Source organism: Bifidobacterium sp. UTCIF-1, from assembly GCF_006408915.1.
GTDB lineage: Bacteria > Actinomycetota > Actinomycetes > Actinomycetales > Bifidobacteriaceae > Bifidobacterium > Bifidobacterium reuteri.
In genome coordinates this window covers 173,015-230,685 of sequence record NZ_JFAG01000001.1, presented here as the reverse complement: position 1 = coordinate 230,685, position 57,671 = coordinate 173,015, and the positions used below count along the sequence as shown (strand labels likewise).

General features: G+C 60.3%; 47 protein-coding genes, 2 pseudogenes and 1 riboswitch (2 of these 50 running past the window's edge). Of the genes and pseudogenes, 23 read left to right on the top strand and 26 right to left on the bottom strand.

The features are described 5' to 3' along the window. Positions 1-417 carry the beginning of a methionine adenosyltransferase gene (gene metK, locus BW09_RS00925; protein WP_140463670.1) on the bottom strand. Its footprint begins 807 nt before the window's first position, so the window shows 417 of its 1,224 coding nt (coding positions 1-417); the start codon lies at positions 415-417; the stop codon falls past the left edge of the window. After that, positions 413-473, bottom strand: a riboswitch (SAM riboswitch). It overlaps the preceding gene by 5 nt. 200 nt (positions 474-673) lie before the next feature. Further along, complete coding sequence (gene rpoZ, locus BW09_RS00920) at positions 674-1,006, bottom strand: DNA-directed RNA polymerase subunit omega (RefSeq protein WP_044088689.1); 333 nt, start codon at positions 1,004-1,006, stop codon at positions 674-676. Between the two features lie 192 nt (positions 1,007-1,198). Here rpoZ and ilvD point away from each other — a divergent pair, with 192 nt between their 5' ends. Next, a complete protein-coding gene (gene ilvD / locus BW09_RS00915) occupies positions 1,199-3,064 on the top strand; it encodes a dihydroxy-acid dehydratase (RefSeq protein WP_044088688.1) in 1,866 nt (621 codons plus the stop codon). Between the two features lie 292 nt (positions 3,065-3,356). On the opposite strand, the gene fmt is transcribed toward ilvD, so the two are convergent. The 4 genes from fmt to serB form a co-directional block, all read right to left on the bottom strand. Continuing rightward, positions 3,357-4,370, bottom strand: coding sequence for a methionyl-tRNA formyltransferase (gene fmt, locus BW09_RS00910; RefSeq protein ID WP_140463668.1), 1,014 nt, complete (start codon positions 4,368-4,370; stop codon positions 3,357-3,359). A gap of 194 nt (positions 4,371-4,564) precedes the next feature. Next, the gene (locus BW09_RS00905; RefSeq protein WP_140463666.1) at positions 4,565-5,269 is read right to left on the bottom strand and encodes an HAD family phosphatase; all 705 of its coding nucleotides are present in this window, start codon (positions 5,267-5,269) and stop codon (positions 4,565-4,567) included. A gap of 129 nt (positions 5,270-5,398) precedes the next feature. Then, the gene (locus tag BW09_RS00900) at positions 5,399-7,753 is read right to left on the bottom strand and encodes a primosomal protein N' (RefSeq protein ID WP_140463664.1); all 2,355 of its coding nucleotides are present in this window, start codon (positions 7,751-7,753) and stop codon (positions 5,399-5,401) included. A gap of 39 nt (positions 7,754-7,792) precedes the next feature. Continuing rightward, positions 7,793-8,509 (bottom strand): phosphoserine phosphatase SerB, encoded by a 717-nt coding sequence (serB, locus tag BW09_RS00895; RefSeq protein WP_044088683.1) that lies wholly within the window; start codon positions 8,507-8,509, stop codon positions 7,793-7,795. Between the two features lie 38 nt (positions 8,510-8,547). On the opposite strand from serB, the gene BW09_RS00890 reads away from it, so the two are divergent. The 6 genes from BW09_RS00890 (at position 8,548) to pafA (ending at position 15,292) form a co-directional block, all read left to right on the top strand. Beyond that, positions 8,548-9,246: a DedA family protein gene (locus BW09_RS00890; RefSeq protein ID WP_044088682.1), complete on the top strand. Its 699-nt coding sequence runs from the start codon at positions 8,548-8,550 to the stop codon at positions 9,244-9,246. A 62-nt stretch (positions 9,247-9,308) separates the two neighbouring features. Further along, a complete protein-coding gene (gene arc, locus BW09_RS00885; protein ID WP_140463662.1) occupies positions 9,309-10,874 on the top strand; it encodes a proteasome ATPase in 1,566 nt (521 codons plus the stop codon). Positions 10,875-10,946: 72 nt separating this feature from the next. Beyond that, the gene (gene dop / locus BW09_RS00880; RefSeq protein WP_044088680.1) at positions 10,947-12,623 is read left to right on the top strand and encodes a depupylase/deamidase Dop; all 1,677 of its coding nucleotides are present in this window, start codon (positions 10,947-10,949) and stop codon (positions 12,621-12,623) included. 11 nt (positions 12,624-12,634) lie between these two features. Then, complete coding sequence (locus tag BW09_RS00875; RefSeq protein WP_044088679.1) at positions 12,635-13,501, top strand: inositol monophosphatase family protein; 867 nt, start codon at positions 12,635-12,637, stop codon at positions 13,499-13,501. A gap of 64 nt (positions 13,502-13,565) precedes the next feature. Next, positions 13,566-13,775 (top strand): ubiquitin-like protein Pup, encoded by a 210-nt coding sequence (locus tag BW09_RS00870; protein ID WP_044088677.1) that lies wholly within the window; start codon positions 13,566-13,568, stop codon positions 13,773-13,775. Continuing rightward, positions 13,775-15,292, top strand: a complete 1,518-nt coding sequence (pafA, locus tag BW09_RS00865) for a Pup--protein ligase (RefSeq protein ID WP_140464574.1) — start codon at positions 13,775-13,777, stop codon at positions 15,290-15,292. Before BW09_RS00870 ends, pafA begins: the two co-directional genes overlap by 1 nt. A 219-nt stretch (positions 15,293-15,511) precedes the next feature. Here pafA and BW09_RS00860 read toward each other — a convergent pair whose 3' ends face one another. From BW09_RS00860 to BW09_RS00805, 12 genes are all read right to left on the bottom strand, one after another. Continuing rightward, positions 15,512-15,793 (bottom strand): HU family DNA-binding protein, encoded by a 282-nt coding sequence (locus BW09_RS00860; RefSeq protein WP_044088675.1) that lies wholly within the window; start codon positions 15,791-15,793, stop codon positions 15,512-15,514. Between the two features lie 254 nt (positions 15,794-16,047). After that, on the bottom strand, positions 16,048-18,462 hold the full coding sequence (locus BW09_RS00855) for a lysylphosphatidylglycerol synthase transmembrane domain-containing protein (protein ID WP_140464573.1): 2,415 nt from the start codon (positions 18,460-18,462) through the stop codon (positions 16,048-16,050). 117 nt (positions 18,463-18,579) lie between these two features. After that, positions 18,580-20,016, bottom strand: a complete 1,437-nt coding sequence (gene purB, locus BW09_RS00850) for an adenylosuccinate lyase (protein ID WP_140464572.1) — start codon at positions 20,014-20,016, stop codon at positions 18,580-18,582. Between the two features lie 5 nt (positions 20,017-20,021). Continuing rightward, positions 20,022-21,608 (bottom strand): alpha/beta fold hydrolase, encoded by a 1,587-nt coding sequence (locus tag BW09_RS00845; RefSeq protein WP_140464571.1) that lies wholly within the window; start codon positions 21,606-21,608, stop codon positions 20,022-20,024. 2 nt (positions 21,609-21,610) lie between these two features. Then, on the bottom strand, positions 21,611-21,952 hold the full coding sequence (locus BW09_RS00840) for a hypothetical protein (protein ID WP_140464569.1): 342 nt from the start codon (positions 21,950-21,952) through the stop codon (positions 21,611-21,613). Between the two features lie 291 nt (positions 21,953-22,243). Further along, on the bottom strand, positions 22,244-22,843 hold the full coding sequence (locus BW09_RS00835; RefSeq protein ID WP_219846506.1) for a DUF6466 family protein: 600 nt from the start codon (positions 22,841-22,843) through the stop codon (positions 22,244-22,246). Continuing rightward, positions 22,813-23,850, bottom strand: coding sequence for a VWA domain-containing protein (locus BW09_RS00830; protein WP_140464567.1), 1,038 nt, complete (start codon positions 23,848-23,850; stop codon positions 22,813-22,815). Before BW09_RS00830 ends, BW09_RS00835 begins: the two co-directional genes overlap by 31 nt. Beyond that, complete coding sequence (locus BW09_RS00825) at positions 23,847-24,905, bottom strand: VWA domain-containing protein (protein WP_140464565.1); 1,059 nt, start codon at positions 24,903-24,905, stop codon at positions 23,847-23,849. The genes BW09_RS00830 and BW09_RS00825 overlap by 4 nt, the downstream gene beginning before the upstream one ends. Continuing rightward, positions 24,902-25,447, bottom strand: a complete 546-nt coding sequence (locus BW09_RS00820) for a hypothetical protein (protein WP_140464563.1) — start codon at positions 25,445-25,447, stop codon at positions 24,902-24,904. The genes BW09_RS00825 and BW09_RS00820 overlap by 4 nt, the downstream gene beginning before the upstream one ends. Then, positions 25,444-26,391, bottom strand: coding sequence for a DUF58 domain-containing protein (locus BW09_RS00815; protein WP_181161696.1), 948 nt, complete (start codon positions 26,389-26,391; stop codon positions 25,444-25,446). The genes BW09_RS00820 and BW09_RS00815 overlap by 4 nt, the downstream gene beginning before the upstream one ends. Continuing rightward, complete coding sequence (locus BW09_RS00810; protein ID WP_181161697.1) at positions 26,388-27,479, bottom strand: MoxR family ATPase; 1,092 nt, start codon at positions 27,477-27,479, stop codon at positions 26,388-26,390. The genes BW09_RS00815 and BW09_RS00810 overlap by 4 nt, the downstream gene beginning before the upstream one ends. Before the next feature lie 244 nt (positions 27,480-27,723). Beyond that, on the bottom strand, positions 27,724-28,416 hold the full coding sequence (locus tag BW09_RS00805) for a uracil-DNA glycosylase (RefSeq protein WP_044088666.1): 693 nt from the start codon (positions 28,414-28,416) through the stop codon (positions 27,724-27,726). Positions 28,417-28,539: 123 nt separating this feature from the next. On the opposite strand from BW09_RS00805, the gene BW09_RS00800 reads away from it, so the two are divergent. The 3 genes from BW09_RS00800 (at position 28,540) to groL (ending at position 31,653) form a co-directional block, all read left to right on the top strand. Continuing rightward, on the top strand, positions 28,540-29,235 hold the full coding sequence (locus BW09_RS00800) for a LytR C-terminal domain-containing protein (RefSeq protein ID WP_140464561.1): 696 nt from the start codon (positions 28,540-28,542) through the stop codon (positions 29,233-29,235). Positions 29,236-29,516: 281 nt separating this feature from the next. After that, complete coding sequence (locus tag BW09_RS00795) at positions 29,517-29,756, top strand: cold-shock protein (RefSeq protein WP_033890233.1); 240 nt, start codon at positions 29,517-29,519, stop codon at positions 29,754-29,756. A 268-nt stretch (positions 29,757-30,024) separates the two neighbouring features. Then, positions 30,025-31,653, top strand: coding sequence for a chaperonin GroEL (groL, locus tag BW09_RS00790; protein WP_044088664.1), 1,629 nt, complete (start codon positions 30,025-30,027; stop codon positions 31,651-31,653). 129 nt (positions 31,654-31,782) lie between these two features. On the opposite strand, the gene BW09_RS00785 is transcribed toward groL, so the two are convergent. After that, positions 31,783-32,073, bottom strand: coding sequence for a WXG100 family type VII secretion target (locus BW09_RS00785; RefSeq protein ID WP_044088663.1), 291 nt, complete (start codon positions 32,071-32,073; stop codon positions 31,783-31,785). 218 nt (positions 32,074-32,291) lie between these two features. Between BW09_RS00785 and BW09_RS00780 the strand changes: the two genes are divergently transcribed. The 5 genes and pseudogenes from BW09_RS00780 to BW09_RS00760 all read left to right on the top strand — a co-directional run. Then, the gene (locus tag BW09_RS00780; RefSeq protein WP_140464559.1) at positions 32,292-32,966 is read left to right on the top strand and encodes a TPM domain-containing protein; all 675 of its coding nucleotides are present in this window, start codon (positions 32,292-32,294) and stop codon (positions 32,964-32,966) included. Further along, entirely contained in the window at positions 32,959-33,690 is a 732-nt protein-coding gene (locus BW09_RS00775; RefSeq protein WP_044088661.1) for a response regulator transcription factor, read from the top strand. Before BW09_RS00780 ends, BW09_RS00775 begins: the two co-directional genes overlap by 8 nt. A gap of 86 nt (positions 33,691-33,776) precedes the next feature. After that, on the top strand, positions 33,777-35,750 hold the full coding sequence (locus BW09_RS00770; protein ID WP_181161698.1) for a HAMP domain-containing sensor histidine kinase: 1,974 nt from the start codon (positions 33,777-33,779) through the stop codon (positions 35,748-35,750). A gap of 90 nt (positions 35,751-35,840) precedes the next feature. Further along, positions 35,841-36,230, top strand: coding sequence for a cold shock domain-containing protein (locus BW09_RS00765; RefSeq protein ID WP_044088660.1), 390 nt, complete (start codon positions 35,841-35,843; stop codon positions 36,228-36,230). Positions 36,231-36,237: 7 nt separating this feature from the next. Next, positions 36,238-37,036 (top strand): annotated as a pseudogene (locus tag BW09_RS00760) (DUF3027 domain-containing protein); the annotation flags it as partial. Positions 37,037-37,959: 923 nt separating this feature from the next. On the opposite strand, the gene BW09_RS00755 reads toward BW09_RS00760, so the two are convergent. Continuing rightward, the gene (locus BW09_RS00755; RefSeq protein WP_044088659.1) at positions 37,960-38,925 is read right to left on the bottom strand and encodes a universal stress protein; all 966 of its coding nucleotides are present in this window, start codon (positions 38,923-38,925) and stop codon (positions 37,960-37,962) included. 153 nt (positions 38,926-39,078) lie between these two features. Between BW09_RS00755 and BW09_RS00750 the strand changes: the two genes are divergently transcribed. Then, positions 39,079-41,715 (top strand): ATP-dependent Clp protease ATP-binding subunit, encoded by a 2,637-nt coding sequence (locus tag BW09_RS00750; protein ID WP_140462540.1) that lies wholly within the window; start codon positions 39,079-39,081, stop codon positions 41,713-41,715. A 116-nt stretch (positions 41,716-41,831) separates the two neighbouring features. On the opposite strand, the gene BW09_RS00745 is transcribed toward BW09_RS00750, so the two are convergent. Beyond that, positions 41,832-43,520, bottom strand: coding sequence for an acetolactate synthase large subunit (locus BW09_RS00745; RefSeq protein ID WP_181161699.1), 1,689 nt, complete (start codon positions 43,518-43,520; stop codon positions 41,832-41,834). Positions 43,521-43,632: 112 nt separating this feature from the next. Between BW09_RS00745 and BW09_RS00740 the strand changes: the two genes are divergently transcribed. Beyond that, positions 43,633-45,474 (top strand): bifunctional UDP-sugar hydrolase/5'-nucleotidase, encoded by a 1,842-nt coding sequence (locus BW09_RS00740; RefSeq protein ID WP_140462538.1) that lies wholly within the window; start codon positions 43,633-43,635, stop codon positions 45,472-45,474. Positions 45,475-45,636: 162 nt separating this feature from the next. On the opposite strand, the gene BW09_RS00735 is transcribed toward BW09_RS00740, so the two are convergent. Further along, on the bottom strand, positions 45,637-47,088 hold the full coding sequence (locus BW09_RS00735) for a DUF349 domain-containing protein (protein WP_044088656.1): 1,452 nt from the start codon (positions 47,086-47,088) through the stop codon (positions 45,637-45,639). Positions 47,089-47,187: 99 nt separating this feature from the next. Between BW09_RS00735 and hisS the strand changes: the two genes are divergently transcribed. Both hisS and aspS read left to right on the top strand, forming a co-directional pair. Beyond that, positions 47,188-48,579, top strand: coding sequence for a histidine--tRNA ligase (gene hisS / locus BW09_RS00730; RefSeq protein ID WP_044088734.1), 1,392 nt, complete (start codon positions 47,188-47,190; stop codon positions 48,577-48,579). 43 nt (positions 48,580-48,622) lie between these two features. Continuing rightward, positions 48,623-50,422: an aspartate--tRNA ligase gene (gene aspS, locus BW09_RS00725; protein ID WP_140462536.1), complete on the top strand. Its 1,800-nt coding sequence runs from the start codon at positions 48,623-48,625 to the stop codon at positions 50,420-50,422. A 412-nt stretch (positions 50,423-50,834) separates the two neighbouring features. On the opposite strand, the gene BW09_RS00720 is transcribed toward aspS, so the two are convergent. After that, complete coding sequence (locus BW09_RS00720; RefSeq protein WP_181161700.1) at positions 50,835-51,797, bottom strand: endonuclease domain-containing protein; 963 nt, start codon at positions 51,795-51,797, stop codon at positions 50,835-50,837. Between the two features lie 486 nt (positions 51,798-52,283). On the opposite strand from BW09_RS00720, the pseudogene BW09_RS11045 reads away from it, so the two are divergent. After that, positions 52,284-52,853: pseudogene (locus BW09_RS11045) on the top strand (ATP-binding cassette domain-containing protein). A gap of 368 nt (positions 52,854-53,221) precedes the next feature. Here BW09_RS11045 and BW09_RS11040 read toward each other — a convergent pair. After that, positions 53,222-54,112, bottom strand: a complete 891-nt coding sequence (locus BW09_RS11040) for a MerR family transcriptional regulator (RefSeq protein ID WP_258184910.1) — start codon at positions 54,110-54,112, stop codon at positions 53,222-53,224. Between the two features lie 411 nt (positions 54,113-54,523). Here BW09_RS11040 and BW09_RS00700 point away from each other — a divergent pair, with 411 nt between their 5' ends. Further along, positions 54,524-55,219 (top strand): YbaK/EbsC family protein, encoded by a 696-nt coding sequence (locus BW09_RS00700; protein WP_258184902.1) that lies wholly within the window; start codon positions 54,524-54,526, stop codon positions 55,217-55,219. Positions 55,220-55,239: 20 nt separating this feature from the next. On the opposite strand, the gene BW09_RS00695 is transcribed toward BW09_RS00700, so the two are convergent. Next, on the bottom strand, positions 55,240-55,572 hold the full coding sequence (locus BW09_RS00695) for a transcriptional regulator (RefSeq protein ID WP_140462532.1): 333 nt from the start codon (positions 55,570-55,572) through the stop codon (positions 55,240-55,242). After that, the gene (locus BW09_RS00690) at positions 55,562-56,170 is read right to left on the bottom strand and encodes a hypothetical protein (protein ID WP_140462531.1); all 609 of its coding nucleotides are present in this window, start codon (positions 56,168-56,170) and stop codon (positions 55,562-55,564) included. The genes BW09_RS00695 and BW09_RS00690 overlap by 11 nt, the downstream gene beginning before the upstream one ends. Before the next feature lie 494 nt (positions 56,171-56,664). Here BW09_RS00690 and BW09_RS00685 point away from each other — a divergent pair, with 494 nt between their 5' ends. Then, positions 56,665-57,519, top strand: coding sequence for an amino acid ABC transporter ATP-binding protein (locus BW09_RS00685; RefSeq protein WP_308810335.1), 855 nt, complete (start codon positions 56,665-56,667; stop codon positions 57,517-57,519). Between the two features lie 11 nt (positions 57,520-57,530). Continuing rightward, positions 57,531-57,671, top strand: the beginning of a protein-coding gene (locus BW09_RS00680) for a glutamate ABC transporter substrate-binding protein (RefSeq protein ID WP_044088650.1). 699 nt of this gene lie beyond the right edge of the window; 141 of the gene's 840 nt are visible here — the first part of the coding sequence; it begins with the start codon at positions 57,531-57,533; its stop codon lies off the right edge, out of view.

Genomic DNA, 57,671 nt, shown 5'->3' with positions numbered 1-57,671 from the left:
ACCGAACATCACGCCTTGGTCGCCGGCACCCTGAGCCTCGTAGCGTTCCTCGCGGCTGGCTGCGGTCTCCTGCTCGGCGGAAAGGCGGGATACGCCTTGATTGATTTCAGCGCTCTGACCGGTAATCGCCACAATCACACCGCAGGAATCGGCATCCAAGCCGACCTCTGAGGAAGTGTATCCGATGTTGCGCAGAGTCTCACGCACTTTGGACTGCACATCGCAGTATCCTTCGGAAGTGACCTCGCCGAACACTAGGAAGACGCCTGTGGCAGCTGAGGTCTCCACGGCGACATGGCTGGTGGGATCCTGCGCGAGCAGGTCGTCAAGAATGGCATCGGAAATCTGATCGCACACCTTATCCGGGTGGCCTTCGGTGACGGATTCCGCGGAAATAAGCCGCTTCTCTTCTGTCATATCATCCCTTTCATCAGGACTTATCGCCCCGCAAGCATGCGGAGCACAATGATACGGTTGTATTCATTTTTGATGGAAGCAGGCATAGCAAAGGGCTCGTGCCAACCAGCGCGGTGGCGCGAGCCCTTGGTCGTGTTCGCTCCTGAGTCTGTTTATAGCCTATGCAACTCGGTAAAGCAAGCATGTGACTCGAAAATCAGTGCACAGCGGAACCTTACGGCACATGGCATGCGGGGGAGCGTGACGGCGAAGCCGATCAGTTGCCTTCGCTCAGATCGTCTTCGCCCAGAGTCTCCTCAAGCAGACCTTCGTCGATTTCACGGAAGGCGATGGACAGCGGTTTCTCGTTGTTCTGGTACTCCACCAGCGGGCCGACGTTCTGCAGAAGGCCCTCGTTGAGCTGGGTGAAGTAGGAATTGATTTGGCGGGCGCGCTTGGCGGCGAAGATGGCCAGCGCGTACTTGGAATCAGCATGCTGCATCAGGTCGTCAATCGGCGGGTTCGCCAGACCGGTGGGGTGCGGGTCGGTGCCGAACGGCTCGGCAGCCTGCTCGTCAGCCTGATCCTTGACCTCGGTATCTTCTGCCATAAGTATGTGTCTCCAAACGTTGGAAAATCTATCTCAACCGAAGCAAGTGTAGCCTTGCCGTGGGACTTCATGCATGCTCGCAGACATCGGTGAACTGCTGGATGCGCCAAGCGAATAAGGTTACGGTTTTGAAAATTCCATTATTCGACTCTTGACAAGAAACGTGTCCCGTGCAAAGGCTTGAATGGAATCATGACCGAAATGCGATCTGCAAAACTCATGTCCGGCCGCGTCTTCGCAGGCGCGCGCGCCCTGTATCGTGCCGCTGGCGTCAGCGGCGACGACATGGGCAAGAAGCCCATCATCGCCATCGCAAACTCATTCGACGAGTTTCTGCCTGGCCACGTCCACCTGAACAAAGTGGGACGCATTGTCTCCGAAGCCATCAAAGAGGCTGGCGGCATCCCCCGTGAGTTCAACACTATGGCTGTGGATGATGGCATTGCCATGGGCCACACCGGCATGCTGTACTCCCTGCCTTCCCGCGACATCATCGCCGATACCGTCGAATACCAGTGCAACGCGCACTGCGCCGACGCCCTGATCTGCATCCCGAACTGCGACAAGGTCGTGCCGGGCATGCTCATGGCCGCCCTGCGCCTCAACATCCCGACAGTGTTCGTCTCTGGCGGCCCGATGGAGGCAGGCACCACAGTGCTCGCCGACGGCACCGTCAAGAAGAACACCGACCTCATCTCCGTGATGTACGCCTCCGCCGACGATAGCGTCTCCGAGGAGGACCTGCTCAACTACGAGAAGACCGTGTGCCCGACCTGCGGTTCCTGCGCCGGCATGTTCACCGCCAACTCTATGAACTGCCTGACCGAGGCCATCGGTCTGGCCCTGCCGGGCAACGGTACGATCCTCGCCTCCCACGGCTTCCGCAAGGAGCTGTTCCGCAAGGCCGCGCGCCAGGTCGTCAAGATCGCCAACCAGTACTACAAGGACGACGACGATTCCGTGCTGCCGCGCTCCATCGCCACCAAGGAGGCGTTCGAGAACGCCATGACCATGGACGTGGCCATGGGCGGTTCCACGAACACCGTGCTGCACATTCTGGCCATGGCGCAGTCCGCTGACGTGGACTTCACCCTGGACGACATCGAGCGCATCTCCCACACCGTGCCCTGCATCTGCAAGGCCGCGCCTTCCGGCAAGTGGGAGATCTCCGACGTGCACCGCGCGGGCGGCATCTGCGGCATCCTCGGCGAACTCGACCGCGCCGGCAAGCTGCACAGGAACGTCCACTCCATCGATTACCCGACGCTCGAGGACAAGCTCGCCGACTGGGACATCATGCGCGACACCTGCACCGAAGAAGCCAAGACCATGTACCACGCGGCACCTGGCCACATCATCTCCCCGGAGCCGTGGACGCACGAGACCCTGTTCGATTCGCTCGACACCGACCGCGTGAACGGCGCCATCCACGACATCGATCACCCGGAGATCCACGAAGGCGGTCTCGCCGTGCTGCGCGGCAACCTCGCACCTGACGGTTGCGTGGTGAAGACCGCGGGCGTGCCGCAGGAGATCTGGAAGTTCCGCGGACCGGCTCTGGTGGTTGAGTCCCAGGAAGAGGCCATCAAGGTCATCCTTGACGATACCCTGAAGCCTGGCATGGCCTTGGTCATTCGCTACGAGGGTCCGAAGGGTGGCCCGGGCATGCAGGAGATGCTGTACCCGACCTCCTTCGTCAAGGGCAAGGGCATCGGCAAGCAGGTGGCCATGCTCACCGATGGCCGCTACTCCGGCGGCTCCTCCGGTCTGGCCATCGGCCACATGGCTCCCGAGGCTGCGAACAAGGGCCCGGTGGCGCTTATCAAGAACGGCGACATCATCGACATCGACATCGAAGCCCGTTCCGTGAACGTGGAGCTGACTGACGAGCAGCTGGCTCAGCGCCGTGCGGAGCTTGAGGCCGGCGACGGCTATGTGGCCCATCGTGACCGCAAGGTCTCTCAGGCGCTCAAGGCGTACGCCGCCTTTGCCCGCTCCGCCGACAAGGGTGCTACGAGGGATCCTGACCTTATCAACAAGCTCTCCGGTCTCGCCTGATTCCACTGATTCTGCTGGCCGTCCGGCTGTGGACGGCTATGGATTTGGGGCCCGTCATCTTCCTTGTGTAGGAAGATGACGGGCCCCAAATCTTATGCAGCACTCATTGCGCAATATGCGGATGCGGGTCGAAACATAAGTCTTGAACGATACCTGTTTATGTTTCGACCCGTATGAGGCATCAACAATGGGACGAAACATAAACAGGAGCAGGATGAAACTTATGTTTCGACCCGTCTGCACGTTCCAACGTCTGATTATGCATGCAGGCGAACCTGCATATGAGCATGGCTCAGTGCAGACAGGCGGTGGGGGAGAGACGGGCTCCTCGCGCCCAGTCGGCGGCGCGCATGGCCTTTTTGCCTTGCGCTTTGACTTGGGTGAGCTCCAGCGCGGTGGTGCCGGTGCCGACCCAGACGTTCTTCTTGCCGGCCTTGAGCTCGCCAGGCTTCAGGTTCATGGGTGTGTTGGGGTTGCCTGCATCCGCGGGCTGGGCGGCAAGCACGTGCAGGGTGAGCGGGTGAGTGGTCCCGGTTGCATCTTTGACGGTTGCATCTTCGGCGTCCGACGCTCCAGGCAGACCATCCGCATGCAGTTCAGTCCAGGCTCCGGGCTGTGGGGTGCACGCGCGAATCTGACGGTCGATGGCATCGGCGGCATCGGTCCAGTCGATACGGGCGTCCTCCACGGTGATTTTGTGCGCATACTCCAGCCCTTCGGCCGGTTGCGGTGTGAACGTTGCGGTTCCTTCCCCGACCGCCGCCAGCGCATCCACGTACATGGGTGCACCTTCTTGGGCCAAGAGGGTCAGAAGCTCTCCGGAGGTTTCGCGTCCGCCGAGCTCAATGGTCATCGATGCCACGATCGGGCCGTCGTCGAGTCCTTCGCCCACTTTGAACACATCCGCACCGGTGGTGGTGTCTCCGGCCCAGATGGCGCGTTGTGCAGGGGCGGCGCCACGCCACTTCGGCAGATTGGAGAAATGCAGGTTGTACCAACCCATCGGTACTGCGTCGAGCACGTTTTTCGGCAGGATATTGCCGTAGGCGATCACCGCTGCGATATCGGCGTGCAACGCGCTGAGTGCGTTCAGGAATTCGGGGGAGCGGGGTTTGGCGTCAATTACCGGCAGACCGAGCTCCAAAGCCGTGGCTTTGACCGGGCTTGGCGTAAGCTTGCGTCCACGGCCCGTAGGGGCATCTGGGCGGGTGATGACACCCACCACTTCAAAACGTGGGTCTGTAGCGAACGCCTTGAGTGAGGGAACCGCGACATCAGGTGTGCCTGCGAACACCAGTTTCAGCATGAATCTCCTTACGGTGCATTGATGAATCGTGTCAGGATAGCGCCGTTGCTGGACTCCCCTCGGTCAGCTTTGCTGACAGCTCTCCCGGGAGGGGAGTCCGGGAATCTGGTATGAACGTTCGCTATCCCGTTGGCACGTCTCCCCTCAGGGAAGGGGAGACGGAAGTCGGCATTAATCAGACTGTATCGTGATGGCTACTGGACGTCCGGGATGTTGACCCCGTTGGCGATGAGCAGTTCGCGCAGCTTGACCGGATCCTTGAACCGAACGCCACGAATGCCGGCCGCGTTCGAGCCGACGATGTTCATGGCCTTATCGTCGATGAACAGCGCGCCATCGGCTGTGATGCCAAAGCTCTTCAGCGCCGCCTCATAGATCTCCTTATGCGGCTTGCGCAGCTTGACGAAGCCGGAGACCAGCTTGCCGTCCAGCTGCTGGATGATGTCGCATTGCTCTTCGGCCACATGGAAGAGCTCGGCCTCCCAGTTGCTCAATCCCCAGACGCCGATGCCGGCGGCTTTGAGATCATTGACCAGCACGCGGGCGCCCGGTACCACACCGGTCAGGGAATCGCGGAAATTATCTACGTAATACCGCAGCATGTTCGCCCACTTGTCGCCCTTGCGTTCGCGCATGATGGCGATGGCCTCATCGGGGCTGGTGCCGGCGTCCATCATGTCGTTGATGTCGTAGAACCCGGAGATGTCATTGTCGAGGAACTCCTCGATGGTGTGTTGGCTGTAGCGGGGGATGAGCACTGCGGCGGGATCCCAATAGATGAGCACATTGCCGAAATCGAAGATCACGTCAGTGATGGGTTTGCCGGCGTTCGCGGCCGCATCGCCGTCTGCCACCAGCACATCATATTCCATATCCGGTTCTCCCGGCCAACCTTTCATGATGATCCTCCTTTTGGAATCTGTCATGGACCGCGTATGGTACCGCTGAGTTTTCCCTCTCCTATGGTTCCATGTGTTGACGACGAGGACAAAGCGTGTCGAAGACGAGGCAAAACGGCTGTAACCGCGTCAGATCAGATCCTTGGGGTCGACGCGGAACCGTAATTCTCCGGGTTCCCGCGCGGCCACATGACGGGCGGTCTCACGTCTCAGCCGCAATGCCAATGCCGCCCGTTCGCTTTGCGGCACCCTTACCACGGCTTTGACCCTATCCGCAGTGGCCTCCAGTTCACGGGCGTCCACCGTATCCGGCTGGGCGATGGGCACAGGTCCCAGCATGCCGGGAAGCTCGCCGCACAACGCCCAATCGCCGCCCAAAGCTCCGACACGTTGCATCAGCGTCATCACCGCGTCCCGTCTGCCCCAGACGCATGCCGCCGCCACGGTAGGAGGCATGCCGGTTTCCGCGCGCTCCTCCATATCTTTGGCGGCGAGAATACGGGAATCCCATATCATCAGCGATTGCGCGATGGCAGGATCGGTTTCACCGAGAATCAGTGCGCTGCCGCCGCGGGATCGTGGTGCGCATAGCGACACAGCGCGCATCCATGCCGTCAGCGTATCGAGACGGGCGTCCACGCCTAGCGCATACAGGCTTGTCCACGCATCGAGGATCGCCACGGCATGATATTCAAAGCCCTCCGGACGTCGTGTGCCGTCAACTGGACGAACACGAGGTTCGAATCCCGGTGTCGCGATGACGATCATCGGCTGGGAGGGCACATCCGTCACCAGCCCGCGGGCTTTGGAGGACACCACCACCGGCACTCCACGGAACAGCCCGGCGAGTTCCTCGGCTGTACCGGTGGCACCGACCCGGATCACCCGCATACGATCATGGTGACACGCGGGGCATGTCCAGTTCATGGCAGGGGCCCCGCACCATTGGCATCGGGGTGTGGAATCCGTGCGGTCGGCAGGCAGCTGCAATGGGCCTGCGCATCTGGCGCACCGCGCCTGGCTGTGGCAGGTCGCACAGCTCAGCGTCTCGCTGATGCTGTCCTGCGGAATCGATAAGAGCACTGGTCCGCTTTCCAACGCCTTGCCCAATATCCGGACAGCCGTATGCGGCACGCGCGCGCCGATGGTCGGGTCGGCGAGCCGTGAGAGTTCTTCGCGGTTCAGCCACCGCACCCATGGGGTGGCGTCTTTCAACGGCGAAGCCAGCGGATGAATGGCGGTGGAATAGCCGCTCACAGGCGTCTCCACGGTGTGTGGCCCGGCGGTCTCCCAATGGCTTTGTGCGCTACGCGCGTTGGCCATGGCCACGAAGACGCCGCCATGGGCTTTGGCGCGCAGTCTCATTACGCCACGGGCCTGAGGATACGGCATCATGCCATCCATGTTCTGATAGGCTGCATCTTCCAGGATGGCGAACAAGGCCGGGCCCTCGACCGGCGCATAGGCCACGGCGCGAGTGCCTATCACCACTTTCACCTGCCCCAATGCGACGGCAAGGTAGGCACGGTAACGATCAGCGGCAGGCATGGCCTCCGCGTTCAGAATGGCCACATCACCCACCCATCCGCCTGACGGCGAAGGCGCGAACGGCGTCAACCCGTAGTTGCGCAGCATGGGCAGGAGATCCCCCACTTCTCTCATGGTGGGCAATTCCACAACGGCGCATTTGCCGGCTGTCAGCGCAGCGGCAACCATCCAGGCCATGTTCCTCTGCCATTCCTGCGCGCCGGGGAGGGAATCAAAGACAAAGGATCGGAACCGGTTACCGATGAGCCCCTCGTACAGGACATGTGCGTCGCCGTAATTCGCGGCGACACGTTGATACCCCTGTTCGGTGCCCTTGCGCACCATGGGGGCGACGGAAAACCCATGGGTGTCGATAGGGGAGCCGTCGGGTGTGGTGCCTCTGCCGGCAAACCCTGATACCGCTGGTGACGCGGATGCCGGTTGCCTCTCCTCGGAAGGTCGCGGCGCAGCGGGCATACCGGACCCGACTGGACGCTGGAACGATGCCGCCAGACGCTGTTCGGCCTCCACCTTGGCCACGCGGGGCGGTACGGCGAAGCGCAGGATATTCGCCCGCGTGCCGCCGTAGGCGTCCGCAATCAGTGCGATGTCGTCACGCATCGACTTCGGGACCAATACGTCCGGGTTCAGCACCCGTTCGATGTAGCGAAGCGAGGATCGCGGAGTACTGCTTGCAGTGGTCCTTCCCCATATGATGCCATTGACTCTTCGACCGCCGAATCGAACCCGAACCAGTACGCCGGGCTGTGCGGCGTCGCTGTCCTTCTCATCGATGAGATAATCGAACGTCTGCCCCAGGTGCAACGCCTGCACCTCCAACACCACTTGGGCGATGGGCGCCTGATCGGCAGGAGTGTGTTCTGCGGGCGCGCGTTTGCGCCGCTTGCGTGGGGCAAGCCCCGCAAGTGTCAATTGTTCCGCGCCCTCAACAGTCATGAAGCCACTATAAGCGAGGATTTCATATGCGGTAAAAATTTACCTCAGGTATTCGAGTACGTGACGAAGATCGCGGTCGTTGATTGATTCATCGGCGGCAAGCTGGGTCTTCGGCTTCGCGCAGAACGCCAGTCCAAGACCTGCCGCCTGAATCATCGGAATGTCGTTGGCACCATCGCCTACCGCCACGGTCTGGCTCATCGGCACGCCAAGGCGTTCGGCCCAGGCGCGCAACGCATGCAGCTTCACCGTTTTGCAGACGATCTCGCCCAACACCTTGCCGGTCAGCCGGCCGTCCACCACATCCAGGCGATTCGCGATCCACAGGTCGATATGCCCTTCGGCGGCCAAGCGATCCACCACTTCATGGAAGCCGCCGGACACCACGCCGACCTTCCATCCGTGCTCGTGAAGCGTGTCGATAAGCTCCAACGCGCCTCGAGTGAAATGCAATTTGTCATGTACGGTGTCGAATACTGAGACAGGAAGCCCCTCGAGCAGTGCGACACGGGCTCGCAGCGCATCGCAGAACTCCAGTTCGCCCCGCATGGCGCGTTCGGTCACATCGGCGATCTCCTCGCCTTTGCCTGCCGCTTCACCAAGCTCGTCGATGACCTCTTCATCAATCAGTGTGGAATCCACGTCCATGACCAGCAATCCAGGCTTGCTGAGCGTCGGCATCGGATTGCTGGTCGCGGTACCGTCGCCGTCATCATCGGTGAACTTGTCAACAAAATGCGCATCTTCTCCAGTCATGCCTTAGATTGTCGAAAAACCTTGGGACAATACCCGCTATGAGTCTTACCCCTGAGCTTGCCCTTGCAGTAGCCCAACAGTCCACCCCGGTATGCAGTGCCTCGGATGGCGGATTGATCGGTGCAATCACCTCATGGCTGGTTGCCCTTATGGAGACCGTCGGAGGTGTTGGCGTGGCGCTGGCCATAGCATTGGAATCCGTATTCCCGCCCATTCCCTCGGAAGTGATTCTGCCTCTCGCCGGTTTCACCGCCGCACGCGGCACCTTGAGCCTTCCCGGAGCGATCATCTGGGCCACCATCGGTTCGGTGCTGGGCGCATGGGTGCTGTATGGCATCTCCCGTTGGGTCGGACTGCATCGCATCAACCATGCCGCGGACAAGATTCCCGGCGTCAGCCGCAACGATGTGAGCAAGGCCAACGACTGGTTCACCAAATACGGTACCTGGTCCGTGCTGATCGGCCGCGTGATTCCCGTGGTGCGTTCGCTGATTTCTATCCCCGCCGGCTTCAACCGCATGAATTTCCTGCAGTTCACCGGCTGGACGCTGCTGGGATCCGCGATATGGAACACGATTCTGGTGTCCGCCGGTTACATGCTGGGGGACCAGTGGTGCTCCATCCAAGGTGCACTGGGCGTATTCGAGGATGTGGTCATCGCAGTGGTGATTGTGATCCTCGTCTGGTTCATCGCGCGCAAAGTGCGTAGTGTGGTTCGTGCGAGAAAGCAGCAGTGACACAGACACGGACGACAGGCCGCGCCTCGACAATCATGAACAAGACAGCCGGAGAGAGCCGAATGAGTGAAGCAGAAGACCTTGCCGCATTGAACGATCGTCTGATGGCCAGGAACCATGCGCTCGCCGAGGCATTGTCCCGGGCGGGCAAGGAGCTGACCCGCGCCAAGTCCCAATTGGCTCAGCTCGCCCAGCCCCCGTTGACCTTCGCCACCATGGTGAAGGTTGATGCCTCACATGTCGATGAGGATGGTGTGCAGCATGCCTCCGCGGAGGTCATTTCCGGCACGCGGCGCATGGTGGTGCCTGTGGCGTCGAACGTGAACGCCGCACGTTTGACCTCCGGTGCCACCGTGATGCTCAACGAGAAACTCGTGCTTGTCGAGCAGCGCGACAGCGACACGGTGGGTCAGGTCCGCGTGGTCAAAGAGTGCCTTGACGATGGGCGTCTGTTGGTCAGCGACGCGTCCGGCAACCCCGTGCTCATACGCCGCTCCGGTGGCATGGCTCATGTCACGGTCAGCCAGGGCGATCGTGTGATCGTGGATCCATCCGTACGTATGGCGTTGGATGTGCTGCCCGTCGAAGGTGACAAGGACCTGGTGCTTGAAGAGACCCCTGACGTCACCTTCGCCGATATCGGCGGCCTTGATACGGAGATCGGCCGCATCAAGGATGCGGTGCAATTGCCGTTCCAGCACCGCGCGCTCTTCCGACGCTATGATCTGAAGCCTCCCAAGGGCGTGCTGCTCTACGGTCCTCCCGGCAACGGCAAGACGATGATCGCCAAGGCCGTAGCCAACGCGCTGTGCGAGGGCGGCTACGACATGGATGGCGATGGCGCGATGACTGATGCCGAACGCAAGGTCACTGGCGTGTTCCTTTCCGTCAAAGGCCCGGAGCTGCTCAACAAGTATGTAGGCGAATCCGAGCGACTCATCCGCTTGATCTTCCAACGCGCACGCGAGCGCGCGGCGGAAGGCCGACCGGTGGTGGTGTTCATCGATGAGATGGATTCGCTGCTGCGCACCCGTGGCTCCGGCGTCTCCTCCGATGTGGAGACCACCATCGTGCCGCAGTTCCTCGCCGAACTTGATGGTGTGGAATCACTGGACAATGTCATGGTGATTGGTGCTTCCAACCGTGTGGACATGATCGATCCCGCCGTGCTCCGGCCCGGGCGTCTGGATGTGAAGATCCGTGTCGGCCGGCCCGGGCCTGAGCAGGCCGTCGCCATAGTGGATCATTATCTGACCGATGACCTGCCCCTCGACCCTGACGTGGATGCCCATACGCTGTCCACAGTGCTGGTGCAGGACATCTTCGCCACCAATGAGCGTCGGCATATATGCGATGTGCAGGGCGAAAACGGCCAATGGTCGGCCCTGTTCCTCGCCGACGTCGTGTCGGGTGCCATGCTCAAGAACATCGTGGATCGCGCCAAGACCAAGGCCGTCAAACAATCCATCGAAACCGGTGAGGACGTGGCGTTGACCGTATCGTTGCTGGCCGCGGCGGTGGAAGAGGAATATGAAGAGACCCGGGATTCGATGGCGGATGTCGATCCCGAACAGTGGGCGCGCGTCAATGGCATGGATCCGATTCGCAGGGTTCGGGCAGTCTCCTGATTGCGTGAATCGACCGCGACGGCACCGACAGCGAACAACGTGTATGGAAAACAATGGAAAGCAGGAACGGATATGACCGTCAAACGAGTGATGGGAACCGAAACAGAATATGCGGTCTCTCTGCAAGGTTCCGGCCGATACAATCCCGTACAACTTTCCTTCGATGTGGTGGGCGCGGCGGCGGACGGCCACAGCGACACCATCCGCTGGGATTATCGTCAGGAGGACCCGGTCAATGACGCGCGCGGCACCCGGCTTGAACGCGCCGCGGCACGGCCGGAGATGCTCACCGACGCGCCCCAGCTCAACATCACCAACGTGATTGCCCCCAACGGCGGTCGCGTGTATGTGGATCATGCCCATCCTGAATATTCCGCTCCCGAAACCCTCGACCCGTTCGAGGCCGTGCGATATGACCATGCCGGCGACCTCATCATGCAGGCCGCAGCCGAGCATGCCGCCAGGCAGACCGGCACGCCGATTGTGCTGCATCGCAACAACGTGGACGGCAAAGGCTCCTGCTGGGGCACGCACGAGAACTACATGATGCAACGCAGCGTGCCGTTCAATCAGGTGGCTCGGCTGATGACCTTGCACTTCGTGACACGCCAGATCTATGCCGGCTCCGGACGGGTCGGCATCGGCGAACACAGTGAACAGGCCGGATTCCAGCTCAGCCAGCGTGCCGACTATATTCATGCGAGAATCGGTCTGCAGACCACCTTCGAACGCCCGATCATCAATACGCGGGACGAATCCCACTCCACCGAATCGTGTCGCCGGCTGCACGTGATCGTGGGCGACGCCAACCGCATGCAGGTCCCGCAAGTGTTGAAGCTCGGCACCACCAGCATGCTGTTGTGGCTGCTCGAGCATGCCGACGAGGCGGGATTCGACATGAATGAATTCCTGAATGGGTTGGATCTCGCCGATCCCGTCGAAGCCATGCATGTGGTGTCGCATGACCTTTCCCTGGCTGCCGAATTGCCGCTGGCCAATGGAGGACAGGCCACCGCGTGGCTGATTCAGCTGAAACTCCGCCAAGCCGTGTACCAGGTGGCTGCGCTGCTGGACGGCACCGACACCAAAGGCGAACCGGCTTGGCCTGATAAGCCGACCGTGTCGGTGATGGCCATGTGGGGGCAGGCGCTTGCCGACGTGGCTGCGATCCGTCACGCCGATGATGATGCACGGCTTGGGCTTGCCGCCGAGGCAGGCCGGGTCGAATGGCTGCTCAAGTGGCAATTGCTGGAGAAGGTGCGCAGGAAAATCGCCGGTGGAAGCAACGCCGGGGCCACGCAGGATACGCGATTGGCTTGGCAGGACTCCCGCATCAAGGTCATCGACTTGGCTTGGGCTGCGCTTGATCCCCGGACCAGCGTATTCGCCAAACTCGACCCCCGGACCGAACGTGTGGAACGCAACGAGGACATTGCGCGGGCCGCCGACGAGCCTCCTACCGATACCCGTGCCTGGTTGCGCGGCGAGTTGGTCAGGACATTCGGCGAGGAGGTGGCCGCAGTGAGCTGGTCACGGCTGACCGTGCGTGATCCGCGATTCATGGACGGCGATGATTCGGCTGAATTCTACGGCAACGCCAGCCGGACCACCACCGATCCGGCCCGCCTGTTCTCCTTGGATATTTCAGATCCGCTCGCCTTCACCAAGAGCCGTTGCGAACAGAGGCTGCGGGAATCGAAACACGCCATTGACCTGCTCAAGGCTTTGGCCATCGGCAAAGAAGGATAGACTTGTCTGCTATGGATGACACACAAACACAGACCCCTCAGGATCTGCGCAATCTCGCGCTGAAAGTAGCCGGACTGCTTGAAGAAGCCGGCAAGCATGCCCTCCATGACCAGATCAATCCCAGAAATCTCGCACAACCCTCCACGGATGAGCAGGAGCGGCGAGGCCCCCTGTTCAAATTGGAGACCGACAGCAAGATTCTGCGCTTCATGAGCACACGTTTGGCTGATATAGCCCATTTCGACGGTTTCTGGACCACCCGTCCATCTGAAAGCCGCCCCGGTCAGAAATACTGGTATATCGGCAAGATCGATGGTGTGATCAACTATGTGCGCCGTATGAGCGAATGGACGCTCACCGCAGCATTATTCGAATTCGACGAGAATCGCGAGCCCAAGCCCATTCTCGGTGTGGTGCATGCGCCGGCTTTGGGATTGACCTATCTGGCTGCACGTGGTGCCGGTGCCGTGCGCATCCATAAGACCGCAGTCGGTGAGAAACGCGACAAGGTGGTTCCCTCGATGACCTCCTCGCTGGATGGTTCCGTGCTGAGCTACGGCATGTCGATCATTCCCGAGGAGTCCAAGAGAGCCCTGGATGTGGCATCCGCGCTGGCAGGCCGCCCTGCGGACATCAAGCGTGTCGGACCGGCCTCTTTGGACCTGTGCAAGGTCGCGGACGGTACATACGACGCTTATTTCGAGCCGATGCTTCATGTCTGGGACATTGCCGCCATCGCCGCGGGAACGGTGGTGGTCTGGGAGGCTCAGGGCACGCTCAGCCGTTGGGATGGCGACCGCATCCATTGGCGTCATGACAACGACGTAGTGGCCACCAACGGCCTTATCGTCCGCGATCTTAAACCGTATCTGAAATAGTTCCATTCCGCTTCCTCCACAATGAGGAGGCGTCCACATCAATCATTACAAGAAAGCGTCACATATGCCGCAGCAATTCCAACAGCCACAGTCCCAATCCGCCGACCAGCACGAGGAAGACGACCAGATCGTCACCCAATCCGCTGATCAGGAACAGGGACAGGCACAAGACCAGGGCGACGTGCTCGACAGCATCCTCGACGATATCGAGTCCACGCTGGAAACGAACGCCGAAGAATACGTGAACAGCTTCGTGCAAAAAGGCGGCGAGTGATGCCCCAACTGCGTGACAGCGGCACCCGCTCCCTGCACGCCACAGAACCCGTGCCATCCGCCGAGATGGACGGGTTCTGCCGTATTTTCGGTATCGAGACCGAATACGGCGTGGCGGTCACCGGCGCCGACCGGCCGGTGGATGCCGGGCAGGTGGCGATGACCATGTTCCAGCCCATCGTCTCGCGCTCTCGTTCCACCAACACCTACCTGTCCAACGGCTCCCGTCTGTATCTCGACGTCGGCTCGCATCCCGAATACGCCACCGCCGAGGCCCGTGACCCGCGCGAGGCATTGGCTCAGGATCTTGCCGGCGAACGGGTGATGCGGAACCTCGCCTTGAAGGCGCAGACGAAACTGCGCGAATCGTACGGCGAACACGCCACCATTCACGTGTTCAAGAACAACGTGGATTCCGCAGGGCACGCCTTCGGATGCCATGAGAATTACCTGGTCCGCCGGTTTGTCCCATTGGAGACTATCGAGCATCAGCTGCTGCCGTTCCTCATCACCCGGCAGCTCTACACCGGTGCCGGGCGCATGACCCCGGACGGCTTCCAGATCACCCAGCGCGCCGATTTCCTCGACGAGGCCGTATCCTCGGCCACCACGCGCTCGCGCCCGATGGTCAATACGCGCGACGAACCGCACGCCGACCCCGACTCGTTCCGTCGTCTGCATGTGATCATCGGCGACTCGAACCGTTCGCAATGGGCCACATGGATGAAACTCGCCGTGACGCACCTCGTGCTGTGCGTTATTGAGGACGCAGCCCGGCGCGGCGTGCCCTGCGGTTTCGAGGAGTACGATTTCGCCGATCCCGCCGCGGCCAATCGCATGGTCAGCCGCTTCCTTGAACATCCGGATGCTGAATTGTCGCTCGTTTCGGGCGCAACGATCACTGCACTCGGATTGCAACGCCGGTACTACCGGGCGGTGGCATCATTCGTCTCCGACCATCGTGAGACGATGGGTGCCTCATTGGCGAACAGGTCTTACTCCGGCTCCGTGATCTCGGATTCGATGTCCGGTGATTCTTCCGATTCGCCGGTGACTGTGGTGCTGCAGGAGTGGGACCGGGCGCTTTGTGCTCTGGAATCAGGGGATTACACCGCGCTCGCCGACCGTGTGGATTGGGCCGCCAAAAAGCGTGTGCTCGATGCTGTTCGCCGTCGTCGCCCGGACGCGACATTCGCGCAGTTGGAGCAGTTGGAACTCGATTACCACGACATCGCCAATGGACGGCTGTATGACTCGCTGGTCTCGCGCGGCCAGCTGCGGGAGCTAGTGACGACGTCGGACGTCGAGCGCGCCATCCACAATCCGCCGTCCGACACCCGAGCCGCCCTGCGCGGCCGGTTCGTGACCGCCGCCCTCGCCTCTGGTGCCCAATTCTCCGCCGACTGGACGCATTTGGCCCTGACCGCCCCCGAGCGCCGGGAAGCCGTGCTCCTCGATCCGTTTGATGCCGCTGGAACCTCGGACTTCACGCGTCTTATGGAGGCGCTGGACCGCTAGTATCCTGCGTCGTTAATTCGTCGAATACATTGGATGCTCCCCTTGTCAGGGGAGCTGACCCGCGAAGCGGGACTGAGGGGTAGTGAATTAATCAACGAACTTACGGCGAGGCATACTAGTCCGGTAGATAGTAATACGCCAAGGGGCCCCGACCGTCATGGTCGGGGCCCCTTGGCGTTGCTCGATTCGGCAGTCAATCGCTCACTGTTGAGCGTCAATTCACTCGGTGACGGCCTTCTTCAGCAGGGAGCCGGCGGAGATGCGCACGCCGTAGGAAGCCGGAATGTTGATGGTTTCGCCGGTGCGCGGGTTGCGGCCGGTACGAGCGGCGCGCTTGACGCGCACAGCGGAGAAGAGGCCAGTGAGCTTCAGGCCTTCGCCGGACTTCATAGCGTCGACGAACACGTCCTGGAAAGCATTGACAGCAGCCTCGGCCTGGGCCTTGGTCAGGTTGGACTTCTGAGCAATCTTCGAGACGAGATCAGACTTGTTGTATGCCATAAAGCATCCTTCTTGGGTCAGTGGGCAGGCGCGGTTGTCTACCCGTGGTTCATCCATGATAATAGCGCATGCACCTGCCGAAACCCGCTATTTATAAGGGTTTTCACATCTTTTTTCGGGTTTTTCGCGTGAATCGACCAAAAGATGGTAGTTTGACCACGATAGGGGACAGCCATACCAAACCGCAGTGATGGTGCGGACCGGCACGACTGTCGGAGAACTCTCGGCGCAAGGTACGTCGCCGTCACTCGTCATCACACCAGATTGCGGTGATCGAGCCATTTCATGGCCGCTGCACCCAGCGGAATGCGAATCCAATAGAAAACCACACGATGCAGCAGTGTCGCGGAGAGCGCCACTGCCTGCGGCACGCCTACCGCCACGAAAGCGAAGGTCAGTGCAGCCTCCACGCCGCCAAGGCCGCCGGGGGTGGGCACCGCCGAGCCCAATGCATAGGCCAGCATGAACACGAACGTGGTCTCCACCGGATTCGACGAGTAACCGAATGCATGGAGCGCTGACCAGAACGCCAATCCGGTGGTGATGTTCTGGAACAGTGCACCAGTGCAGCTGATGGCAAGTTGACGGGGTTGGGACAGGATATCGAGCAGCTGGTTGAGATAGGTTTTCGCCAGTGGCACCAACTGTTTGGTCACCAGATGGCGTACGGGAGGAATCATCATCGCCACAGACAGCACCACCACCACGATGCCCAGTACGATCACCAAAGTATTGGTGGGGATGGCCCCTGAGAGCATGTTGCGTCCGGTGAACATGCCGATGATCACCAGCATGAGGAAATACACCCCGTAATACACCACCAGCGCGGCACTCATGATCGCCGTGGCGGCGGTGCTGCGGTATCCGGATTTGCGCAGGAACTGAAGATTGACGAAAGACGGTCCCACACCGGCGGGCATGGATACCGTAGCGAAGCCGCCGGCCACCTGGCTCATGAACACGCCCGTGTTGTTGCGTTTGCTGCGATCCATCAGCGAACCCAATGATATCGAAGAGCCGATCCAACCACACACGCCGAAGATAAGTGTGATTACGGCCATCAGCGGATTCGCGTTGGTCAGGGCGTCGATGATCTCTTCAGGCTTGAGCTGGGTGAACACCACCACCACGGCCACAATGACCAGCAGCATCGTGATCATCGAGCGCCAGGAGAAACGGGCGAGCGTCACCGGTTCACCGGCTTCTCCGTTGTCGTCATCGTTCAGATCGGCGAGCTTGCCTCGTAACGATTTGAGCAGTTGCTTGTTCCAGCTGTCCAAGGACCTGGTGGTGGAGGGAATGGCCATTTTCTGGATGAATGGCGCAATGGAGGCGAGCGTCAGATCGCCCCATGCCTCGCGTGCCGCATCTACCGCTGGCTCCACGCCGATCAACGAGGCAAGGAGCGTCAGCAACTGCACCTTATCGAGAGCGGTGTTGGCGGCGCTGGAGGCGTTGTCCCCGTCACCCCATCCGGCGATCACCGCCGTGCCGTCTTCGAGCCTTGCCAGTGTGGAAGGGATGATGCGCCGGTGCGTATAGCCTCGGCGATTGGCCACAGACAAGTAACGCATATACGCCACTGCATCGGCCTTGGTCAACGTCTTGAGATTGGCGGGCATGGCGATCGTGTTCGCATCCAGTACCAGAATGGCCGATTCGTCCGTGTCGGCGATGCCATAGGGGGCCGGTGCAGGAAGCTTGATATTGTGCAGTCCGAGCAGCATGGACAGATGATGCTGCACGGCATCGCGCACGGAACGGTCACGGCGTATGGACACGCTGGTGAATCGCACCCAATCCCACAGTTGTTTGAAATATCCCGCCGTATGGGTCTGCGCATCAAGCACGGATACGATGAAGGTGCGCCCATCGGTGGTATGCAGGTCATACAGGCGCGAGCCGGTGGTCAGGTCATCCTCCAGGGTGGCGTCCAGGGATCCCCTCCTTCCGTCCACGGGGTCCTGATGCCTGATCAGGGAGGCGGTCTCCAATCCGATGCCGCTGAGCGCCGTGACGAGCGCCTCGCCCCAGACGCCTTTGTTCTGCGTGCCCACGATGAAACGGATGAGCATGCCCACCGTGCGCCCGGCCGTCATGGACACCAGAGTGCCGGTGACCGAATGCCAGGAGAGCACGACCATCACGGCCGCGGTGATGTAGAGGATATTCCATCCCCATTTCACCGTGGAGCGGGTTCGACGAGGGCCTGCGGCCGTCAGAAACGCCGCCATGCCGGCATATATGTCCGGCAATAGGCCGGAGCCGAAGGAGGTGGCGGCCGAAAGCAATGCCATCGCCAGAGTGTGATCATTGATGCCGCTGACCAGCGTGGAAACACCCCATGCCGTGCCGTATCCAGCAAACATGGCAATGGCTGAGATCGCGGCTTGAGGCCATTCGCGGGAGAGCAGTAGCTGCCCCAGCACGGTGACCACAATGATGATGGTCATCAACTGCGTCAGCACTGTGGAAGGGTAGTTGGCCAGCCAGTTGATGGCCTGTGCGGCGGTATGCGCATCGGACTCCACTCCACGGGTCATACCACCCATGAACACTGCGAATACCATGACGATTGCCGCGGCCAGCAATGATAATGCGCCTCTGGCCAGATCGCCGAAATCGTGTGTGCGTTTCGGCGCCACGTCGTCAATGATCGGACTTGCCACCTGAACTCCTCTTGCCGTTCCTTGTCGTCAGCTTCGTCATACAACAGGTCATACGACAAGGCGCGCACGCCATCGCGCACGCGCCTTGCTCCATCATGGTGATGCGTACGTCCTGCCTCAGCGGTCGAATGCCACGAGTTCCGAAGCCACTCCGGTATAGGTGGCCGGGGTCAGGGCCTTCAGACGGGCGGCGGTCTCGGGATCGAAGGACTGCTGATCGATGAACTGCTCGACCTGCTCCTTGTCGATGGTGTGGCCTCGCATCAGCTCCTTGACCTTCTCGTACGGCTTGTCCATGCCGGGCAGACCGCGCAGCTCGCAGGCGCGCATGGCGGTCTGGATGGGCTCGCCGAGCACCTCCCAGTTCTCGTCCAGCTCGCGCTCGATCACTGCATCATGCGGGTGGATGGACTTCAGACCGCCCATCAGGTTGTGCAGGGCGAGCAGCGAATACCCGAGCGCCGAACCGATGTTGCGCTGGGTCGTCGAATCGGTCAGATCTCGCTGCCAACGGGATTCCACCAGCGTGGCGGAAAGCGTGTCCAGCAGCGAGCAGGACAGTTCGAAGTTCGCCTCGGCGTTTTCGAAGCGAATCGGGTTGACCTTGTGCGGCATCGTGGAGGAGCCGGTGGCGCCCTTGACCGGCACTTGGGCGAACACGCCACGGGAGATGTACATCCACACGTCCACGCACAGGTTGTGCATGATGCGGTTCGCGTGGGAGACGGTGGAATAGAGCTCGGCCTGCCAGTCGTGGGATTCGATCTGCGTGGTCAGCGGGTTCCAGGTCAGACCCATGCGGTTGGACACGAATTCACGGGAGACCGCAATCCAATCCACGTCCGGGCAGGCTGCAAGATGCGCGCCGAACGTGCCGGTCGCGCCGTTGATCTTGCCCAGATACTCCTGGCCCTTGATGTGCTTGAGCTGACGGTTCAGTCGGTAGACGTAGACGGCGAGCTCCTTGCCGAGTGTGGTCGGCGTGGCCGGTTGACCATGGGTCAGGGACAGCAGCGCCTTGTCCTTGTATTCTTCCGCCTTGCCGGCGAGATGGTCGATGATCTCCTCGAACGCCGGTTCCCAGACGTTGTTCATCGCGTTCTTCACGCAGCGGGCGATGGACAGGTTGTTGATGTCCTCCGAGGTGCAGGCGAAATGCACGAGGGTCTTGAGACGATCGTTGATGTTTGTCAACTCGGCCGGGGCCTTGTCGATCTGGTCGTCGATGTAGTATTCCACGGCCTTCACATCATGATGGGTCACGGCCTCGTGCGCGGCATGCTGCTTGATGCCCTCGGCACCGAAATCCTCGGGGATCGCACGCAGGAACGCCTTCTCGGCTTCGGTGAACGGCTTGACGCCATCCACAATCGGCTGGTTGCCGTTGCCTTCGAAACCGTTGGCCAGCAGAATCATCCATTCGACCTCGACGCGCATGCGCTCGCGGTTCAGCGCGGGCTCGCTCAGGTATTCCACGAGCGGGGCGGTAGCCGCATGATAGCGGCCGTCAAGCGGGGTCAATGCAATTGCGGGGGAAATATCAGTAAGCTTCATGCGTTCTAGGGTACTTCCAGCCGTGAACCGGACGTGTGCTGCGTCATGCGGCCTTGGAAGTAACGGGTCTCCTTGAGCTCGCCGGTGATGGTCTGCTGGAAATGCTCCTCATGCCGCTGCAGGGCGGGGGAACCCAGGTCGGTGGCGTTGCCGTAGGCCGCCTGATGGTATTTGATCCAATGACTGATCTCCCGCCCGTCGGTGCCGCCTCCCGCCACTGGAGCGGCGGCATAGGCGTTCCGTCCGTAAATCGGTGCGGTAGCCGGTGTGCACGAACCGTCGTCGTTGATGGTGCCGGGTGTCGCCGCAGGAGCGGGCGAGACATGTCCCCGTACGGTCAGCCAATGATCGGAGTCCGGATTCGAGGCGCCGTCCAAGGCTGCCACCAGTTCATCGTCGATCTCTACGCTGGTCACCCAGGTCTTCTCGGGAATCGGGTGATTGGCGACTGGAGAACCGGCCGTCACCACGTGTTCGATGCTGTAGTCGTCCGCCCAGTCGGAGGCGATGGTCGCCGCCACGATGCCGCCTTGCGAGTGGCCGATAAGCGCCACCGGCTCGTCCTTGCCGATGCCTGCCTGCTGCATCGCCTCGGTGACCATCCGGACACTGTCCGCCCGCATACGGCGTTCTCTGTCGTCACTCATCAGCTCCACGTTTTGCTCCCATCCGAATGGGGAATCCGACTTGCCGTCGGTGCCGGGAATGGTGACGAGCCAGGCATTGGTGCCGTCAGTCCGCTCATAGCGTTGAATGGCCACGGTGCCATATTCGAGACCGCTGTTGAGGTCGATTTTGCCCAGCCGTTCTTCGGCGAGACGACGCAGATTCTCCATCGCATCGCCCACGCTGCCGCTCAATCGCACCACTTCGGTGCGGGCATACACCTCCTTGACGTCAAGATGATTGCCTTGCAGGATGTCCTTCACCGGACCGGAGACATTGGCGATCTTCCCGGCGCCGGCATTCACCTCGTCGGTATGCTTCATGCCTTCGCCGATGGCGATACCTCCGACCATGGATCCGATGCCGCTCATCACACCCTCTTGCAGGGCATAGGTGGAGGTGGACATCCATGACGCATTCGGTTTGCCTTCGATCACCCAGCCGGAAATCAGCCCGCCCAGGGCCACCGCCGCAGTACCGACCAAGGCATAGCCGGGTTTCCACTGGGTGCCAGCCTGTATCAATTCAGTGAAGGTACGACGGACTGCGAGCTCCGCTTCGGAATACAGCGAATGGGCGCGAATCAGCAGGCTTGCGGTGTCGGACAGTTCGATGCTGAGTCTTCGACAGGCTGCCGCATGTTCCGTGCATCGGGCTCCCAGCGTGGTGTATGACAAGGTGGTGTGATCGGGGGTTACCGCCGATGGGTCGCCCGCGGTTAGCGTGGCACACATGGGCGCACTGGTTCGATGCGATTGAAGCTGCAATGCGGCATCACCCCAGGAGACGGACAAGGCGTCGTATCCTGATGCTTCATCGTCAAGCGCTTTGGCGATTGCCGTGTATTCCTCAAGGGTGGCAGGAGCATATCCGCGACCGCCGTGGACGGAGGCTTCGACCTGCCAATAATATGTGGATTCCGACATAGTCATCCCCTCGCCAATCGTTCGGTGGTGTCCATGTCGGATTCCAACGCGGCAGACGCCTGCCGGATCCAATCCAATCTTGCGCGGAACAGTTCCGCTGCATTGCCTGTCCATATGATGTTATTTGCCTTGGCACTTGCCGTGGCGAAGCGTTCGTTGACGGCAAGCGTGGCGGAGCGTTGGATGCCGATGAGGTTTCGGCTGCGCTCCACCGCTGTATGGCATGGGCAGGTGCCATAGTTGAACGGTGTCACCGTATTGCCGGCGAATCCACCGATGGGGTCGATGGCCGCCGGATTGTGCTGCGCGTTCGTGAATGTTGGATTGGTGCTGAATGCGTTCATGAATCCAGCTAAAGGGACAATGGTGTGACGTGTCCAGCTGAAACGACCTATGTGGTTCCAGCTTACGGAAAATGGGTGGGTTTATCCACGACAAATGTGAATAAACCCTGTAGACCCCCCGTAGACAAGAGCGTCATAATGATTCGAGCCCGTTTATCCACAACAAATGAGGATAAACGGGCCCTGATAATCTCTGCCTGATGCATCTGGCCGATGTGACTTGCCGATTATAGACAGCCCGATAGCTAGTCTTACCGATTGCGCGACGTCATCGACACTGCCGACCAGGCATCACCATGGTTTCGTGGTATTGCCCTTGTTCTGATCGGTGTTCTGTTCGGTCTTGGTGTTGGTTTTGGTGTCGGTGGACTGCTGGTTCGCCTTCATCAGCTCCTCGACCTGCTTCTTCTGCTCCTCGGTCAATGCTCCGCCTCGCTTCGCATTCGAGGACGAGGATTCATCGGCCTGTTGCGGCTCAGCGGACTGAGACGTATCACCTTCAGTCTGTGCCTTGGCTTTCTTCAAGGTGATCGTCGTTAGCTGGGAGGAAATGGAAGCGTTCGCGTCGATGGCATCCCTGATCTGCGGCAACAGCACCCCGCGCATCTGACCGGCTTCCGCGAATTGCGCATCGGTCTGCTCCTGCTGCGCATGCAGCGTACTCACGTCGGTCGACTCATCCTGAGCGGCTTTGATGTTGGCGTTCAGAGATGCGGTGGCCTGATTGAAGGTGATAGCGGCCGAAAGGTTCACTGCGGCGACTCCTGCCACGGCCGTCAGCAGCGCGATGACGACGATCAATGCGATACGCATACCCAACGGTGCGCGGGCGTGGCGCGTGCCTGCGTTATCTGATGCACTCATAGCAGCCTCCTTGAAACCGTGATCCATGCGCCGAGCTCCCAGGCCAGCAGGAGCACCATCGCGATGGCGAGCGGCCAGACCATCGCAACGGTCCGCGTGCGTTCCTTTGCCGTCGTCGTTACACGCCATTGGCTTGAAGCCTTGCCGGAGACCTGTCCATCCAGTGTGGACGTTGCATTCGTAGCAAGGTATGTGCCGCTGATTTCGTCAGCGATGTCCTTCAGATTCTGCTCATCCAATTTCGAGATGCCGGGCTGACCGGTGTCCGGATCGGTGACCCACTGGTCGGTGGTGGAGGAATCGCCGGCGCTCACCCCATCGGCTATCACGGGAATCCTGCCGCCTTCAGCGGAACCTACGCCAACCGTGAAACCATCGTCCACGTATTGTCTCAGTGCAGAGAAACTGCGGCGTGCGGCGCTTGAGGTCTGTTCGCCGTCAGTGATGAGATAGAGCACGATGGCATCATCGGGGTGCGCGTCGCGAATCGACTTGGCGGTGACCAACAGCTGGTTGATTGGGGCATCCAAATTGGACCCGGATGATACGGACGTGGATTCGACGGCCAAGGTATCGGCCCAATTGTCGATGGCGGGAGCGTCCGGAGTCAACGGCACATCCAATGTTCCGGACGCGCCAAAGTGCAGCGCCGCGAAACTGGCGTCGCCATAACTGGCCGTGATATCGTGCACGGCTTTGCGCGCTGCGGCGATGCGCGATATCGTCTCATCGGAACCATAGTGGGCATCCTCCACCGCCATGGAACCGGTGGTGTCCACCGCCACGATCACATCAGTGGCATTGATGGCGCGTGATGTGGTGGGAGCCACCACACTCGGGGTCAATACCATGATTGAGGCGATCAGCAGCATCGCCGTGCGACGTATGCATACCCATACGGTTTCGTCGGTGGCGTTGTTCGCGCGACGCCGGACGAACTGGATGATTTCAGCCACGGCCATCAGCGCCAGCACTGCGGCCAGTGCTCCGCCGGCAATCCAGCCCAGAGCGGGGGAGAAGGTGAATTCGCTCATCGCCTCAACCTCCATGCGCATGCCAGAACAATGACCACGGCCACCACCAAAGCCAGCGTCCACCATCCGGGGGCGTCGGTCATGGAAGCCTTTGCCTTGCTGTTGGATTCGGTGTCACGCCGTGATTGGATGTCCCTGACCAATTCCTCCACGGACCGGCCATTCGACTGCGTCAGGAACACGCCGCCATGGGATTCGATGGCTGTTTTCATGTCCGATGTTGTTTGCTCGCCCTCACTTGATTTCGGCCCGGAATACAGGCCATCCACCGTGATATTGGTTTGCCGGGTAAGGTCGAGCGCCTCGTCAAGAGAGTATGTCGGCTTGCCCGAGACCACATTATCGGTGGCGAGTACGATCGAGGCCGCGCGCTGGCGTGAGGCGTTCGCCTCGCTCGCCGAGCCGTACGCAAAGCCGGGCAGCATGGCGGCGCAGGAGACCACGCCATCGCCTATCAGTGACGTGGCGTCTTTCCTGTTCTGCGTGCCTTCCAGCCAATCCGCTATTTTCTGGTAATCCGCATCGGACATCTTGTCGATATCATCCTGGGTCTCCACGCCTTTGAGCGCTGTACTGGCGGCAGTCAGCTGCTTGGTGACCAGATCATAGTCGTCGGTGAGCGGGAACACCGTACGGGACGTGGAATTGAAGATGCTCAGGCCGATGCGTTCCCCCTCGAAATGCTTGACCAGCTCCAGATAGGTGTCGATGACCTCACGGTCATACGGCAACGTGGAACCGGATACATCAAGGCACAATACAATGTCCCTGCTTGATGCGCGCTCATCGCCGGCACCCACTTGGGAGGGGCGCGCCACCAACGCAACGGCCAATGCCAATGCGATGGCCATAGCCACCACGGCAACCCGATTCACCACACGCCACTGATGGAACAGGCGAGAGGCATGCTCGGTATTGAGGTCTTCATCCAATGAGAACACGGCCTCATCATTGGTATCGCGGCGGCGGGCGAACGCGACGATGAGCGTCACGACGGCCACGGCCACCAGAATGCCGGCCAATGCGGCCCAGGGCCAATGCCAGGCAAGCATCATGGACGCCACCTTTCCACAAGATTGGCTACCCAATCGGCGGCCTGAGGCACCGTGACCGATCGTGCATGGATATTGAACGCAGGATCGGCGAACTCCGGGGGATACAACGCCTCGATGGTCTGCCTCAGCGTGTCCAGGCCCTGTCTGTTCGCGGACGTGCGGTCGAGGCGCGTCAAATCGGTCAAGGTACTGGAATGCAACGACCTTCCGGAGGCGTCCGTCGCGAAATCTCGTGCCACCAAGGCCAATTGCGTCAAGGCCTCCTCACGGCTCAATGCGCCGCGCTCATGCTGGTCGACTATCGCGTCGATGCGTGCATGCCATAGGGCTTTGGCGCTGGTACTGCGGTGCGCGCCGTGGGGCTGTTTCACCTTGGCGGGTTTGAGGGGCGAACGGGACAATATCACCACGGCGACAATCAGGCCGAGTGCAAGCAGAAGGCAGACGGCAATCACCGCGACGAGCGGGCCGGTCAGGGACAGCTCGTCCTGAGGATGAAGATCTGCGGGCTCGACGGCCAGAGTCAATGCGAACGGCATCATCGGCGATCACCTGCCAGCTGCAGTTCCGGCGACGAGCCAAGCTGATTGCGCGTGGTACGTGCCAGGGCGACGGACACCAGATGCACGAAACGGTCGAACATCTCCTCGCTGGAATCGGCACGAATCAGGAACGATCCGGTACGATTGAGCTCCTGTTCCAGTGAGGCTGCCATATAGTGACGATGCGTCTCGACCTCACGTGCACTGACTGCTGATCGCATGAACGCCGGTACCCGTCGGCCGGTCACGCCGTCCAATGGTGCGGCATGATGTTTGGATAGTGGTGTGAACGGGTTCAGCGTCGCCACATCGATCAGCACCAGCGGGTGCGTCCGGGCGATGTGGCGCAGTCCTACAATCTGCCCCTCTGACAGAGCATGCTCGTCGGTGGCCAATACGATCAGTGCGTTGCGGTCCTTGATGCGTCTCGCGTATTCCAGCAAGGCGTCGATATTGCGTCTGTGCGTCCACTGACGTTCCAGTGCCTTGTCCAAGGTGCGCTCGAACTGTGCGAAGCCGCCATTGAAGGGAATGCGGGTGATGCTCGCCTCATCGGAGAAGACGATGGACACATCGTCCGAGCGGCGCAAAGACAACGCGGCGAACATGCGCAACGCATTTGCAGCCACCTCATACGCCCTCTCGCCGGAAGGACAAACGCCGGTCATCTCACGGCCTACATCCATGAGCAGCCAGACGCGTGAAGTCGCCAGACGCTCACGCTGCACCACCATGGGCTGTCCCTGTCTGGCGCTGGTCTTCCAATCGATCAGCCGGGACTCGTCACCAGGCGCGTAGGCGCGCACATCCATGATATCGCCGGCGCCACCATGGCGTCCGGACGCGTGCTCGCCCTCCAGCACGCCCAACGCCTTGCGCACGGTGGGCAAGGCGATCTGGGTGCCGAGGGCCTCGATCTTTCTGCGAATCGTTTGCGAACTCACGGAACAGGAACCGTTTCGACGATCTTATCCACGATCTGGTCGCTGGTCACACCGTCGGCCAACGCCTCAAACGTGAGCACGATACGATGACGCAGCACCTCATGGACGAATACCTTGATATCTTCCGGCACCACATAGTCACGGCCGGAGAGCAGCGCCTTCGCCTGTCCGATACGAGTCAGGGCGATGGTGGCGCGCGGCGAAGCGCCCAGACGGACCAACGCCGACAATCCCTTGATGGGGTGCGATCCCGCGCCGCGGGATGTGGCGGTAATATCGACCGCATACTTCATGATGGCGTCGGCCACGTGCACACGACGTGCAGCCCTACGCAGGAACTCCACGTCGGATACGGTGATGCGCTCTCCCGTGATGGTGTCGGGGCCGATCATGTCCGATCCCCTGCGGGTGAGCATGGCCAGCATGCGGGTCTCCTCGTCGGCGGACGGGTAGGTCATCACCGCTTTCATCATGAAACGGTCCATCTGGGCTTCGGGAAGATTGAATGTGCCCTCCTCCTCGATGGGGTTCTCGGTCGCGATGACCATGAACGGCTTGGGCAGTTCGATTCGCTGCCCGCCGATGGTGGTGGCACCCTCGGCCATTGCCTCGAGCATGGCCGACTGGGTCTTGGCGTTGGATCGGTTGATCTCATCGAGCAAGACGAAATTCGCGTGGATCGGTCCGATCTGCGTAGTGAATTTCTGCGAGGCGAAATCGAACACCTGAGTGCCGGTCAGATCCGACGGCATGAGATCAGGGGTGCACTGCACACGTTTGAACGAACCGGATACACAAGTGGCCAGCGTCTGCGCCGCCGTGGTCTTGGCCAGACCGGGAACGGACTCAATCAGGATATGCCCGCCGGCGACCAGCGTCACGATCAACGACTCGCGCAGATTGTCCTGCCCCACCAAGGTCTGGGCGAAACGTGCGCGGATGGTATCGGCCAGCAGCCGTGCGCGTTTGGCATCATCAAGGCCCAGGGGTGCTGCGGCACCGGGGATCGGAGCGGTCTGGGGTGTGGCGGCTGGGGGTTGGATCATCGGCTGCGGCGGGAGTTGCGGTTGCGTGGGGAACAAAGTCATGCCCACCACTGTAACTACCAACACTGACTGTTTGCTTTACGCCAACGGTCCAGCAGTTGTGGTCATGCTGCGCATGGCTTGTTTCTGGCTCGCCTGTCGGCTCGCACGTTGGCTACAAACAGCACACTGTGCTGTTTGCTTTACGCCAACGGTCCTGTAGTTGTGGTCATGCTGCGCATGGCTTGTTTCTGGCTCGCCTGTCGGCTCGCACGTTGGCTACAAACAGCACACTGTGCTGTTTGCTTTACGCCAACGTCCATGTAACCGGGGTGGCGCCTTGGGCGATTAGGGCTTGATTGGTGCGGGAGAAGGGTCTGGAGCCGAAGAACCCGCGTGATGCGGACAATGGGCTGGGATGGGGCGACTTGATGATGGTGGCGTTAGTGAGCAGCGGTTCAAGGCTTTGCGCATTGCGCCCCCAGAGAATGGCCACCAGCGGTTTTGGTTTACCGTTGGCATCCACGCGGGCGTTCAGGGCGCGGATAGCGGCTTCGGTGACCTGTTCCCATCCTTTGCCTTGATGGGAATTCGGTCTGCCCACACCCACGGTCAGACATCTGTTCAACAGCATGACCCCCTGTGTGGTCCAAGGCGTCAGGTCGCCATTGGACGGCATAGGAACTCCCAAGTCGTCCACCAGTTCCTTATATATGTTAATAAGACTCTTGGGAAGCGGGCGAACATCAGGCGCCACGCAAAAACTCAATCCGACGGGATGGCCGGGTGTGGGATAGGGGTCCTGCCCGACGATGAGCACCTTGATGGTGTCGAAGGGGATGGTGAACGCGCGCAGGATATTGTGACTTGCGGGCAGCCAAGGGCGCCCTGCCGCGTTTTCCGCTCTCAGAAAATCACCCATGTGATGGATGACGGGCTCCACATCGGCCAAGGCATGCGCCCAGCCCGGTTCTACCAGTTCGCTCAGCGGTTTGATCATGGTTCCATACTCTAGCCAAACGTGCATATACAGTGCATGTCCGTGACATGGCATGCGACGCGCTAGCCCATTTCGTGCCGGACGGTTACACTCGGGTGTAGTTTGCATGAAGGAGGCCGGCGTATGGCGCGCGACAAAGTGACCTACGAATCATATGAACAGGATGTCTTCGACAATCCGCCCCAGGGTCCCGTCGGGGCTCATCGCGGTTCCCGCCCGGTCATGACCCGCGTCGCGCCATTCATCATCGTGATCGTGGTGGCTGCGCTGTGCGGCTTCGGCGCTTGGGCATATGGCAGTGGCGAGTATCAGAACCTGCTGAATCTGAAGACACCCCAATCCACGACGGCGTCCAGTGACACGACGCAATCCACGACGAAGTCCGATTCGTCGGCATCCGACTCTTCGGATTCCTCGAGTTCCTCGGATTCCTCTACCAGTGATTCGTCGGCAAGCGATGATTCGAGTTCCTCAGCCGATTCGTCCAGCAGTGATTCATCCAGCAGCGACCAGAATGCGCAGCAGCAAACGCAACAAGCCCAGACCGCGACTGTGAACAAGGCCACACAAGTACGTGTGGTGAACGGCACCGGAGTCTCCGGATACGCCGGACAGAAGGCGGACGTGTTGCAGACCGCAGGATATACCAGTGTGGAAGCGGCCAATCCTACCGGTTCATTGCCAACCGGCACGGTGGTGTGGTATCAGAATGAAACCGACAAGGCCACCGCTCAGGACGTAGCCAATACGCTGGGGATTACCGCGGTGGAACAGGTTCAGGGACTGTCCGCTCCGATTACGGTTGTGCTGTTGAACTAGCATTTGTGCCAAGTATCTAGGAGAGTATCGCGACGATCATAGGCAGCGGCGATGTGACTGAATTTCAGGTGTAATCGCGTTGGGTTTGTGGAAAACCGGAGAAGCTATTCAGCCCATGTAGTGAGACGATTTTTTCTTGTTCTTCGGCTTCTGATTGGCATTGTTCCCTCGTCACTGTACAATCATGCTCTAGTCGCGAGGTAGGGGGAGCGCGATGCGGTTCTTTCTACGTTCCCTAATGGTATGTTCGCGACGCCTAGGGAACAAAGGAAAGATCAGATATGGCACAAGGTACCGTAAAGTTCTTCCTTGCCAAGAAGGGGTTCGGGTTCATACAGCCGGACGGCGGAGGCGAGGACGTTTTCGTGCATTACGCGGAAATCAAGGACGACGGCAGCAACAATAAGTTCAAGATGCTGTATGAGGGCGATCGGGTGGAATATACGCCCGTCTCGTCTGGTAAAGGTACTCAGGCTAAGGATGTCGTCAAGTTGTCTTCTGGCGAAGAACGTCCCGAGTGAGTGGTTTGCCCGCAACGACGCAGATAAGGTCCCGGTTGGTGATGTCTCATCGACCGGGACCTTTTGCGTGGTCTTCCAACGGCCAGGTTCGTTTTCATGCCGATAGCGCAATCTCCAAACACGATGTTGGCACTCTCGGGCGGAGAGTGCTAATGTCACAGTTAGCACTCGGAGGGCGAGAGTGATAACCGGCAGCTGACGGTCGGTTCGCCCATCGGCTCTCGCGGGTGATAACGGTATACATAGCCATTTGGAGGAACACACAACCATGGCAAAGATCATTTCTTATGATGAGGAAGCCCGTCAGGGCATGCTGGAGGGCCTCGACAAGCTCGCCAACACCGTCAAGGTCACGCTGGGCCCGAAGGGCCGCAACGTCGTGCTCGACAAGACCTATGGCGCTCCGACCATCACCAACGATGGCGTGTCCATCGCCAAGGAGATCGATCTCGAGGATCCGTACGAGCGCATCGGTGCCGAGCTGGTCAAGGAAGTCGCCAAGAAGACTGACGATGTCGCCGGCGATGGCACCACCACCGCAACCGTGCTCGCCCAGTCCCTGGTTCACGAGGGCCTGAAGAACGTGGTCGCAGGCTCCAACCCGATCGCCCTGCGTCGTGGTATCGAGAAGGCCACCGAAGTCATCGTCAAGGAGCTCGTCGCCGCCGCCAAGGACGTCGAGACCAAGGATCAGATCGCTGCCACCGCAACCATCTCCGCCGCTGATCCCGAAGTCGGCGAGAAGATCGCTGAGGCTCTGGACAAGGTCGGCCAGGACGGCGTGGTGACCGTCGAGGACAACAACCGCTTCGGTCTGGACCTCGACTTCACCGAGGGCATGCGCTTCGACAAGGGCTACATCGCTCCGTACTTCGTGACCAATGCCGACGATCAGACCGCCGTGCTTGAGGATCCGTACATCCTGCTCACCTCCGGCAAGGTCTCCTCTCAGCAGGACATCGTGCACGTCGCCGAGCTGGTCATGAAGACCGGCAAGCCGCTGCTGATCATCGCCGAAGATGTTGATGGCGAGGCTCTGCCTACCCTGATCCTGAACAACATCCGTGGCACCTTCAAGTCCTGCGCCGTCAAGGCTCCGGGCTTTGGCGACCGCCGCAAGGCCATGCTGCAGGATATGGCCATCCTGACCGGTGCTCAGGTCGTGTCCGATGAGCTGGGCCTCAAGCTTGACTCCATCGACGTCTCCGTGCTCGGCCACGCCAAGAAGGTCATCGTCTCCAAGGATGAGACCACCATCGTTCAGGGTGCCGGCTCCAAGGAAGACATCGACGCCCGCGTGGCTCAGATCCGTGCCGAGATCGAGAACACCGATTCCGACTACGATCGCGAGAAGCTGCAGGAGCGTCTCGCCAAGCTGGCCGGCGGCGTGGCCGTCATCAAGGTCGGCGCTGCCACTGAAGTCGAGGCCAAGGAACGCAAGCACCGCATCGAGGATGCCGTGCGCAACGCCAAGGCCGCTATCGAGGAAGGCCTGCTGCCTGGTGGTGGCGTGGCTCTCGTTCAGGCTGCCGCCAAGGCCGAGAAGGACGAGGCTGTCACCTCCTTGACCGGCGAAGAGGCTACCGGTGCCGCTATCGTGTTCCGTGCCATCGAAGCTCCGATCAAGCAGATCGCCGAGAACTCCGGTGTGTCCGGTGACGTGGTGATCGACAAGGTCCGTTCCCTGCCGGAGGGCGAGGGCTTCAACGCTGCCACCGACACTTACGAAGACCTGCTGGCCGCTGGCGTGACCGACCCGGTGAAGGTGACGCGCTCCGCTCTGCAGAACGCCGCTTCCATCGCTGGCCTGTTCCTGACCACCGAGGCCGTTGTGGCCAACAAGCCGGAGCCGAAGGCTGCCGCCCCGGCTGGTGCCGGCGCTGACATGGGCTACTGATCGGTATCCGATTGCCAGCTGATTGCAGCTCTAACTGACTGAGTGTCGGGGAGGTTCCTTCGGGAGCCTCCCCGACACTCGTTTTGGATCAGTTCATTGGATTGGCCAGGAATGCAAACGGCGCATCGGTCATTGCGCGAACAGCCGTGAAGCCGCGGCTTCGGCGTCCGCATATACCGTGGACGCTGAAGCCAGTGCACGCTGTATTGATTCCAGTGAGGCCTCCATCTGCTGTTGCGCCGCTCGCCACCCTGCTACCGCTGAGGTGAATTGTGTGGCCGCCGATCCGCGCCAGGCCTCTTGCAGCGCGGCGAGATTGGTATACATGCCGCCGACTGCCTGCCTGATTTGCGCCACGGACCCCGCCACAGCGGCCGACGACGATTGGATTCGCTCGGAATCTACTTGATATTGGGGCATCGTTGCTCCTTTCTGTCGATGATGTGCTCGGTAACGGGCGTTCGTTATTGCGAATACCGAACGCTATGGTGGAGCTTATGGCAAATTCGAATTGGGCGGACGTTTTTATGACCAATGTGGTTCCAGCTTCGGCATCATGCAGTACGACTCAACGACGCAAGGCGGGGAATTGGCTTGTCTGTGCGGTTTTCGCGTGTATTGCACTGGTGCTTGCCTGCATGTCTCTGACCGTCAACGCGTATGGGGATAACTCGGACCCCAGTGCGAATGATTCGAACAGTTCGAACAGTGGCGTCACCATCACCGATAACATCACCGATACTGAGAACCTGCTTGGATCCCATGCCGCCGAAGTCACCGATGCCATTGCGCAGACCGAACAGGAAACCGGCGTGCATGTCCACTTGCTGTACCTGTCCAGCTTCAATAGCGAACAGACGCCGCAACAATGGGCCTCCAATGTATTGGAATCCACCAATCCCCAGCCCAACACCGTGCTGCTGGCGGTGGCCTCCAATGATGGCAATCTGGTCGTGGCGGTCTCTTCCAATTCCGACGAGTGGCTGAGAAACCAGGACACGGTCGACAAATTATCTGATGCCGCGCAGGCGCCTTTGATGAAAAGCACGCCTGATTGGCCCGGGGCGGCCACTGCCATGATGGACCAGATCGCGCAGGCCAAGAAGACCACCACATCACGCTCCACTGTGATGTTTGGCGTCGCGATCATGGTCGGTGTGCTGGTGGTGCTGGCCATCGTGGCCGTCGTGATGGTGAAACGTCGTCGGCGCAAGAGCGCTCATAAGAGCACTGAGAAGAAGCCCAGGAAAAAACTTCAAGCGAGTATTCAGGAAACACCCAGACGGGCGCGCCACTCTAGAAAGCATGAGTAAGCCTATTGAAGCATCGATTGTTGTCGTAGACGACGAACCGTCCATTCGTGAACTTCTGGTCGCCTCGTTGCATTTCGCCGGATTCGAGGTCAACACCGCGGCATCCGGTTCCGAAGCCATCGAAGTGATTGAGAAGGTGCAGCCGGACCTGATTGTTCTTGATGTCATGCTGCCTGACATTGATGGGTTCACGGTAACCCGCCGCATCAGGCAGGAAGGCATCGATGCGCCGGTATTGTTCCTGACCGCGCGCGACGACACCCAGGACAAGATCATGGGATTGACCGTAGGCGGCGACGATTACGTCACCAAGCCCTTCAGCCTTGAGGAAGTGGTGGCGCGCATCCGGGCCATCCTGCGCCGTACCCGGGAGCAGGTGGAAGACGATCCGATTATCCGCGTCGCCGATCTGGAAATCAACGAAGACTCCCATGATGTGACCCGTGCGGGTCAGCCCATCGATCTGAGCCCCACCGAATACAAGCTGTTGCGCTACCTGATGGATAACGAAGGCCGTGTGCTGTCCAAGGCCCAGATCCTGGACCATGTCTGGCAATACGACTGGGGAGGGGATGCCGCCATTGTGGAATCGTACATCTCCTATCTGCGCAAGAAAGTCGATGGCATCGAAGTCACCGATGACAATGGCGAAAAGCACAAGGTGACCCCGCTGATCGAAACCAAGCGTGGCATCGGTTACATGATTCGCGAGCCGAAGCATTAAGACGGCAGGTGTGCATGACCAGCCCTGAGAAGTCCCCGCAGCCAGTTTCTCCGGCATCGCCCGCAGTCTCCGGCACCAAGAGCTCCATGGCAAACACCTCGACAGACAGCAGTCCACGTGTGAATGTGCCGGGGCTCCAGTATCTCAAGGAACATCACGAGCGTAAGCGCAATTTTTTCCTGCGCCATCTTGACCGTGTCTCACTGAGCGGCAAACTTGTGGCCTGCACCATCGTGGTGCTGCTTGTGGGCGTCACAGTGATTTCCTTCTCGATTCGCACTCTGGTGGGCAACTACATGATGGAGAAGGTCGATACGCAGCTTCGTGTGCAAAGCCAGCTGGTGTTCAATAACATCGATCTTCTGGCCAAAGACGATAATTCGAATGGGTTGACCAGCCCCAATTCCTATTTCCTTCAGCTCCAATACACGGACGGCACCAAGGATGCAGACGGCAATCCGCTGACAGTGACGCCGCTGTTGCCACAGCTGAAGGATGGTCTGGTCTCCATACCGGTGCTTCCTTCGGACGGTGATACCTCGGGTATCACGCTCGGGCAGGTGTTCACCGCCCCCGCAGTCGCCAAGCAGATCGTTCAGGTGCAGAGTGACACCGCACAGTCTCCCGCACAGGGCGATGCCTCCGGAGGCGGCGGCACGGATGGCAGCGACTCCTCTCAATCCACCAGCCGCGTCACTACGGTGTTGACTGATCCACGCAACAATGTCAGCCATGCCACGCTTGCTTCGGCGAATTCCCCATGGCGCGTATTGCCGATGCAATGGACCGAACGAGACTCCAAAGGAGTCGAGAAGATACGCGGAGTGATGTATATCGGTCTTTCGCTGTCCGACCAGATCGATACGCTCAATACGCTGACTCGCTACTGCGTGGTCGTGGGCATCGCGGTACTGCTGTTGGGCGGCTCATTATCCACGCTGATCATTCAGCAGACAATGACTCCGCTCAAGCGTATGGAGAAAACAGCGGCGAAGATCGCCGCAGGCGATTTGAGCCAGCGTATCCCATCCGCTCCGGAGAACACCGAAGTGGGGTCGCTCGCCGCCTCGCTCAACACGATGCTCACCCGAATAGAGGTCAGCTTCCATGAGCAGGAAGAGACCACCGAGAAGATGAAGCGGTTCGTCTCCGACGCCAGCCATGAGCTGCGCACTCCGCTCGCAGCGATCCACGGATACGCGGAACTGTACAAAATGCAGCGTGACATGCCCGGTGCATTGGAGCGCGCCGACGAATCGATCGAACATATTGAACGTTCCAGCCAGCGTATGACCGTGCTGGTGGAGGATTTGCTGTCCTTGGCTCGGCTGGACGAAGGCCGTGGCATTGATGTGACGGGCAGCGTGAACCTGGCCTCTCTGGTCACGGATGCCGTGGATGACCTGCATGCGCTTGACCCGAACCGCACGGTCATGCGCAATCGTCTGGCGCTGGCTCCAGGTCGGGACATGAGCCATCCGGCATCGTTGCAGTTGGCGGATGGCGGCTGGGAAGCCGTAACCTTGTCCGGTGACGCGTCGCGCCTGCGCCAAGTGGTCACCAATATCGTGGGCAACATCCACCGGTATACCCCTGCCGATTCTCCGGCGGAAGTGGCGATTGGCACCATGCCCGCCGCCATCGACCCCCGGCAGCTGTCCCAGATGCCTACCACAGAGGCGTCGATGCGGCGCTTCATCGATGCCGCCGAAGTCGGCGCTTCGATGCAGACCGGATACCGGTATGCCGTGTTGCAGTTCGTGGACCATGGCCCCGGCGTTCCGCCTGAATCTCGGTCGAAGATTTTCGAGCGTTTCTACACCGCCGATCCTTCGCGGGCACGGCAGAAGGGCGGCACCGGATTGGGCATGGCCATCGCACAGTCCGTAGTCAAAGCGCATCATGGATTCATTTGCGCCACCGGTACGGAGGGAGGCGGCCTCACTTTTACCGTCATCCTGCCCATCGAACGGATGGCTTCCGCGCCGGCCGGACATCAGACGCAGACCAAGCCCGCCAAAACGAAGACCTCGTGGTTCTCAGGTGAGCGTAAAGCGTAAGACGACTCAGCCCGGTGGCACAGGTCAAGGCCTGTGAGGTACACTATACCTTCGGTTCATTACTCCCTAAGCACTAAGGAAGGTTTCGCAATGCCCACCGGTCGAGTTCGTTGGTTTGACGCAGCCAAGGGTTATGGCTTCATCACCAGTGAGGAAGGCAAGGACGTGTTCCTGCCGGCTCAGGCCCTGCCCTCTGGCGCCACTACGCTGCGCAAGGGTGCCAAGGTGGAGTATTCCGTGGTGGACGGACGTCGTGGCCCGCAGGCCATGGATGTACGCCTGATCGCATCGGCACCGAGCCTGGTGAAGGCCACCCGTCCCAAGCCGGATGACATGGCTGCCATTTGCGAGGACCTCATCAAGATGCTTGACTCCGCAGGCAACACACTGCGTCGACACCGCTACCCGTCTTCCGCCGAAAGCAAGAAGCTTGCTTCGTTGCTGCGTGCTGTGGCGGATCAATTTGATGTACAGGATTGATTGATCCATGACCGATACTGATGAGACCACGGTGACGCCCGATCCTCGCGCCATAGCGCAGGCCGTGCTGTTCGAGGTTGCGGACGAACCTGAACAGGTAGGCGAGTTCGTCACCGCCAACGAGATGGAGGACTACGTCACCGATTTCCGTTTTGCTGCCCATATCCGCGGTTACGAGGGATGGCAGTGGTCGGTGACGTTGTATCACGACCCGGAACTCGGCTCGTGGACGGTCAACGAATCCTCACTGATTCCTACTGAGGACGCGCTGCTGCCGCCGAAGTGGATTCCGTGGAAGGACCGTCTGGAGCCCACCGATCTTTCACCGACCGACTCCATTGGCACAGATCCCGACGATGAACGCATCGAAACCGGTGAAATCGAGGAATCCTCACTCGAGGATGTCAATGATGCCGCTGAGACCTTTCGGCTCACGCGGCGTCATGTGCTGAGCCCGCTGGGGCGTGCACAGGCGGCCAAGCGTTGGTATGACGGACCTCGAGGTCCCAAGGCATTGAGCACCAAGACCGCGGACGGCAATTTATGCTCGGATTGCGGGTTCTTTGTGCCGCTGACGGGCGAGCTGAACCGCATGTTCGGCGTCTGCGCCAACAAGTGGAGCCCGGATGACGGTCGTGTGGTCTCGCTCGATCATGGCTGTGGCGAGCATTCCGAAATCGAACCCCCTGAGCCGAGTCGCATCTGGGTGCAGTCCAAGCCTGCTTTGGATGACCTGCATATCGATATCGTGGCGCATGCCAAGACGCGCAGGCAGTCGCCTATCTTGGATGATGATGAGGCTGAGGCTGGATTTGAGGCTGAGGCTGGCGGGCCTGAAGCTGTCAAGGTTGCCGAGGTTTCCGAAGCGACGGACGAGACGACGACCGTATCTGAGGTGGGAGAGGCCTCCGATACCACTGCGGATGCTATTGATGCCGTTGATGCCGGACACGCCGGCACGCAGCCGACTGACGTGTCTGGCGCGCCAGAAGGGACGGCATTGTCGGAAGGCGGCCTGGACGGCAGTGATTCGAGCCATGTTGAGGACGTCGTTGCCGACTCGACCGATATCACCGAGAACGATGCGACAATCTCGGTGACGGATGCCTCCGATGCGGTGGCTGGATACCGTGATGCGGATCCCGGCTCGCTGTCCGACGAAACGTCGGCTGAATCGGATCCCGATGACGGGGAAGACGGCACCATTCGTGATGATGACGACGAGTCCGAACCGGACGACGACGCTCTTGATCATGCGGATTCCGTTGGCGTCGATATCGACGATGACGATATCGATGACGAGGATGACGATGAGGATGACGAGGCCACCGAAGAGGACATCCTTGCCAACACCACCGTGGATGACGGCGATGATGACGGCGACATGGATGATGATTTGGTTGACGATGATTCCGCCGTATCGGAAGATGTGTCGCCGGAACTGGAAACCGTCATCGATCTGATCGAGCAGCTTCGTCAGAGCAGGACCGAGGAAGTCGTCGACACCGATGATACGGACATCGACTCCCCGGATGGTGCTGATGACGCTTCGCACAACGAGCAATAGACGCAGAATACTACGTGGGGAATGCCTGGCTTCATTGTAGGGAGAGTTCCGCCAGAAATACCTTGGGGTGCTGTGTGTGGGGAGAATCCATGGGGTGCTGTGGAAGGGGGAAAAGAATCCGTAGGACGCTTCGCGACGGGAGCGCCCCACGGAACGATTATCTCAGTGCACGACGGTCACCGTGCATTCGGCGAAGTTGACGATCTGACGGGACACCGAGCCGAGGAAGTGCGCATCCAGACCGGACAGGCCTCGCGACCCGACCACCAGATGACTTGCATACCGGGAAGCGGCGATCAGTCCCTTGGACGCCGGGATATGGAAAGCGTCGAAGGCGACTTTCACGCCTTCGGGAACGGATACCTTGGCCATCAGATCCGAGAGTATCGCTTCGGCGCGCTGCTGTCCGACCTCCACCGGCGCAACGGCGTTCTCATAACCCGGGATTACCCCGAGGTCGCGTAACTGCCAACAGAACATCACGTTCAGCGGCTTGTCATGGATGCGGGCCTGTTCCAACGCGAAATCAAAGGCGTGCCGAGAGGTCTCTGAGCCATCGACGCCAACCACCACCGGCCGGCCGGCCGGCTTGGCTTCAGGCGCGGGATTCACGTAATGCACCGTCGTGTCACTTGGGGTGAGCGCATTGGCGATGGCGTCGGTCACGGTCTCCTCTTCGCTGCCGCTGATACGCACCACGGTCACTGGAACCTGCGCTTCTTCGGCCAAGGAGGCGGATAGCGAACCGAGGAACCAACGCGCCACGCGCCCCAGTGAACGCCGCCCCACGACGATCTGCTGGGCGTTATGCCCGATCTGCAACAGGGCAGCGGTGCCCGAAGCCTTGACGGAAGTGAGTTTGAGGTTCGCGGGATCGAAGTCAATGCCTTTGGCGGCTCGATCCACCCAGTCGCGCAGTTCATTCGCTATGTCATGTCGGATGGTGGCCCAAGCCTCGTCGCTATCGGGCTCCGACCCCATGTCCCAGGAATGGGTCCAGCCGAATACCGCATTGACGTTCTGACCGGTCAGCGCGGCCTCTTCAAGGGCCCATTTCAATGCCGCGAACGATTCGTCGGAACCATCAACACCAACTACAATGTCAGCCTTGGCGTTCAGTTCAGTCATCACAACCTCCTATGCATCAGTATGGATGGCGAATCCGATACGTCCAGCATATCGTTTTCTTTCCCGCTTACGGCGCAATTCACGGAATGATGTGAATAAACGTCACCGCGAATCGGTAGAGTAAGACGGAATGTCAATTGAGGAAGGACAAGCATGTTCGAACGGTTTACCGACCGTGCACGGCGCGTGATCGTGTTGGCGCAGGAAGAGGCCAGGTCTCTCCAGCACAACTACATCGGCACCGAACACCTGCTGCTCGGCCTGATCCGCGAAGGCGAGGGAGTCGCCGCCAAGGCGCTTGCCTCGAAGGGTGTGGAGCTGGACGCCACCCGCAAACAGGTCGAAGAGATGATCGGCAAGGGCAACGCTGCTCCGAACGGGCACATCCCCTTTACTCCGCACGCCAAGCAGGTGCTGGAGTTCTCGCTTCGCGAGGCCCTGCAGCTGGGGCACAGCTATATCGGCACCGAGCATATTCTGCTCGGTCTGATCCGTGAAGGCGAAGGCGTGGGCACCCAGGTGCTGATCAAGATGGGTGTCGATCTGGGTGAGCTGCGCAGCGCGACCATCGATATGATTCGCGGCAATTCGGGCAACGGGTCGAGCGACGGCAAGGGTGATCTCGCCAATGCCGGCGGTGTGGCAGACAAGCAGAACAAGTCGGGCTCCGCGATTCTCGACCAGTTCGGCCGCAACCTTACGCAGGAAGCCGCAGAAGGCAAGTTGGATCCGGTCATCGGGCGTACCAATGAGATTGAGCGCGTCATGGTGGTGCTCTCCCGTCGCACCAAGAACAACCCGGTGCTGATTGGCGAACCGGGTGTGGGCAAGACTGCCGTTGTGGAAGGCCTCGCCCAGAAGATCAACGCCGGTGATGTGCCGGAGACGCTCAAGGGCAAGCAGGTCTACTCGCTCGATCTTGGTTCCATGGTTGCCGGTTCCCGTTACCGTGGTGATTTCGAGGAGCGTCTGAAGAAGGTCCTGAAGGAGATCAAGACCCGCGGCGACATCGTGCTATTCATCGACGAGATCCATACCATTGTCGGTGCAGGCTCCGCTGATGGTGCGCTGGGCGCCTCCGATATGCTCAAGCCGATGCTGGCTCGAGGCGAGCTGCAGACCATCGGCGCCACCACTACGGACGAATACCGTAAGTACATCGAGAAGGATGCGGCTCTGGAACGTCGTTTCCAGCCGATTCAAGTGCATGAGCCGACGATCGCCGAGACCATCGAGATTCTCAAGGGTCTTCGGTCCCGCTACGAGAACCACCATCATGTGACCATCACGGATGGGGCGCTCCAGTCTGCGGCCGAGCTTTCGGCGCGTTACATTCAGGACCGTCACCTGCCGGACAAGGCCATCGATCTGATCGATGAGGCTGGCGCGCGTCTGCGCATCAAGCGTCTGACGGCACCGCCCGAGCTCAAGGAGCTGGACACGAAGATCGCCAAGGTGGCTGCCGAAAAGGATGAGGCCATCAAGGGACAGGACTTCGAGAAGGCCGCCGAGCTGCGCGACCAGCAGGAGAAGCTGGAGTCCGATCGTAAAGCCAAGGAAGACTCTTGGCGCGAAGGCGAGTCCGACGTCAAGATGGTCGTGGATGAGGACGTGATTGCCGAGGTGATCAGTTCCACCACGGGTATCCCGGTGTTCAAGCTCACGCAGGCCGAGTCCAAGAAGCTGCTCAACATGGAGGCCGAGCTCCACAAGCGCATCATCGGTCAGGATGAAGCGGTGTCCGCACTGTCCCGTTCCATCCGCCGTACGCGCGTGGGCCTCAAGGATCCGAAGCGTCCGGCCGGTTCGTTCATCTTCGCCGGTCCGACCGGTGTGGGCAAAACCGAGCTGGCCAAGGCTCTCGCCGAATTCCTGTTCGACGATGAGGACGCCCTGATCCGTGTGGATATGTCCGAGTTCTCCGAAAAGTACGCGGCCTCGCGTCTGTTCGGCGCGCCCCCGGGATACGTGGGCTACGAAGAGGGTGGCGAGCTCACCGAGAAGGTGCGCCGCAAGCCGTTCTCCGTGGTGCTCTTCGACGAGATCGAGAAGGCTCACCCGGACATCTTCAACACGCTGCTGCAGGTGCTGGATGACGGTCACCTGACCGATGGCCAGGGTCGCAAGGTGGACTTCAAGAACACCATCATCATCCTCACCACGAACCTCGGTACGCGTGACATCGCGAAGATGGCGAACACCGGCTTCAACCTCGGTTCCAACACCGAGTCGAGCTACCAACGCATGAAGGAGCAGGTGAGCGCCGAACTCAAGCAGCAGTTCCGCCCTGAGTTCCTGAACCGTCTGGACGACATCATCGTCTTCAAGCAGCTTACAGAGCCGCAGGTGCGTCAGATCGTGGACCTCGATGTCAAGCAGCTCAACGACCGCCTGTTCGATCGTCACATGTCGCTTGAACTGACCGATGCCGCCAAGGATCTGCTCGCTCAGAAGGGCTTCGACCCGTTGCTGGGTGCCCGTCCGTTGCGTCGAGTGATTCAGCGTGACATCGAGGATGCCATCTCCGAGAAGATCCTCATGGGTGATTTGCAGGATGGCCAGCGCGTTGTGGTCGATTCCGAAGGCGAGGGCATCCTTGGAGAGTTCACCTTCAAGGGCGAACAGTTCGAGGAGCCGGTCGCTGCGGATGGCGCGAATGACTCGGCCGACGATGCCGCTCCGGCTGACGCTTCGGCTGATAATGGTTCCGGCGATGCAGGCGACAAGCCTGCGCTGGTGGATGCCGCCGCCGATTCCGGTGACAACTCCGGTCAGCAGTCCGCTGAGTAGGTCCGCTGAGCGATAGTCATCGATAGTCAGCAACAGCCAGCAACAGCCTGACGGCTCATAAGACAGAACGAGCCCCGATTCCATGATGGGACCGGGGCTCGTTCATATTCAGCCGTTCAGCCGCTGAAATCTACCTCGCCGAGCTTGTCGATGAGCTTCATGTTCTCGGAATAATCGACGGGACAGGCGATGATGTCGATGCCCGATCCCGAACGGAGCGCGGACCGGAGAGTCGGATACAGTTCATCTGCCGATTCGATGAAGTGACCCTTCGCACCGAAGCTCATGCCGAGTGCCACCACGTCCGGATTGTTGAAGTCCACGTATTCGTGCGAGCCGTCGTGCAGGTCCATCTTCCATTTGATGAGGCCATACGCTTCATCCACCCATACCAGAATCACGATTCGGGCACCCACGCGCACTGCCGTTTCGATTTCCTGGACATTCATCATGAATGAGCCGTCTCCCATCACCGCCAGCACCGGGCGTCCGGGATGCTCCAGCGAGGCGGCCACTGCACCGGGCAGCGTCCAAGCCATGGTGGAGAGGGAATTGTCAATCACGCACGTGTTCGAATAATAGGTGGGGTAGAGGCGCGCCATCCACATTTTCAGCGCGCCCGTATCCACTAATGTGATGTCCGTATCCGTCTCCATCGCGCGTCGCGTGTCCGCCACAATGCGCTGCGGTTTCATCGGGAACGAATCATCGTGCGTGTACGCCTCGTATTCATGGGTCAGCAGCTCGTGGATTTTCGGATGCGAGACGCCGAACGTAATATGCTCGGCGTTGAGCTGGGCGATCAGCGATTGCAACGTGGCATTGATGTCGCCCATGATATTGAGCGCAGTCGAGTAATGCGCATCGGTGTCCTCGCTGAACGTATTGATGTGGATGATGGTCTTGTCGTCGTTCGGATTGATCTTCTTCGGGTCGAACTGCTGGATCGAGAAGCCCACCGCGATGATGAGATCGGCCTCGTCGAACGCGAAGTTCTCGTAATCGTGGCGCATGAAGCCCACCACGCCGAGCGCGAGTGGGATACGGTCGGAGATCACGCCCTTGCCTTCGAACGTGGTGGCCACCGGCACGTTGAGCTGCTCGGCCAATGCCAGCAGCTCGTTCTCTGCATCACCGCGGGCCACGCCGTTGCCCGCCAGGATGATGGGATGCCTTGCTGCGCGGATGATGTTCACTGCGCGTTCGATGGTGTCCGAGGTGGGGGCGAAACGCATACGTTCCGGCAGCGGCAAAGGGCGAGCCCCTGCCGGTGCCGGCATTTCGGCCACATCCTCGGGCAGGATGAGGCACGTGGCACCCGGACGGTTGCGTTGTGTGATCGCGAAGGCCTTACGCACCATCTCCGGTACGGATGCAGGCTCCACGATCATCGATGTCCACTGGGTCAGTGGGCGGAACACGGAGACCAGATCGATGATCTGATGCGATTCCTTGTACAGACGGGTCACGTTGCCTTGTGCGCAAATGGCTACAAGCGGCGTATTGGCGCTGTTCGCCTGTGCGACCGGCAGTGTCAGGTTCAATGCGCCCGGACCGAGCGTGGCCAGGCACACGCCTGGTTTGCCGGTCAGACGGCCTTGTGTCGCGGCCATGAACCCGGCACCCTGTTCATGACGGGTCAGGATGAAGCGGATACGGCCGTCGCGCGCAAGGGCTTCCATCAGCGGGATGTTCTCCTCGCCGGGGATGCCGTACATGGTCTCGACGCCCTCGTTGACCAGACATTCGACGAAGAGATCGGCTACGGTACGGATGTGATTGGGATGCTGATTGGGAGTGCTCACATCTGGGAGTCTAACAGCCTGCCAAAACGACAATCAAAATTCACCTGTCCGTTGATTCCGGGCGTTCGCCCGTTCAATCGGGAAACATATATTGTCGACCGTGAAGGTAGGTATGAATCGCCGACAGAGGTGGATCGGCGGAAAAAGGTGGCTTGGCGTCAGCCTTATCGCAGTAATTGCCAGCATCGCTACGGCTTTCGTGGTTCCCAACGCAATGGCGGGAGCCTCGGGAGCCGTTCCTTTTTCCGGCGACGATCCTGCTGCCGGCACACGCACGGTTACCGTCGCGGATATTACCGACTTCCATGGCCATATCGAACGAGGTGCCGACGTAGCCACTGCTTTCACGCTGGCGAATGGGCACAATGCGGGCAATATGGTTGCAGTGTCAGCGGGTGATCTGGTGGGTGGTTCGCCATACGAATCAGCCGTGGCCAAAGATCGCCCCACTCTGGACATGGCTCGCGAATGGGGGCTGACGATTTCCGCCGTGGGCAATCATGAATTCGACCGTTCGGTAGCCGATTTCAACAATCGCATCGCGGATCCCGCCAATGGCATCGACTGGCTGTGCGCCAACGTTTCGGCAGCCAACAAAGCGGCGGATGGCAAGCTCAGCAGAGTCAAGGATTACACGATTCGCACGGTCAACGGCAAGCGTATCGGGTTCGTGGGGGCGCTCACCGATGCGCTCGGCTCGGTCGCGACACCGCAGATCACCCGTGACGCCGATTTGAGCGAGCGGGCCGTGGACGCCATCAACCGTGTTGCCGGTGATTTGAAGCGTTCCGGCAAAGTGGATGCCGTGGTGGCGTTGCTGCATGCGGATGCTTCCGCCGCCAAAGAGATTGGCCGCGATGTCGATCTGGTGTATGCCGGCCACTCCCATGCCGTCAAGCAGATGATCACCGATGGCGGGGCACCAGTGTATGAAGCCGGAAGCTATGGTCAGGACATGGCCGTGCAGGATCTCATCATCACGGGGCATGGCAGTCGTGCCACGGTTCGTGTGGCCGACGTGGATCTCGGCAATGGAACCGGCCAGACCAATGTGCAAGGCGTACTCGCCATAGATGGCCTGAATGGTCATTCGGTGCGACAGGCGGCGTGGATGTCGGCAGGCGCGGACGCCAACGGCATGGTGGCCCGTGCGGAGCGCACCTATGCCGCCGCGCAGGCTCATGCGGATACCGTCGGCGAAGAGACCGTGGGGTCTCTTGCCAAGGGCAAGAATTTCGACAAAAGGACGTCGCCGGGACGTGAGGGTTCCGTGGGCATGCTGGTGGCGGACGCCAATAGAGCGTCCATCATGAGGCATGTCTATGCTGGCAACAGACTGCCGGTGGTCGGTTTCTCCAATGACGGCAGCCTTCGCACGGATCGGCTCGACCTGAATAGGGACGGTTCGGTGACGGTGCGAGAGGTGGACAGTCTTCTGGCGCTGCAATTCAAAGCCGCCCATGAGACGCTGACCGGCCGTATGCTCAAAGCGGTGCTTGCCCAACAGTTCGGCAGCAAAGACGGGCGGATAGAACGCCGGCCGCTGGGCATTTCCTCCAATGTGGCATATCACTATGTGGTATGCGGTGAGGAGAACGGTGCACAGCCTGCGGTCTGTGAACAGGACACGGACTCGTCTAAGGACTCCGGTGCAGGTTCGGAAGCTGACGGGACACAGCATGACGATGCCGTGTCAAAGGCCGAGGAAGCGTTTGAGAAAGCCCCGGTTCGCATCGTGGACCTGACGATCGACGGTACTTCGATTTCAGATGATGATCTGGTGATCATCGCATCCAACTCATATCTCCTGCAAGGCGGAGACTCCTTCTCAGCATTCCGCGCAGGCAGCAACTACGGCGAACTCGACATGCCATACAGCCAGCCGCTTATCGAGTATCTTGCCGCTCATCCTCTGGTACGGCCAGAAGTCCCTGTGACAGGTACCCAGGCCTGAGCGCAAGCCGTCTGCTTTCGGCTCTCCGGTGGTCTGCCTTGCGACGATTGCCAGAGTATCGGCCCCTATGACGAGTGAAGCCCGGCACTTACTTACGTACCGGGCTTCACTCATACCAGCAGGGTCTTGACGCGGATATGCAGTCAAGACCCTGCTGCAATCTTACTTGATGGCGTTCAGCCACTGCTCCTTGGTGGCCTTCTCGGCTTCGAGCTTGGCCTTCTTCTTCTCATCCGTTTCAGCGGCGATCTTGGCGTCGAGCTCTGCAAGCTGGGCGTTCAGTTGCTCCTCGAAGCTGGACTTTCGCGCATCGGCCTCAGGATCGGACTGCTTCCACGCGGCGTCCTCGACGGACTTGATCTGCTTGTCCACGGCATCCAGACGGTTCTCGATGCGGCGCATGTCCTCACGAGGCACGTAGCCGATCTGATCCCATTCCTCTTGGATCTTGGCGAGTTCCTGACGGGCCTTCTTGGCTTCGTCGTCGGTCTTCACCGGCACCAAGGCCTCGGCCTTGACCAGCAGCTCCTCCTTCTTGGCCAGATTCTCCTTCTCCGCGGTGTTCATCTGGTCGCGGTCGGCCTGGCGGGCGTTGAAGAAGGTGTCAGCGGCCTCGCGGAACTTGGTCCACAGCTCATCGTCCTCGGTGCGGCCGGCACGACCGGCCTTCTTCCAGCGGTCCATCAGATCGTTGAACTTGCGGGAGGTCTCTCCCCATGCAGTGGAATCCTTGAGCTCGTTGGCCTCGGCGATGATCGCTTCCTTGACCTCTTTTGCATGGTTGCGTTCGTTGTCGCGAGCCTGAGCCCACTTGCGACGGGCCTGGTTGAAGGTGGTGCGGGCGGCGGAGAAGCGCTTCCACAGCGCTTCGGCCTCGGGCTTGTCGATTCGGGTGGTGGTGCGCTGGTGGTTCTGCCATTCGTCGAACAGGGTACGGAACTTATCGGCGGTGGAACGCCAGTTGGTGTTGTCACCCAAGGATGCGGCCAGCGCTTCGGCCTTCTCCACAATGGCGGTACGCTCGGCAACGGCCTTGGCGATGGCGGCTTTGCGGGCTTCGGCCAATTCGGTCTTCTTGGCCTCACCGGCGGCCTTCAGTTCCTCGAACTGCGCCTTCAGCGCGGCGATATCGCCTACGACCGCGGGCTCGTTCGTCTCCTCGCCCAGCAGCTTGAGCGATTCGTCGATTTCACGGGCCTTGATGTTGGCGGAAGACAGACGGCCGGCGAACAGGTCAAGCTTGGCCTTGAGATCCAGGAAGCGACGGGCGTACAGCGCCAGAGCCTCTTCCTTGGAAACGTCAGGGAACTGGCCGACTTCACGTTCGCCCTCGCCTTCCTTGACGAATACGGCACCATTGTCGTCCACGCGTCCGAATGCCTCGGAGGCCTTGACATCTGCGTCAGTGTAGGCGGTGGAGGTGGTGGTCGGAGCTGCGGTGTGCTGCTTGGCCGGCGTCTTCTTGGCGAAGGCGGCGGGGGAGGGGGCATGCGGCTTCGGCATTGAGGCAGGGGTCGGAGTCGGTTTGGCCTCGCTGACCGCGGGTGCGGGTGTCGTTGCCTGCTCTTCGGTTGCAGCGGTGTTTTCGGTTTCGGTGACAGTCTCGTCGGCCATGGCCAGCTCCTTACAAGCGTAGTGTGAGTGGGTGGAAGCGCCTCGGATGCCGACAATTGGCATGGCGTTGACGCAACCCTCACCTATTATATTGATTTCGTGGCTAAAGGTGCATCAATATCAGGATTCCCGGAGTGGCTCCCCTCCGAACGTGTTGTGGAGCAGCGTGTCATCGATACGCTTCGTAAGGTTTTTGAGCTCAATGGCTTTATCGGCATTGAGACCAGAGCGGTGGAAACTGGCGCTTCCCTGCTGAAAAAAGGCGAGACCAGCAAAGAGATTTACCTGCTGAGCCGTCTGCAGGAGGTCGGTCATGAATCCGACACTCCGATTGAGGATCGTCTCGGACTGCACTTTGATCTGACCGTTCCGCTGAGCCGGTATGTGGTGGAGCATTCCGGCGATCTGGCCTTCCCGTTCAAGCGCTGGCAGATTCAGAAGGTCTGGCGCGGCGAGCGCCCCCAGGAAGGCCGCTTCCGCGAGTTCGTCCAGGCGGATATCGATGTGATCGGTGCCGGCGAGCTGCCCGACCATTATGAAGTGGAACTGCCGCTGGTCATGGTCTCTGCGCTGGAGGAACTCCGTGCGTTCGGCCTGCCGAAGGCCACGGTGCACGCCAACAACCGCAAGCTGTCCGAAGGTTTCTACTGCGGACTGGGGCTGACGGACATCGAGGGCGTGCTGCGTGAGATCGACAAGCTTGACAAGATCGGTGCCGATGAAGTGACCAAACTGTTGGTCGAAACCTGTGGTGCCACTGAAGCGCAGGCCCGGGCATGCCTTGAACTCGCAGACCTGACCGCCGCCGACGGCGCCGAGCTGGCCGCCAAGTTCGATGAGCTGTGCGAGGCGCACGGCATCGCCAAGGATTCCGAGGCATACACGCTGGCCCGCCAGGGACTCGATACGCTGGCGATGATCGTGGATGAGGCCGCCGCCATCCGTCCGGGGTCGGTGATCGCGGACCTGAAGATCGCCCGTGGCCTTGATTACTACACCGGTTCCGTGTACGAGACCTTCCTCGACGGCGCTGCATCCCTAGGCTCCATTTGCTCCGGTGGCCGCTATGACAACCTCGCCTCTCAGGGCAACCGCAAGTATCCGGGCGTGGGCCTGTCCATCGGCCTGAGCCGACTGGTGAGCTACATGCTGCATACCGCCGGTGCGCACGCCAATCGCGTCTCCCCGGCTGCAGTGCTTGTGGCGGTCTGGAACGAGGAGGATCGCCCGGCTGCGAACCGCATCGCCGCCCAGCTGCGTGCCCGTGGCATCGCCACCGACGTGGCTCCCACCGCGGCAAAGCTCGGCAAGCAGATTAAGTATGCGGACAAGCTCGGCATCCCGTACGTGTGGTTCCCGGCCAGCGCCACCGAAGGCGAGGAATCCACCGGTGACGAGGTCAAGAACATCGTCACCGGCGAGCAGACCGCCGCCGATTGCACGTCGTGGGAGCCGGATACTGTGGTTGCCCAGCAAACCGTCGAAATCTGACGTATTCGAATCATATTCGAGTCAAATCGAGGAGAAGCATATAATGAGCCAGACGGCTTACAGAACACATCATGCCACCGACGTGACCGAGGCCCTGGTCGGCCAGAAGGTCACTCTCGCCGGTTGGGTCGATCGTCGCCGCGACCACGGCGGCGTGGCTTTCATCGATCTTCGCGACAACACCGGTCTGGTGCAGGTCGTCATCTACGACGAGGAAATGGCCCGCCCGCTGCGCAGCGAATTCGTCATCCAGGTCACCGGCGAAGTGCGACTGCGCCCGGACGGCAACGAGAACACCCATCTGGCCACCGGCAAGATCGAGGTCGTGGCCGAGAACATCGACATCCTCGCCAAGGCGGACGCCCTGCCGTTCCAGGTGTCCACCGCGCTCGAGAACGAGTCCGAGAACAAGCTCCCGGGCGAGGACGTGCGTCTGAAGTACCGCTACCTCGACCTGCGTCGCCCGTCCATGCAGTACAACCTGAAGCTGCGTTCCGACATGGCCAAGGCCGCCCGCCACGCCCTCGAGGACATGGACTTCACCGAGGTCGAGACCCCGACCTTCATCAAGTCCACGCCGGAAGGCGCACGCGACTTCCTGGTGCCGGCCCGTCTGGTGCCTGGCTCCTGGTACGCCCTGCCGCAGTCCCCGCAGCTGTTGAAGCAGCTCCTCATGGTCTCCGGTGTCGAGCGCTACTACCAGCTCGCCCGCTGCTACCGTGATGAGGACTTCCGCGCCGATCGTCAGCCCGAGTTCACCCAGCTCGACATGGAGATGAGCTTCGTGGACCAGGAGGATGTGATGGCCATGGCCGAGAAGGTCATCGCCGCCATCTGGAAGGTCGCCGGCTACGACGTCCAGCTGCCGCTGCCGCGCATCTCCTGGCAGGAGGCCATGGACAAGTATGGTTCCGACAAGCCGGATCTGCGCTTCGGCAACCCGCTCGTCGAGCTTACCGACTACTTCAAGAACACGCCGTTCCGCGTGTTCCAGGCCCCGTACGTGGGCGCCGTCGTGTTCAAGGGTGGCGCCGCCACGCCGCGTCGTCAGTTCGACGCATGGCAGGAGTGGGCCAAGCAGCGTGGCGCCAAGGGCCTTGCGTACGTGGTCTTCGCCGAGGACGGCGAGCTCAAGGGACCTGTCGCCAAGAACCTGTCCGATGAGGAGCGCAACGGCCTGCGCGAGGCCGTCGGCGCCGAGCCGGGCGATGCCGTGTTCTTCGCCGCCGGTTCCCGCGAGTCCTCTCAGCTGCTGCTCGGCGCCGTGCGCGTGGAGCTCGCCCGCCGCGAAGGCCTGCTCGACCCGAAGAAGTTCGCCTTCACCTGGGTTGTGGACTTCCCGCTGTTCAAGCCCACCGACGATCCGGACGACGACGATGTGGCCGTGGGCCACTCCAAGTGGACCTCCATGCACCACCCGTTCACCATGCCGAGCAAGGACTGGATCGACAAGTTCGACAAGGACCCCGAGCACGCCATGTCCGACTCCTACGACATCGTCTGCAACGGTGAGGAGATGGGCGGCGGTTCCGTGCGTATCCACCGCGACGACATTCAGGACCGCGTGCTCAACGTGCTGGGCATCGGCAAGGAAGAGGCCGAGGAGAAGTTCGGCTTCCTGCTCGAGGCCTTCAAGTACGGCGCTCCGCCTCACGCGGGCATCGCCCTCGGTTGGGACCGTACCGTGTCCATCCTTGCCGGCACCGACACCATCCGCGACGTCATCGCCTTCCCGAAGGCCGGCGGTGGCCGTGATCCGCTGACCGGTGCCCCGGCTCCGATCTCGGACGAGCAGCGCGCAGAGACTGGCGTCGACTACGACCCCGACGAAGACGAAAACTAAGTGATAGAGTGTCCTCGTCGTTGCTCCTCAGTCGACGTACCTTCGTACGCCTTCCTTCGGTGCGCCTAGAGGACACACGCATCACTTCATTTTCTACGAAAACTAAGTGATGGAGCGTTAGCTGCGTTGCTTCGTGGTTGTAGTACTGCGGTGTTACGACTGTAACGGGGTGAGAGACGCGCAAGCCGCTTGAACGTATAAGGTGCCCGCATGGCTTTGGCCGTGCGGGCACTTCGCATATAAGCCGGGCGTCCCGTGTCGGCGCCCACCGTGTAGGGATTGCTCCACCGTGTAGGGAATTTCCCATGGTGTAGGGAATTTCCCACAATGTAGGGATGAAAAACGGCTAATTTCCGCCATTGTGTAAAAACGCATCCCTACATCATGGGGAAATCCCTACACGGTGGGGCTGTTACGGGCGGGAATGTGCGCCGTTTTGTCTGCGTATGCGCCTCTGGTGCTCACCTTTTCGTGCATTGACCGCAATCGTTGGGTCGGCCAGCGCTCGGAATGGGCGTTGTGGCCTGCCGGTGAGCGGAGCCTGCAGCGCGTTGGCGACATGTTGCGCGAATTCGCGCTGATTTGGCTCGTTCCACAGATCATCAGCGAACACCTCGATAACTGTCCATCCCATGGCCCGCAATTCGCGGCGCTTGCGCTGATCCCGCACGTACTGGCTGCGGAAGCGACGGTGGTGATCGCCGTCGTATTCGATGCACACCTTGCTCGCTGGGTATGCCATGTCGACGATGTACTGGGTATGCCCGTTCGGGCTGGTGATGACATAATGCATCTCTGGTTCAGGAAGGCCGAATCGCAGCAATGTGAGTCTGGCGCGCGTCTCTTGTACGGAATCGGAGGTTTTGAGAAGCCGTACAGCTTCCTCGCAACGAGCGCGTCCTATGATCCGATGAAAAGCGGAAAGTCGATTCCGGAACTGGTCGATGGAATAACTGAACCGCCTGATAATCGCTTCCCCGAGTATCACCAGCTCGTCAAGGTTCAAGTATTGTGCATACTGGATCCATGTATCCAACGGATGCACGCATGCTAGTCCGTTCGTCAACGTGCATATGGCGAACGGTTGGTTCCACGTTCGATACGAGACGTTGTGCAGCGTGGAGCGGTGTTTGCCGTCCCGAGTGGTGATGTAGAAGTCACTCGCCGGCAGTGTGCAGCGTCGTGGGCGTTCGATGGCATAGAGCTCCAGCGCCGTATGCAGCGAGAAGCAGATGGTTCGGTCCGTGCGTATGCGCGAAAGCAGTGTTTGACAGGCCGCCGATTTCGCGGCGGACTGGGCGGAGAGGTCCTGACGCACGTAGTTCTGGATTTCACCGGACTGCGTCGTCTCGCGGTAGTTGTATGCGGTACTCATGCCGGGCATGATAACCGATTCGCGAGCGGCATCGGCATGAAAACGGGTAATGTGGATAACTCAACGTGCATGGTTCGCTTCTGCGATGCGAATAACGAACATGCGTACGAAGAGCACGATGCAGTTGTCGCTCATGACTTCGTTCATGTCACAAGTCGGTTATATCGTGAACGTGCATAGTTGGAGGTCTTCCCCATATGCCAAGGAGACCGGCGAAAGGAATCGGTCGACGTTGCGTCTGTGAATGATGACGGCAAGAAGCGGAACCCACGCGCTGAAGCGTGCCGCCGCGTGTCATCATTCGAGGGATTGCGTCACTGGGTCGTATCGGCTGCATCATGGGGCAACATCGGCGCATGAGTCAGCATCGATGAACCGCATACAGTCAGCGGGTCTGTTGTCGTTTCCCATCGGTTCCATGCCGTCATCACCGGGCGCGAGTCCGGCCTGACCATCGCGGCACGCCATGAATGAAAAGGCGTGACTATGCAATCAACCATGCTTACGGTGCCCGATGCCACCTTCACCTATCCCCACGCGCCAGAACCTCTGTTCCAACACGTCTGCACGACGTTCCCGCTGGGCTGGGCGGCCGTATTCGGCGACAACGGCATCGGCAAATCCACGCTGATGTCGATCATGCGAGGCGAACTATGCCCGGATTCGGGAACCGTGACGCCCAATCCCCGGCGGTTGGTCATCGGGTATTGCCCGCAGGATATCGCCGTTCGACCGGCGAACCTCAAGGATTTCGCGGCCGACTGGTCGCCCGAGGCCATCGTCGTGCGTGACGATCTGCAATTGGGTGATGACTGACCGTATGCGTTTGTGAGACTGTCAGGCGGGGAACGCAAACGTGTGCAGATCGCCTGTACGTTGGCGTTGCGACCCGATGCGCTGATCCTCGACGAAGCGACGAACCATCTCGATTTGTCGTCCAAGAAGACGTTGGCCAGCATGCTGGCGGGGTATCCCGGTGTGCTGGTCGTGGTGTCCCACGACGAATGGTTCCTGCCCCTCGCCGGTTTCGGGGCGTCGGAGGGGTCCGCGGTGTAGGGGCGGCTCTTGAGGATTGCCCTACCGTGTAGGGATTGCCTCACCGTGTAGGGAACTTCCCATCATGTAGGGAACTTCCCACCATGTAGGGGTGCAAAACGGCTTATTTTCGCCATTTTCCAAAAACGCATCCCTACATCATGGGGAAATCCCTACACGGTGGGCCAATCCCTACACCGTGGAGCGAAGTGCGGGTGGGGTGGCATGCAGGCGACGTCACGATGTGGAGGGTGCTATTGCCGTCGCGACACGGATGACGTGGGACATCACTGTGCGGGCACTTCGCGTATATGCCGGGAGTTCCGTGCCGGTGTCTACCGTATAGAGATAACCTCACCGTGTAGGGAACTTCCCGTTATTGTTGAGCATCAACTATCCGCTGACGTATCCGCTGACGCTAAGCAGCTGTCTGTCGGTACATCATTCGTAAAACGTTCGGCGACATGCTGCGTGTGGATGCGGGTGGCCTCGTTGACGAAGTCTGCGCAGGCCTTGCTGCCGTAAAGCGCCGCACCGCATGGGTCGGCAAAACGTGGGTCGCCAGTCAACGCGGTGCGAATCGCGCCAAGCGTGGCCGACAACGGCATGGCCGGTAACGGCGAATCGGCATCGGGCATCGTGGTGTTCGCCGTTGCACCAGATGGTTGGTCGGCAGGCAGTGTCGTTCGCGCCGCCGCTTGGATGTTCCGGTTCATGATGCGTTCGGCCAGTTGTTGCGCCTCCGCCGAGTCCGGGGAGACACCAGTTTCGAACAGTTGCTCCCATTGCTTGGCGTCGGCGAGGATCGTCTCATGTGCATGGCGTTCGGCATCATTCTGCGCCCGTTCAACTCGTTTGCGTTGCTCTTCGGATAGTTCGCCCCATCGTTCCGCTGCGGCGATTCCATATCGAGCCAGTGCCGGATTGGACACGGTCTGGCGCATCTGGGGAATATCGCCGTTATCGTTGCACAGGTCAGACAGGTTGTGCAGCACTTGCAGCTTGTGTTGCATTGCTGCGATTTCGCGGTGCATATCCTCCGTCTTGGCATTGATTGCCTGTCGGACGTCGTGTGTCCCCGGCTGTACTATCGCGGCGATGTCCGCGACAGACAGTCCGGCATCGCGCAGCAGTATCACGAACTGGAGTCGGACCAAGGTCGGCCAGTCATACCATCGTTCGCCGCCGACAGAGGTCTCGGTTGGCCTGATCAAACCGGTCTCGTCGTAATAACGTAGCGTACGCGTCGTCACGCCGCTGACTAGAGCGGCCTGATTTATCGGCTATAGCTGATTCGTATCCGGCAGGTCACCCTCCACTTCGAACATACCGGCATTGATACAGGTCTCGTTGCTCGCCATATTGTCGTGCTCGCTCATGACCCATCTCCTTTGCAAGGAATCATCCGTTCCTGATTACGACGCGCAGTCTGCGTCGTTGCAAACAGCGTAGCCCTTTACGCAACGTCAACCGCAAGCCGCATCCTGCCGAGCCTCAAGCGCTGCTATGATTCCACTACCTGATGGGTAATCAACGGCAGGATATGCTCGTCGTCAAGGTCGGGCGCTCTCGTCGGCGCAGCGATACGGAACGGGTCATAGACAAAACGTATAGCCGCGCCGCCGCCGTCCTCGCCCGATGACGCTATGCTGGGCGGGCAAGACGGCAGACGCTCGCTGACGGACAACTGTGTGAACGGTCACGTTCACGCCGATGTCCGCGAACGACGCCGCAGGCATCAGGCCCATATGAAGAAAGGTCTGATGATGGCGCCGCGTGCCTGCCGCGCACTTGACGGACAACGCATGACGGACGATTTAGGGGGGATGATGCATATGACGTTGGAGATTCTGGACTGGCATGACGGCGATCTGCTGGCCAAGCCGGTGTTCGACAAGCTCAACGAGCTGGTGGCGGCTGGTGTACCGGAGAGCAAGATCCTTGGCGTGACCATCAATTCCGACGAGGAGTCGGATACCGACCTGTGGTGCCCCAAATACGGCATCCCGTTCGCCATCACCGGCAACGTGGTGGTGGTCCACACGCACAAGACCCGCAAGGCGCCGCCGGAGTTCGCCGCGGCGTTCGTCACGGCGGATACGCGCGCCGACCTGAACGGTGTGGTCAAGCACACGCTCGAGGTCTCCAAAGTAAGCTTCGCGCCTATTGACGCCGCAGTGGAGGCTACAGGCATGGAATCGGGCGGCATGTCGCCGATCGGTCTGCCGGACGGCTGGCCGCTGCTGGTGGACCAGCATATCCTCTCGATTCCGAAGCTGTATCTGGGCTCGGGCATCCGCCCGTCCAAGCTTGTGGTGGACGGCTCCATCTTCGCCGACATCCCCGGCGTGCAGTTCGTGCCCGCCCTCGGCAAGCCACGCGGGTAGGCGGTGCGGCTTACCGAGGGTTAGCTGTCGAGCAGGTCTCCGGCGGCGATGGCGCGCAGGGCGGCGAGGTGCGCGGTCATCGCCGCCCTGCCTTCGGGGGTGATGCTCGCCCAGACGACCATGTGTCGGTTCGATTCGCCTCGCCGCTTGGTCAGGGCCACGTAGCCACAGTCGGCGAGGGTCTTCAGATGCCGTGAGCACATCGCGTCGCTCAATCCGAGCGTTTCGCGGATTGCGGAGAATGGCACCTCCCTCATACCGGAGAGCAGTCCGCAGATGCGCAGCCGCATCGGTTCGTGGATGATCTCGTCGAAGCGGGGCTCGACGCTTCCGTGTGCGTGATCAGGCGTCATGGTTCCCGCTCCTCATGAGTTGGACGAAATAGCGGTCGTAACCGTATTCGCCGAACCAGCTGAGCGCTCCCATTGCCAGGGCGATGACCGATGTCTGGTTCGGCAGCCATTGCAATCCCAGTCCTCCCAAGAGGATGGCGGCCAGTCCGAGGAAAGCGAACACATACATCGCTATTGCCATCACCCACATCGTCGCATTACGCGGGGCGATTACTCCTCCCAACGTGTCGAAGTCGGAGCCTATCTGACGCTTGCGCCAGTCGTTCACTTGGAATCCGACGTACGTGGCCACCGCAAGGAGAATCCATGCCATTGTGCCGGATGCGGGGAACAGCATGTCGGTTTGCGATCCGCCTGAATCGGTGTGGAATCCTAAGTCGGACAAGAGGTCGAGCATGATGTCGTTGAGTGTGAGGCACATGATGATGCCGAGCAGACCGTTGAGCGCGTAGTACCATTGCGGTGCCATGATGCGGTCGGCGTTGACTTCGCGGTCCTGCTGCAATTGGGTCAGCAGGTCTGCTGCTGCGGTACGGTCGACGGTGGTCGGGGCAAGTGCAGCGTCCGAAGTCGGGACGTGGGGCTTGGGGGTGCTCATGATGGTCTCCGTCCGTGAGTCGGTTGGTGTTGATCGGATGAGTTGTGTGTTGATTCATGGCCTTGACAATGTTGTCTCGGCGGCGGGAAGAGCTTCTCGGTGAGGTGGTGGACGAACTGTCTCTTTTACTTGTGTGCAAGTAAAGTATAACTCTTTACTGCGAGTAAAGCAAGTTCTCCGCGTCGGCTGAGCGCCGCACGCCGATATCGTATATTCAAGGCGGTCGAGATTCGCTGGGATGGTCTGGATTCGCTGGGATGGTCGAGATTCGCTGGGATGGTGGATTCGCTGCGGGCAACCGGGAGACTGAATAGGGTCGATTGGAAGGGAGTAGCTGGGCTGGGCAGAATCGATTGGACGGAGCGATGTAGCCGGCAGGGGATGATGCGGTCGGCCGGCTGAGAGACCGAAGAAGCTGACGCAATTCAAGGTGTGGCCGGCATGTGGACGTGATGTGAACGCGCAGGAAACAGAGCTGTGCTATTCTCCCCTTCATGTCTGAAACGAACAATGAAGCAGTGCGTTCGCGCACGACACACGAACAACGGTCATTGCAGGACGCCTCGTCCGAGCGCAAGCTCGCCCCGCTCGTACCTGCTGCCGAGGACCCGAACCGTGCACTGGTCGAGCTCACCCATGTCGAGAAGCACTTCGGCGACCTGCATGTCCTCAAGGACATCAACCTGAGGGTCACCAAAGGCGAGGTGCTCGTCGTGGTCGGCCCATCCGGCTCCGGCAAGTCCACGATGTGCCGCACCATCAACCGTCTCGAGACCATCGACTCCGGCGACATCCGCATCGACGGCAAGCCCCTGCCTCAGGAAGGCAAGGAACTGGCGAATCTTCGCGCCGAAGTGGGCATGGTGTTCCAGTCGTTCAACCTCTTCGCCAACAAGACCATCCTCGACAACGTGACGCTCGCCCCCATCAAGGTGCGGCACATGCCCAAGAAAGAGGCCGAGGACCTGGCCATGGACCTGCTCGCCCGCGTGGGCGTGGACTCGCAGGCCGCCAAGATGCCCTCCCAGCTTTCCGGAGGCCAGCAGCAGCGCGTGGCCATCGCCCGCGCACTCGCCATGCGCCCGAAGGTCATGCTGTTCGACGAGCCGACTTCGGCGCTCGACCCGGAAATGGTCAACGAGGTGCTGGACGTGATGGTCGAGCTCGCGCACGAGGGCATGACCATGATCTGCGTGACCCATGAGATGGGCTTCGCCCGCAAGGCCGCCGACCGCATCGTATTCATGGCCAATGGTCAGATTCTCGAAGAGAACACGCCGGAAGAGTTCTTCGAGCATCCGAAGACCGAACGCGCCAAGGACTTCCTCTCGAAGATTCTGACCCACTGAGAGGTGCGCGCATGACTTTCAGCATTCGATTCAAACGCACGGCGGCGCGCGTCATAGCCGCCGCATGCGCGCTGGCATGCACCATGTCTTTGGCTGCATGCGGCGCGGATGAGACCGGCAAGATCCGCATCGGCATCAAATTCGACCAGCCG

Bases quoted from the DNA above. Each gene is read 5' to 3' on its own strand.
- rpoZ (WP_044088689.1), bottom strand. From the start codon at position 1,006: ATGGCAGAAGATACCGAGGTCAAGGATCAGGCTGACGAGCAGGCTGCC.
- ilvD (WP_044088688.1), top strand. From the start codon at position 1,199: ATGACCGAAATGCGATCTGCAAAACTCATGTCCGGCCGCGTCTTCGCA.
- fmt (WP_140463668.1), bottom strand. From the start codon at position 4,370: ATGCTGAAACTGGTGTTCGCAGGCACACCTGATGTCGCGGTTCCCTCA.
- BW09_RS00905 (WP_140463666.1), bottom strand. From the start codon at position 5,269: ATGAAAGGTTGGCCGGGAGAACCGGATATGGAATATGATGTGCTGGTG.
- BW09_RS00900 (WP_140463664.1), bottom strand. From the start codon at position 7,753: ATGACTGTTGAGGGCGCGGAACAATTGACACTTGCGGGGCTTGCCCCA.
- serB (WP_044088683.1), bottom strand. From the start codon at position 8,509: ATGACTGGAGAAGATGCGCATTTTGTTGACAAGTTCACCGATGATGAC.
- BW09_RS00890 (WP_044088682.1), top strand. From the start codon at position 8,548: ATGAGTCTTACCCCTGAGCTTGCCCTTGCAGTAGCCCAACAGTCCACC.
- arc (WP_140463662.1), top strand. From the start codon at position 9,309: ATGAGTGAAGCAGAAGACCTTGCCGCATTGAACGATCGTCTGATGGCC.
- dop (WP_044088680.1), top strand. From the start codon at position 10,947: ATGACCGTCAAACGAGTGATGGGAACCGAAACAGAATATGCGGTCTCT.
- BW09_RS00875 (WP_044088679.1), top strand. From the start codon at position 12,635: ATGGATGACACACAAACACAGACCCCTCAGGATCTGCGCAATCTCGCG.
- BW09_RS00870 (WP_044088677.1), top strand. From the start codon at position 13,566: ATGCCGCAGCAATTCCAACAGCCACAGTCCCAATCCGCCGACCAGCAC.
- pafA (WP_140464574.1), top strand. From the start codon at position 13,775: ATGCCCCAACTGCGTGACAGCGGCACCCGCTCCCTGCACGCCACAGAA.
- BW09_RS00860 (WP_044088675.1), bottom strand. From the start codon at position 15,793: ATGGCATACAACAAGTCTGATCTCGTCTCGAAGATTGCTCAGAAGTCC.
- purB (WP_140464572.1), bottom strand. From the start codon at position 20,016: ATGAAGCTTACTGATATTTCCCCCGCAATTGCATTGACCCCGCTTGAC.
- BW09_RS00845 (WP_140464571.1), bottom strand. From the start codon at position 21,608: ATGTCGGAATCCACATATTATTGGCAGGTCGAAGCCTCCGTCCACGGC.
- BW09_RS00840 (WP_140464569.1), bottom strand. From the start codon at position 21,952: ATGAACGCATTCAGCACCAATCCAACATTCACGAACGCGCAGCACAAT.
- BW09_RS00835 (WP_219846506.1), bottom strand. From the start codon at position 22,843: ATGGATCACGGTTTCAAGGAGGCTGCTATGAGTGCATCAGATAACGCA.
- BW09_RS00830 (WP_140464567.1), bottom strand. From the start codon at position 23,850: ATGAGCGAATTCACCTTCTCCCCCGCTCTGGGCTGGATTGCCGGCGGA.
- BW09_RS00825 (WP_140464565.1), bottom strand. From the start codon at position 24,905: ATGATGCTTGCCTGGCATTGGCCCTGGGCCGCATTGGCCGGCATTCTG.
- BW09_RS00820 (WP_140464563.1), bottom strand. From the start codon at position 25,447: ATGATGCCGTTCGCATTGACTCTGGCCGTCGAGCCCGCAGATCTTCAT.
- BW09_RS00810 (WP_181161697.1), bottom strand. From the start codon at position 27,479: ATGACTTTGTTCCCCACGCAACCGCAACTCCCGCCGCAGCCGATGATC.
- BW09_RS00805 (WP_044088666.1), bottom strand. From the start codon at position 28,416: ATGATCAAACCGCTGAGCGAACTGGTAGAACCGGGCTGGGCGCATGCC.
- BW09_RS00800 (WP_140464561.1), top strand. From the start codon at position 28,540: ATGGCGCGCGACAAAGTGACCTACGAATCATATGAACAGGATGTCTTC.
- BW09_RS00795 (WP_033890233.1), top strand. From the start codon at position 29,517: ATGGCACAAGGTACCGTAAAGTTCTTCCTTGCCAAGAAGGGGTTCGGG.
- groL (WP_044088664.1), top strand. From the start codon at position 30,025: ATGGCAAAGATCATTTCTTATGATGAGGAAGCCCGTCAGGGCATGCTG.
- BW09_RS00785 (WP_044088663.1), bottom strand. From the start codon at position 32,073: ATGCCCCAATATCAAGTAGATTCCGAGCGAATCCAATCGTCGTCGGCC.
- BW09_RS00780 (WP_140464559.1), top strand. From the start codon at position 32,292: ATGTCTCTGACCGTCAACGCGTATGGGGATAACTCGGACCCCAGTGCG.
- BW09_RS00775 (WP_044088661.1), top strand. From the start codon at position 32,959: ATGAGTAAGCCTATTGAAGCATCGATTGTTGTCGTAGACGACGAACCG.
- BW09_RS00770 (WP_181161698.1), top strand. From the start codon at position 33,777: ATGGCAAACACCTCGACAGACAGCAGTCCACGTGTGAATGTGCCGGGG.
- BW09_RS00765 (WP_044088660.1), top strand. From the start codon at position 35,841: ATGCCCACCGGTCGAGTTCGTTGGTTTGACGCAGCCAAGGGTTATGGC.
- BW09_RS00755 (WP_044088659.1), bottom strand. From the start codon at position 38,925: ATGACTGAACTGAACGCCAAGGCTGACATTGTAGTTGGTGTTGATGGT.
- BW09_RS00750 (WP_140462540.1), top strand. From the start codon at position 39,079: ATGTTCGAACGGTTTACCGACCGTGCACGGCGCGTGATCGTGTTGGCG.
- BW09_RS00740 (WP_140462538.1), top strand. From the start codon at position 43,633: ATGAATCGCCGACAGAGGTGGATCGGCGGAAAAAGGTGGCTTGGCGTC.
- BW09_RS00735 (WP_044088656.1), bottom strand. From the start codon at position 47,088: ATGGCCGACGAGACTGTCACCGAAACCGAAAACACCGCTGCAACCGAA.
- aspS (WP_140462536.1), top strand. From the start codon at position 48,623: ATGAGCCAGACGGCTTACAGAACACATCATGCCACCGACGTGACCGAG.
- BW09_RS00720 (WP_181161700.1), bottom strand. From the start codon at position 51,797: ATGAGTACCGCATACAACTACCGCGAGACGACGCAGTCCGGTGAAATC.
- BW09_RS00695 (WP_140462532.1), bottom strand. From the start codon at position 55,572: ATGACGCCTGATCACGCACACGGAAGCGTCGAGCCCCGCTTCGACGAG.
- BW09_RS00690 (WP_140462531.1), bottom strand. From the start codon at position 56,170: ATGAGCACCCCCAAGCCCCACGTCCCGACTTCGGACGCTGCACTTGCC.
- BW09_RS00685 (WP_308810335.1), top strand. From the start codon at position 56,665: ATGTCTGAAACGAACAATGAAGCAGTGCGTTCGCGCACGACACACGAA.